Origin of the sequence: Sphingomonas sp. S-NIH.Pt15_0812 (genome assembly GCF_003951315.1) — a bacterium.
Lineage (GTDB): Bacteria > Pseudomonadota > Alphaproteobacteria > Sphingomonadales > Sphingomonadaceae > Sphingomonas.
Window position 1 is genome coordinate 1 of sequence record NZ_QLJH01000025.1, and the last position, 48392, is coordinate 48392.

41 protein-coding genes, 1 tRNA gene and 1 other RNA gene are annotated in these 48392 nt (G+C 68.8%); 24 read left to right on the plus strand and 19 right to left on the minus strand.

Features of this window, described 5'->3' with window-relative positions; all coding sequences use genetic code 11:
* From BRX43_RS15005 to BRX43_RS15060, 13 genes are all read left to right on the plus strand, one after another.
* Nucleotides 1-1206 (plus strand): chemotaxis protein CheA (locus BRX43_RS15005; RefSeq protein WP_164523627.1); only part of this gene is annotated, 1206 nt, incomplete at its 5' end.
* Nucleotides 1203-1712: a chemotaxis protein CheW gene (locus BRX43_RS15010; RefSeq protein WP_125995909.1), complete on the plus strand. Its 510-nt coding sequence runs from the start codon at nt 1203-1205 to the stop codon at nt 1710-1712. The genes BRX43_RS15005 and BRX43_RS15010, both read left to right, overlap by 4 nt.
* Before the next feature lie 33 nt (nt 1713-1745).
* Nucleotides 1746-3623 carry a methyl-accepting chemotaxis protein gene (locus BRX43_RS15015; RefSeq protein ID WP_125995910.1) on the plus strand — a complete coding sequence of 626 codons (1878 nt, stop codon included), beginning with the start codon at nt 1746-1748 and terminating at the stop codon, nt 3621-3623.
* Between the two features lie 36 nt (nt 3624-3659).
* Entirely contained in the window at nt 3660-4160 is a 501-nt protein-coding gene (locus tag BRX43_RS15020; protein WP_125995911.1) for a hypothetical protein, read from the plus strand.
* A 6-nt stretch (nt 4161-4166) separates the two neighbouring features.
* The gene (locus BRX43_RS21175) at nt 4167-4301 is read left to right on the plus strand and encodes a hypothetical protein (protein WP_277600166.1); all 135 of its coding nucleotides are present in this window, start codon (nt 4167-4169) and stop codon (nt 4299-4301) included.
* 219 nt (nt 4302-4520) lie between these two features.
* Nucleotides 4521-6689, plus strand: coding sequence for a CHASE3 domain-containing protein (locus BRX43_RS15025; protein WP_206433237.1), 2169 nt, complete (start codon nt 4521-4523; stop codon nt 6687-6689).
* A 45-nt stretch (nt 6690-6734) separates the two neighbouring features.
* Nucleotides 6735-8441 carry a methyl-accepting chemotaxis protein gene (locus BRX43_RS15030; protein ID WP_125995913.1) on the plus strand — a complete coding sequence of 569 codons (1707 nt, stop codon included), beginning with the start codon at nt 6735-6737 and terminating at the stop codon, nt 8439-8441.
* Nucleotides 8438-8932, plus strand: coding sequence for a chemotaxis protein CheW (locus BRX43_RS15035; RefSeq protein WP_125995914.1), 495 nt, complete (start codon nt 8438-8440; stop codon nt 8930-8932). Before BRX43_RS15030 ends, BRX43_RS15035 begins: the two co-directional genes overlap by 4 nt.
* A 39-nt stretch (nt 8933-8971) precedes the next feature.
* Nucleotides 8972-10603 (plus strand): methyl-accepting chemotaxis protein, encoded by a 1632-nt coding sequence (locus BRX43_RS15040; RefSeq protein WP_125995915.1) that lies wholly within the window; start codon nt 8972-8974, stop codon nt 10601-10603.
* On the plus strand, nt 10600-11088 hold the full coding sequence (locus BRX43_RS15045; protein WP_125995916.1) for a chemotaxis protein CheW: 489 nt from the start codon (nt 10600-10602) through the stop codon (nt 11086-11088). Before BRX43_RS15040 ends, BRX43_RS15045 begins: the two co-directional genes overlap by 4 nt.
* 75 nt (nt 11089-11163) lie before the next feature.
* Entirely contained in the window at nt 11164-12012 is an 849-nt protein-coding gene (locus BRX43_RS15050) for a protein-glutamate O-methyltransferase CheR (RefSeq protein WP_125995917.1), read from the plus strand.
* A 3-nt stretch (nt 12013-12015) separates the two neighbouring features.
* Nucleotides 12016-13098: a chemotaxis response regulator protein-glutamate methylesterase gene (locus tag BRX43_RS15055; RefSeq protein ID WP_125995918.1), complete on the plus strand. Its 1083-nt coding sequence runs from the start codon at nt 12016-12018 to the stop codon at nt 13096-13098.
* Nucleotides 13095-14885 (plus strand): hypothetical protein, encoded by a 1791-nt coding sequence (locus BRX43_RS15060; RefSeq protein ID WP_125995919.1) that lies wholly within the window; start codon nt 13095-13097, stop codon nt 14883-14885. Before BRX43_RS15055 ends, BRX43_RS15060 begins: the two co-directional genes overlap by 4 nt.
* On the opposite strand, the gene BRX43_RS15065 is transcribed toward BRX43_RS15060, so the two are convergent.
* The 6 genes from BRX43_RS15065 to BRX43_RS15090 form a co-directional block, all read right to left on the minus strand.
* Entirely contained in the window at nt 14882-16054 is a 1173-nt protein-coding gene (locus BRX43_RS15065) for a GGDEF domain-containing protein (RefSeq protein ID WP_164523628.1), read from the minus strand. The two genes, BRX43_RS15060 and BRX43_RS15065, sit on opposite strands and share 4 nt — an antisense overlap.
* Nucleotides 16055-16346: 292 nt before the next feature.
* Nucleotides 16347-18704 carry a polyribonucleotide nucleotidyltransferase gene (gene pnp, locus BRX43_RS15070; protein ID WP_125995921.1) on the minus strand — a complete coding sequence of 786 codons (2358 nt, stop codon included), beginning with the start codon at nt 18702-18704 and terminating at the stop codon, nt 16347-16349.
* Between the two features lie 159 nt (nt 18705-18863).
* Complete coding sequence (gene rpsO / locus BRX43_RS15075) at nt 18864-19133, minus strand: 30S ribosomal protein S15 (RefSeq protein ID WP_125995922.1); 270 nt, start codon at nt 19131-19133, stop codon at nt 18864-18866.
* Nucleotides 19134-19147: 14 nt separating this feature from the next.
* Entirely contained in the window at nt 19148-20041 is an 894-nt protein-coding gene (truB, locus tag BRX43_RS15080) for a tRNA pseudouridine(55) synthase TruB (RefSeq protein ID WP_241214979.1), read from the minus strand.
* A 4-nt stretch (nt 20042-20045) separates the two neighbouring features.
* Complete coding sequence (locus BRX43_RS15085) at nt 20046-20633, minus strand: thymidine kinase (protein WP_125995924.1); 588 nt, start codon at nt 20631-20633, stop codon at nt 20046-20048.
* Between the two features lie 49 nt (nt 20634-20682).
* Entirely contained in the window at nt 20683-21114 is a 432-nt protein-coding gene (locus tag BRX43_RS15090) for an Rrf2 family transcriptional regulator (protein WP_125995925.1), read from the minus strand.
* Between the two features lie 39 nt (nt 21115-21153).
* Between BRX43_RS15090 and ssrA the strand changes: the two genes are divergently transcribed.
* Nucleotides 21154-21520, plus strand: a transfer-messenger RNA (tmRNA) gene (ssrA, locus tag BRX43_RS15095).
* Nucleotides 21521-21773: 253 nt separating this feature from the next.
* Here the strand turns inward: ssrA and BRX43_RS15100 are convergent.
* From BRX43_RS15100 to BRX43_RS15110, 3 genes are all read right to left on the minus strand, one after another.
* On the minus strand, nt 21774-23141 hold the full coding sequence (locus tag BRX43_RS15100; protein ID WP_125995926.1) for an HlyD family type I secretion periplasmic adaptor subunit: 1368 nt from the start codon (nt 23139-23141) through the stop codon (nt 21774-21776).
* Nucleotides 23138-24859 carry a type I secretion system permease/ATPase gene (locus BRX43_RS15105; protein ID WP_125995927.1) on the minus strand — a complete coding sequence of 574 codons (1722 nt, stop codon included), beginning with the start codon at nt 24857-24859 and terminating at the stop codon, nt 23138-23140. Before BRX43_RS15105 ends, BRX43_RS15100 begins: the two co-directional genes overlap by 4 nt.
* Nucleotides 24860-25098: 239 nt before the next feature.
* Nucleotides 25099-27891 (minus strand): endonuclease/exonuclease/phosphatase, encoded by a 2793-nt coding sequence (locus BRX43_RS15110; RefSeq protein WP_241214980.1) that lies wholly within the window; start codon nt 27889-27891, stop codon nt 25099-25101.
* Nucleotides 27892-28221: 330 nt separating this feature from the next.
* Between BRX43_RS15110 and BRX43_RS15115 the strand changes: the two genes are divergently transcribed.
* A complete protein-coding gene (locus BRX43_RS15115) occupies nt 28222-28851 on the plus strand; it encodes a PEPxxWA-CTERM sorting domain-containing protein (protein ID WP_164523629.1) in 630 nt (209 codons plus the stop codon).
* A 115-nt stretch (nt 28852-28966) separates the two neighbouring features.
* The gene (locus BRX43_RS15120; protein ID WP_125995929.1) at nt 28967-29983 is read left to right on the plus strand and encodes an alpha/beta hydrolase; all 1017 of its coding nucleotides are present in this window, start codon (nt 28967-28969) and stop codon (nt 29981-29983) included.
* A gap of 46 nt (nt 29984-30029) precedes the next feature.
* On the opposite strand, the gene BRX43_RS15125 is transcribed toward BRX43_RS15120, so the two are convergent.
* Both BRX43_RS15125 and BRX43_RS15130 read right to left on the minus strand, forming a co-directional pair.
* Entirely contained in the window at nt 30030-30623 is a 594-nt protein-coding gene (locus BRX43_RS15125; RefSeq protein ID WP_125995930.1) for a hypothetical protein, read from the minus strand.
* A 193-nt stretch (nt 30624-30816) separates the two neighbouring features.
* Nucleotides 30817-30893: transfer RNA gene (locus BRX43_RS15130), tRNA-Pro, on the minus strand.
* A 148-nt stretch (nt 30894-31041) separates the two neighbouring features.
* Here BRX43_RS15130 and yajC point away from each other — a divergent pair.
* The 5 genes from yajC to BRX43_RS15155 all read left to right on the plus strand — a co-directional run bounded on the left by yajC (nt 31042) and on the right by BRX43_RS15155 (nt 35932).
* On the plus strand, nt 31042-31380 hold the full coding sequence (yajC, locus tag BRX43_RS15135; protein WP_125995931.1) for a preprotein translocase subunit YajC: 339 nt from the start codon (nt 31042-31044) through the stop codon (nt 31378-31380).
* A complete protein-coding gene (gene secD / locus BRX43_RS15140; protein WP_125995932.1) occupies nt 31380-32987 on the plus strand; it encodes a protein translocase subunit SecD in 1608 nt (535 codons plus the stop codon). The genes yajC and secD overlap by 1 nt, the downstream gene beginning before the upstream one ends.
* A gap of 13 nt (nt 32988-33000) precedes the next feature.
* A complete protein-coding gene (gene secF / locus BRX43_RS15145; RefSeq protein WP_125995933.1) occupies nt 33001-33981 on the plus strand; it encodes a protein translocase subunit SecF in 981 nt (326 codons plus the stop codon).
* 13 nt (nt 33982-33994) lie between these two features.
* Complete coding sequence (locus tag BRX43_RS15150) at nt 33995-34369, plus strand: Mth938-like domain-containing protein (RefSeq protein WP_241214981.1); 375 nt, start codon at nt 33995-33997, stop codon at nt 34367-34369.
* Between the two features lie 138 nt (nt 34370-34507).
* On the plus strand, nt 34508-35932 hold the full coding sequence (locus BRX43_RS15155; RefSeq protein ID WP_125995945.1) for a S41 family peptidase: 1425 nt from the start codon (nt 34508-34510) through the stop codon (nt 35930-35932).
* A 72-nt stretch (nt 35933-36004) separates the two neighbouring features.
* On the opposite strand, the gene BRX43_RS15160 is transcribed toward BRX43_RS15155, so the two are convergent.
* The 3 genes from BRX43_RS15160 to BRX43_RS15170 are packed head-to-tail and all read right to left on the minus strand — an operon-like array spanning nt 36005 to nt 39770.
* Nucleotides 36005-36376, minus strand: a complete 372-nt coding sequence (locus BRX43_RS15160; RefSeq protein WP_241214983.1) for a YdbL family protein — start codon at nt 36374-36376, stop codon at nt 36005-36007.
* Nucleotides 36377-36384: 8 nt separating this feature from the next.
* Complete coding sequence (locus tag BRX43_RS15165; protein WP_309658375.1) at nt 36385-36543, minus strand: YnbE family lipoprotein; 159 nt, start codon at nt 36541-36543, stop codon at nt 36385-36387.
* A gap of 44 nt (nt 36544-36587) precedes the next feature.
* Nucleotides 36588-39770 carry a YdbH domain-containing protein gene (locus tag BRX43_RS15170; protein ID WP_125995937.1) on the minus strand — a complete coding sequence of 1061 codons (3183 nt, stop codon included), beginning with the start codon at nt 39768-39770 and terminating at the stop codon, nt 36588-36590.
* A gap of 111 nt (nt 39771-39881) precedes the next feature.
* On the opposite strand from BRX43_RS15170, the gene radC reads away from it, so the two are divergent.
* On the plus strand, nt 39882-40562 hold the full coding sequence (gene radC / locus BRX43_RS15175) for a DNA repair protein RadC (protein WP_125995938.1): 681 nt from the start codon (nt 39882-39884) through the stop codon (nt 40560-40562).
* Nucleotides 40563-40624: 62 nt separating this feature from the next.
* On the opposite strand, the gene BRX43_RS15180 is transcribed toward radC, so the two are convergent.
* Entirely contained in the window at nt 40625-41125 is a 501-nt protein-coding gene (locus tag BRX43_RS15180) for an EF-hand domain-containing protein (RefSeq protein WP_241214982.1), read from the minus strand.
* A 200-nt stretch (nt 41126-41325) separates the two neighbouring features.
* Between BRX43_RS15180 and purB the strand changes: the two genes are divergently transcribed.
* On the plus strand, nt 41326-42642 hold the full coding sequence (gene purB, locus BRX43_RS15185) for an adenylosuccinate lyase (RefSeq protein WP_125995939.1): 1317 nt from the start codon (nt 41326-41328) through the stop codon (nt 42640-42642).
* Nucleotides 42643-43051: 409 nt separating this feature from the next.
* On the opposite strand, the gene BRX43_RS15190 is transcribed toward purB, so the two are convergent.
* Nucleotides 43052-43519, minus strand: coding sequence for a TM2 domain-containing protein (locus tag BRX43_RS15190; protein ID WP_125995940.1), 468 nt, complete (start codon nt 43517-43519; stop codon nt 43052-43054).
* 205 nt (nt 43520-43724) lie between these two features.
* Here BRX43_RS15190 and BRX43_RS15195 point away from each other — a divergent pair, with 205 nt between their 5' ends.
* Complete coding sequence (locus tag BRX43_RS15195; protein WP_125995941.1) at nt 43725-44579, plus strand: manganese catalase family protein; 855 nt, start codon at nt 43725-43727, stop codon at nt 44577-44579.
* Nucleotides 44580-44628: 49 nt separating this feature from the next.
* On the opposite strand, the gene BRX43_RS15200 is transcribed toward BRX43_RS15195, so the two are convergent.
* The 3 genes from BRX43_RS15200 to pgi all read right to left on the minus strand — a co-directional run bounded on the left by BRX43_RS15200 (nt 44629) and on the right by pgi (nt 48186).
* On the minus strand, nt 44629-45141 hold the full coding sequence (locus tag BRX43_RS15200) for a thioredoxin family protein (RefSeq protein WP_125995942.1): 513 nt from the start codon (nt 45139-45141) through the stop codon (nt 44629-44631).
* Nucleotides 45142-45227: 86 nt separating this feature from the next.
* On the minus strand, nt 45228-46577 hold the full coding sequence (gene gorA / locus BRX43_RS15205; RefSeq protein WP_125995943.1) for a glutathione-disulfide reductase: 1350 nt from the start codon (nt 46575-46577) through the stop codon (nt 45228-45230).
* Between the two features lie 115 nt (nt 46578-46692).
* Nucleotides 46693-48186 (minus strand): glucose-6-phosphate isomerase, encoded by a 1494-nt coding sequence (pgi, locus tag BRX43_RS15210; protein WP_125995944.1) that lies wholly within the window; start codon nt 48184-48186, stop codon nt 46693-46695.
* Nucleotides 48187-48392 lie beyond the last annotated feature (206 nt).

Genomic DNA, 48392 nt, shown 5'->3' on the forward strand with positions numbered 1-48392 from the left:
CTCGATCTCCTCGGAGACGGAGCGGAGGGCGAGGCCGCCGAACATGTCCGCGTCCCCGCCGAACGGCTGGACGAATTGATGGACCGGGTCGGCGAGCTGGTGATCGCGCAGAGCCGCCTCTCGCAGATCGCGCATCAGGATGGCGGCCTCGCCCTCCGCTCCGTCTCCGAGGAGATCGAGCGGCTGGCCGGCGAGTTGCGCGACACGATGATGGTGTTGCGCATGATGCCCGTCGCCAGCCTGTTCGGCCGCTTCCGCCGCCTGGTCCACGACCTGGCCCGCGACACCGGCAAGGCGATCGACCTGGTCACCACCGGCGAGTCGACCGAGGTCGACAAGACGGTGATCGAGCGGCTGTTCGACCCGCTGGTCCACATCATCCGCAACAGCTGCGACCATGGCCTGGAAAAGGCGGAGGACCGCGTTGCCGCCGGCAAGTCCGCGACCGGCACCGTCCACCTGTCGGCCCATCAGGCCGGCGGCGAAGTGCTGATCACCATCCGCGACGACGGCCGCGGCATCGACCGCGCCCGCGTCCGCGCCAAGGCGGAGGCGAACGGCCTGATCCAGCCGGACCAGCTGCTCGCCGACCAGGACCTGCTGCAACTGATCTTCGCGCCCGGCTTCTCGACGGCGGCGCAGGTCACCAACCTGTCGGGGCGCGGCGTCGGCATGGACGTGGTGAAGCGCACCATCGAAAGCCTGCGCGGCACGATCGAGGTCGCCAGCATCGACGGCGGCGGATCGACCATCACGCTGCGCATCCCGCTGACGCTGGCGATCATCGACGGGCTGCTCGTCCGGGTGGGCACGGGCGACTATGTCATCCCGCTCTCGGCGGTCGAGGAATGCCTGGAACTGTCGGGCGAGGAGGACCTGCGCTCGCAGGGCCGCAGCCTGATCACATTGCGCGACCGGCTGGTGCCCTTCCTGCGCCTGCGCGACGTGTTCGCCACCGGCACGCCGGCCGATCCGCACCAGAAGATCGTCGTGGTCGCCACCGGCAACGACCGGGTCGGCCTGGTCGTCGACCAGATCATCGGCAACCACCAGACCGTCATCAAGTCCATGTCGCCGCTGCACCGCCATGTCGGCTCGTTCACCGGCGCCACCATCCTGGGGGACGGCAGCGTCGCCCTGATCCTCGACATCGCCCAGCTCGTCGCGCTGGCCCAACCCCGGGAGGAGCGGCTGCGCGCCGCATGATCGCCATGCCCCATCGCAACATGACCGCCTGGACCGACGATGGCGAACTGGAGGTGCTGACCTTCGGCCTGGGGGGCGAGACCTTCGCGCTCGAAGCCGTGCTGGTGCGCGAGATCCTCGACCTGATGCCCGAGACGCGGGTGCCGGGCGCGGATCGCCTCGCCGCCAGCGTCATCAACTTTCGCGGCCGGATCATCCCGCTCGCCGACCTGCGCATCGCCTTCGGCATGATGCCGCAGGAGGACACCACCGACAGCCGCATCGTCGTTATCGAGCTGATGCTGGACGACGAGCCGGTGCTGATCGGCCTGAAGACCGACCGGGTCAACGAAGTCGCCACGCTGCTGCGCGACACGGCGGAAGCGCCGCCCGCGATCGGGATGCGCTGGCCCCGCGACCATATTCGCTGCCTGGTCCGTCAGGGCGGCGACCTGATCGTGCTGCCGGACCTGCCGGCATTGTTCACCACGCTGATCGCCCGGGGGGGCGAACCAACGATACACTAATTGCCCTGGGGTTTTGGGAGGGAGGGATTTTCCATGCGTTTCACCATCAAGATGAAATTGGCCGCGACCTTCGCGGTCGTACTGCTGCTGATGATCGCCACCGTCACCATCGGCGTGACGCGCCTGAACCAGCTGAACGGCGCAATCACGCAGGTCATCAACGTCTCGGCCAAGCAGCTCGAATATGCGCAGTCGATCGACGCCGAACTCGGGCGGATCGGGCGCAACGAGAAGAACATGGCGCTGACCGAGGATGCGGCGGCGACGCGCGAATATAGCGAGCGGATGATCATGCAGCGCAACCAGCTGGAAGCGGTGCTGGCGGACGCGCTCCGCCTCGCCACGACCGACATCCGGCCGAAATGGGAAGCGGTCCGGGAGAACTGGGCGCAGTACAAGCTACTGAACGAACGCATCCGCCAGCTCGCGATGGTCAACCGCAACCAGGAGGCGGCCGCGATCTCGATAGGCGCGGCACGCATCGCCAACATCACGCTCGGCAATAGCATGAAGGAACTGGTCGGCATTCAGCAGGCCAAGATGAAGCAGGCGGACGCGGACACCAATGCGCTCTATGGCGAAGCGCGTGCGCTGCTCATCACGATCGCCGGCATCGCGATCCTGATCGCCGTGGCCGGCGCCATCTGGGTATCGCTGGTCGTCTCGCGCGGCCTGAACCGGATCAGCGAGGCGCTGGACGCGGTGGCGGTCGGCGATCTCGACCAGGAGGTGACGGTCACCTCGAACGACGAGATTCGCGACCTGGTCGGCACGGTCAACCGCATGACCGAGAATCTGCGCGCCTCCGCCACGCTGGCCGAAACGATCGCCGAGGGCGACCTGACCGTCGATCACCAGCCATTGTCCGACCGCGACAAGCTGGGTCATGCGCTGGTCTCGATGGTGGAGCGGCTGCGCGCCGTCGTCGGCGATGCGACCGAGGCGGCGGATGCCGTCGCGGCGGGCAGCCAGCAGCTCTCCTCCTCTTCCGAACAGGTGTCGCAGGGCGCGACCGAACAGGCCGCCGCCGCCGAGGAAGCCTCCGCATCGATGGAAGAGATGGCCGCCAACATCAAGCAGAACGCCGACAACGCCTCGCAGACCGAGAAGATCGCCCGCCAGTCCTCGCGCGACGCCGAGGAAAGCGGCGTCGCCGTCACCAAGGCGGTGATCGCGATGCGCACCATCGCCGAGAAGATCGGCATCGTCCAGGAGATCGCCCGCCAGACCGACCTGCTCGCGCTGAACGCGGCGGTCGAGGCGGCACGCGCCGGTGAACATGGCAAGGGCTTCGCGGTCGTCGCCTCCGAGGTGCGCAAGCTGGCCGAACGCAGCCAGAGCGCGGCCGCCGAGATCGGCGCGGTCTCGTCCGACACCGTCGCCGCCGCCACCCAGGCCGGCGAGATGCTGACCAAGCTGGTCCCCGATATCCGCCGCACCGCCGAGCTGGTCGCCGAGATCAGCGCCGCCTGCCGCGAGCAGGATGTCGGCGCGTCGCAGATCAACGAGGCGATCCAGCAGCTCGATCAGGTGACGCAGCAGAACGCGTCCGCCTCCGAGCAGATCAGCGCCACCTCGGAAACCCTCGCCGGCCAGGCCGAGGAGCTGCAGTCCAGCATCGCCTATTTCCGCGTCGACGACCACCAGGCGATGATCCGCAGCCCGGCCCGGGCCGCCGCCAAGGCGCCGCGCCGCGCGAGCGCCCCGGCCAAGCTCGCGCCCGCGCCCGCGCCTGCGCCCGCCGCCAAGGCGACGAAGCCCAAAAAGGCCAAGGTCGTCGGCAAGTCGCCCGCCAAGGCCCCGGCCAAGCCGACCGTGGCCCAGCAACAGGCCCGCGCGCGCGGCTTCGCCCTCGACCTCCATGCCGGGGGTCCGGACGCCGAGGATGTCGAGTTCGACAAGGCGGCCTGACCCCTTCCGCCTTTTCCACGACCGTAAGGTTTCCTCGTGCGCCCCACCACACGTCTCAAGCTGGGCCTGACCTTTGTCCCTCTGCTGGTGATGCTCGGCATCGTCGTGTCGATCGGGGTGACACGGATAGGGGCGAACAACGCCGCCACGACCGAGGTCATCACCGGCCCGGCGAGACGGCTGGACCTGGCCCAGACATTCGTCGTCCAGGCCAGCAAGGCGGTGCGCATGGAGAAGAACATGGTGATGGCGTCCGGACCGGACGAAAGGCGCCGGTTCGACGCGCTGACGCTGAAGGCGCGTGACGACGGGCAAGGCCCGTTGCACGCCGGGTTTGCAGCGGCCAACGCCGCAGACAGGCCGCTCTGGCTGCGACACCAGTCCCATCGCCTGGCTGATATCCGGGTCAACGACCAGGTCCGCGCCCTGGCGCTGGCCGACCGCGTCAGCGAGGCGAGCGCGCCGTCGATCGGCCGGCTACCGGTCGTCACGGCCGATGTCGGCATGCTCGGGGACCAGGTCGTCGGCCTTGCCTAACGGCAGATGGACCGGGCTGATGTCGATAGCGACGCGCTTTATGGCTCGTCGCGCACCATGATGATCGCGGTGGCGATCATGGCCTTTCTGGTAGCCGCGATCGGCGGCGTGGGGTTTCGCTGGTCGGTCGCGCGGGCTTGATCGTGTCTGACAGGCGCTAGCCGCGATGGCGGCAGCTGGCCTGAGCCAGGAGATCACGTCCCCGTCCGATGACGAGGTTCGCGGCCTGGTCGGGACGGTCGGTCACATGGCCTACACCCTGCACGCCACGGCGGCGCTGGCTGACCGGATGTCAATTTTGACCGGGGCGCCTGATCGATGCGGGCCGTCGCCTATAATGGTTCCAACAGGATCACGATGATGCGCTTTTTCAACAATATTTCGATTTCTCGGAAATTCACTTTGTGCCTGGGCAGCATCATCGTGATGGCGCTGGGGGCCAATGCCGTCATCCTGTCGGAAGCGGATACGGTCCGGTCGACGGCGTTGCTGAAGACCCATACCTATCAGGTCATCACCGCCGCCAACCGGATCATGGACGGCATGATCAACCAGGAAACCGGCTATCGCGGCTACCTGGTTTCCGGCAACCCGGCCTTTCTGGACCCCTATCACAAGGGCCAGGCCACCTTCACGCAGGGGTGGAGCGACGTCCGCACGCTGACCGTCGACAATCCGGCGCAGCAGCAGCGGCTGAACGAGATCCGCGACCTCGCCGCCGAATGGCATCGCGACGTCGCCGAAAGGGCGATCGGTCTGGTCCAGAATGACGGCCTCGACCGGGGACGCGCGCTGGAGGCCAGCGGCGTCGGCAGGGCATCGATGGACCGTATCCGCGCAAAGGTGACCGACCTGATCGCGACCGAGGATCACCTGCTCGCCGAGCGTACCGCGATCCAGCTCTCCGCCTTCGCGGCGATCCGCTATGCCATCCTGTTCGGCCTGATCGGCAGCGTCGTGCTGGCGATCGCCATCGGTATCGTCATGGCCCGCACCATCGCGCGTCCGATCGCGCAGGTCACCGACCGGCTGCGCGGCCTGGCCGACCCGATGGAGCGCGAACGTGCCGACGAGATCGGCCGGATGGACGGTACCGTCGCCGCCGTCGAGGCCGCATTCCGCGACATGTCCGGCGCGCTGACCGAGGTCGCCAAGGGCGATCTGTCGGCCGGCATGTCGCGCGACTATGGCGGCCTCAGCAGCGAGGTGCATCGCAGCGTCGACACCATGACCAGCAATCTGCGCGCGCTGGCGCAGGTCGCCAACGACGTCGCGGCCGGCGACTTGAGCGCCACCGCCATCGCCCGGTCGGACCGCGACATGCTGGCCCAGGCGCTGATCGCGATGACCGTAAACCTGCGCCGCTCGGCGGCGCTGGCCGACATGGTCGCGCTCGGCAATCTCCAGGTCGACCATACGCCGCTGTCGGACAAGGACGTGCTGGGTCATGCACTGGTCGCGATGATCCGCAACCTGCGCGCTTCCGCTAGGCTGGCCGAGACGATCGCCGAGGGCGACCTGACCGTGCAGCATCGGCCACTGTCCGAGGAGGATGCGCTGGGTCATGCGCTGGTCTCGATGGTGGAGCGGCTGCGCGCCGTCGTCGGCGATGCGACCGAGGCGGCGGATGCCGTCGCGGCGGGCAGCCAGCAGCTCTCCTCCTCTTCCGAACAGGTGTCGCAGGGCGCGACCGAACAGGCCGCCGCCGCCGAGGAAGCCTCCGCGTCGATGGAAGAGATGGCCGCCAACATCAAGCAGAACGCCGACAACGCCTCGCAGACCGAGAAGATCGCCCGCCAGTCCTCGCGCGACGCCGAGGAAAGCGGCGTCGCCGTCACCAAGGCGGTGATCGCGATGCGCACCATCGCCGAGAAGATCGGCATCGTGCAGGAGATCGCCCGCCAGACCGACCTGCTCGCCCTGAACGCGGCGGTCGAGGCGGCACGCGCCGGTGAACATGGCCGCGGCTTCGCGGTCGTCGCCGCCGAAGTGCGCAAGCTGGCCGAGCGCAGCCAGGTCGCGGCCGCCGAGATCGGCGCGGTCTCGTCCGACACGGTCGTCGCCGCCACCCAGGCCGGCGAGATGCTGACCAAGCTGGTCCCCGACATCCGCCGCACCGCCGAGCTGGTCGCCGAGATCAGCGCCGCCTGCCGCGAGCAGGATGTCGGCGCGGCCCAGATCAACGATGCGATCCAGCAACTCGACCAAGTGACCCAGGCCAATGCCTCCGCCTCCGAGCAGATCAGCGCCACGTCGGAAACCCTGGCCGGCCAGGCCGAGGAGCTGCAATCCAGCATCGCCTATTTCCGGCTGGAGCAGGCCCCTGCCGCGCGCCGCGCCATGCCCGCTCGCCCCGCCAAGGCTGCTTTCGCCAAGGCACGGCCGCGCAGGACCGGAAAGGCCGTTCCAGCCCGGCCCGACCCGCACGGTTCGGCCGCCGAGCAGCAGACCCGCGTCCACGGCTATGCGCTCGACCTGACCGCTGGCGGCCGCGATGCCGACGACGCCGACTTCGACAAGGCAGCCTGACATGACCAGCCACCCCCGCCAGACATTCGAACAAGGAGCCGTGTGATGCGCGCTACTATCAAGATGAAACTCGGCATTACCTTCACCTTGCTCGTGAGCATGATGCTGGTGATCGTTGCGATCGGCGTCAGCCGCATGAACATGCTCAACACCTCGATGAACGAGGTGCTGAGCGGACCGGCCGCGCGACTCAGCCGGTCACAGGGCATCGACTCCAAGATCGGCATGATCGTCCGGCTGGAGAAGAACGTGGTGCTGAGCAGCGATCCCAAGTTCACCGCCGAGCTGGATGCCAAGATGCTGCGCCTGCGCGGCGAGGCAAGGGACGCCATCATGGCGGGCGTGGATGGCGCCAGCGCCGCCGGCCGACCGCAATGGATGAAGCTCCGGGACGAGTTCCAGCTCTATCAGGGCTTGAACGACCAGCTTCGCGCCGCCGTCGCCGCTGGCGACCGGGACGCCGCCATTGCGATCACGATCGGTGCCGCCCGGACGAAGGCGCAATATATGGCGACGATCACGGAAGGCATCGCCGCCCTGAACAAGCGCCAGATGGCCGCCGCCACGGCCGAGGCGGATGCGACCTTCCGCTCCGCGCGCATGTCGCTGCTCGCGATCGCGACCGGGGCCTTGCTGCTCGCGATCGGCGGGGCGGTGTGGATTTCGGTGGTCGTCACGCGGGGTCTGCGCGTCGCGCGCGAGGCGATCGACACGATCGCCGGCGGCGACCTGCAGAACGACGTGCAGGTCAAGAGCAACGATGAGATCGCCGACCTAGTCGCGGGGCTGAACGCCATGACCGACCGGTTGCGCACCGTGCTGGGCGATGTGACGGAGGCGGGCGTCAGCGTCGCGTCGGGCAGCCAGCAGCTCTCCTCCTCGTCCGAGCAAGTATCGCAGGGCGCGACCGAACAGGCCGCCGCCGCCGAGGAGGCCTCCGCCTCGATGGAGGAAATGGCCGCCAACATCAAGCAGAATGCCGACAATGCCGCCCAGACCGAGAAGATCGCCCGCCAATCCGCGCGCGACGCGGAGGAAAGCGGCGTGGCCGTCACCAAGGCGGTGCAGGCCATGCGCACCATCGCCGAGAAGATCGGCATCGTCCAGGAGATCGCCCGCCAGACCGACCTGCTCGCGCTGAACGCGGCGGTCGAGGCGGCGCGCGCCGGCGAACATGGTCGCGGCTTCGCGGTCGTCGCCTCCGAAGTGCGCAAGCTGGCCGAACGCAGCCAGGTCGCCGCCGCCGAGATCGGCGCTGTTTCGTCCGACACCGTCGCCGCCGCCACCCAGGCGGGCGAGATGCTGACCAAGCTGGTTCCCGACATCCGCCGCACCGCCGAACTGGTCGCGGAGATCAGCGCGGCCTGCCGCGAACAGGATGTCGGCGCTAGCCAGATCAACGAGGCGATCCAGCAGCTCGACCAGGTGACGCAGCAGAACGCCTCCGCCTCCGAGCAGATCAGCGCCACGTCCGAAACCCTGGCCGGTCAGGCGGAGGAGCTGCAGTCCAGCATCGCCTATTTCCGGATCGGCGACGGCCATGCCAGCGCACGCGTGCGCACTCCGGCCCGCCGCGCCGCTCAGCCGGCCGCCAGGGCCAAGGCCAAGCCGCCCGCGAAGCGCGCCGTCGCCAAGCCGGCCCCGCGCATCGGCACGGTCGCGCACCAGCAGTCGCTGGCGCAGGGCTTCGCGCTCGACCTGAACAATGGCGGCCCCGACAGCGAGGATGCGGCCTTCGGTCGCGCGGCATGAGCGACCGGGGCACGGAGGCCGTGCAGGCGGTCGTCTTCGCGCTGGGATCGGAGACCTTCGCCATCCCGGTGACGATGGTCCGCGAGATCCTGGAGCATCGCCCCGCCTCCCGCGTGCCGGAGGGGCCGGCCTGGCTGCTCGGCCTGCTTGACGTGCGCGGCGTGGCGGTGCCGATGATCGACCTGCACGTCCGCATGGGCTTCGCCGCGGTGGAGCCGACCGTCTCGACCTGCGTCCTGGTGATCGAGGTGGTGCAGGCCGACGATCGCCCCGCCACGCTGGGCCTAGTCGTCGACCGGGTGATGGACGTGGTCAGCTTCGCCATGTCCGAGATCGGCGAGACGCCGGAGATCGGCGTGCGCTGGCGCGTCGATTACCTGACGGGCTTCGTGCGCCGCGACGACGGCTTCGTCGCGCTGCTCGACCCTGCCCGCCTGTTCGCGAGCGAGGATCTGGCCACGACGCCGCCGCCCCTGCGCACCGCCGCCTGAACCCCGCCGCCCTCTCCGCTCCGGTAAAGGATCCGTCCCATGTCGTTCCACCTGTCGCTCAAGACATCCTCGCATGTCGATGCAGCGACGGCCGAGATCACGCGTCTGCAACGCGCCTTCACCACGGGGCGGACGGACGCGCGGGCCGACCTGTCGGCCGCCACCGGCAAGGCGCGGGACGTGCTGGTCGCGGTCAACGACCTGCTCGACGCCGCCGGCGCACCGACCAGCCTGCTGGTCAAGCGGCTGGCGCACATGTCGTCCGAGCATGATCGCGGCGACATCGACGTGTTCCTGCCCGTCGACCAGTTCCGGGGCGACTTCGCGGTGATGGCGCGCGGCCTGAACGACATGGTTGCCAGCCATATCGCCGCCAAGAAGCAGGCCATGGCCTGCGTCCGCCAGTTCGGCGCGGGCAATTTCGACGCGACGATGGAGCAGCTCCCCGGCAAGAAGGCGTTCATCAACGAGACGATCGAGCTGTTGCGCGCCAATTTCCAGGCGATTATCGGCGAGATCCAGCGGCTGATCGCCGCCTCCACCGCCGGCCGGTTGAACGAGCGGGGCGACGCGAACCGCTTCCCCGGCGATTTCGGGCAGCTGGTGACGGGCATCAACGGGATGCTGGACGCGATCCTGCTGCCGATCGGCCAGGGCAACCGCGTGCTCGACCTGGTCAGCACCGGATCGCTGCTCGAACGCGTCGAGATCGCGTGCGAGGGCGATCACCAGCGCATGAAGGATGCGATCAACACCCTGATCGACAATCTGTCGAGCTTCGCCGTCAATGTCGCGGGCGCGGCCGATCAGGTCGCCTCGGGCAGCCAGCAGCTATCCTCCTCGTCGGAGCAGGTCTCGCAGGGCGCGACCGAGCAGGCCGCCGCTGCCGAACAGGCCTCGGCGTCGATGGAGCAGATGGCCGCCAACATCAAACAGAATGCCGACAATGCCGCCCAGACCGAGAAGATCGCGCGTCAGTCGTCGATCGACGCCCAGGACAGCGGCGTCGCGGTCGACCGGGCGGTGCAGGCGATGCGGACCATCGCCGAGAAGATCGGCATCGTCCAGGAGATCGCCCGCCAGACCGACCTGCTCGCGCTGAACGCGGCGGTCGAGGCGGCGCGCGCCGGCGAACATGGCAAGGGCTTCGCGGTGGTCGCTGCCGAGGTGCGCAAGCTGGCGGAACGCAGCCAGGTCGCCGCCACCCAGATCGGTGCGGTATCCTCCGAAACGGTCCTCGCCGCGACCAAGGCCGGCGACATGCTGACCCGGCTGGTGCCCGACATCCGCCGCACCGCCGAACTGGTCGCCGAGATCAGCGCCGCCTGCCGCGAACAGGATATCGGTGCGGGCCAGATCAACGAGGCGATCCAGCAGCTCGACCAGGTGACGCAGCAGAATGCCTCCGCCGCCGAGCAGATGAACGCCACCTCCGAGGCGCTGGCCGGACAGGCCGGGGAGTTGCAGGCCGCCACCGCCTTCTTCAGGGTGCGCGAGGACAAGTGCTCCGTCCCGGTCGCCCGGCCCGCCACCAAGGGTCCAAAGAGCGTCGCCAGGACCGCTCGCGCCGGATCGGTCGCGCAGCAGCAGGCGCGGGCGCATGGCTTCGCGCTCGACCTCAACAAAGGCGGACCGGACGGCGACGACGACGCCTTCGGACGCGTCGCATGACCGCGATCGCGCACCCGGTCGCGGCCCCGGCCGGCGGGTCCGTCCAGGCGGTGGTCTTCGCGCTGGCGTCGGAGACCTTCGCCCTGCCGGTCGCCACCGTTCGCGAGATCCTGGAATACCGCCCCGCCTCGCGCGTGCCGGAGGGGCCGGACTGGCTGCTCGGCCTGCTCGACGTGCGCGGCATGGCGGTACCGCTGATCGACCTGCATGTCCGGCTGGGCTTTGCGGCCGCCCCGCCGAGCCTGTCGAGCTGCATCCTGGTGACCGAGGTCCGGGACGCGGACGGCCGGTCGGCGACGCTGGGACTGGTGGTCGACCGGGTGATGGACGTGGTCAGCTTCGACGGTGCCGAGATCGGCCGGCCGCCGGAGATCGGGGTGCGCTGGCAGGTCGATTATCTGGCCGGGGTGGTGCGGCGCGACACCGGCTTCGTCCTGCTGCTCGATCTGGCCCGCCTCTCCTTTCCGGACGTGACGCCGCCCTGACATCCCCCGATCCACGGGCGCGCAGAACGCGATGCCCTTTCCCGCCCTCTCCCTTGAGAAGCATCGAGACGCTCCATGACGGCCTATGAACCTATTGCCGCCCCCGGCAGCGAGTTGAACTCGCACGATTTCAAGCGTGTCGCCGCATTCATCGAACAGCATAGCGGCATCAAGACGCCGCCCAGCAAGCGCCTGCTCGTCGAGGGGCGGCTGCGGCGGCGCGCGCGCGCCAGCGGCTTCGCCTCGGTCGCCGATTATTGCGAGCATGTCTTCGCCGATCCCGCCACCCTCGCCACCGAGGCGGAGCTGCTGGTCAATGCGCTGACCACCAACAAGACCGACTTCTTCCGCGAGCCCAAGCATTTCGACTATCTGACCGCGCGGGTGCTGCCGGCGCTCGTCGCGGCCGGGGAACGCCGCCTCCGGGTGTGGAGCGCGGGCTGCTCGACCGGCGCGGAACCCTATACGCTGGCGATGCTGCTCGACCAGTTCTGCATGACCCAGCCCTGCGGCTATGGCATCCTCGCCACCGATATCGATACCGAGGTGCTGGAGACGGCCCGGCGCGGCATTTATCCGACCAGCATGGTCGAGCCGGTGCCGGCGCTGCTCCGCCGCCGCTACATGATGGCCGCGCGGGGCGATCGGGCGGAGATCCGCATGGTTCCCGAACTGCGCGCCGCGATCGGCTTCGGCCGGCTCAACTTCATGGACCCGCGCTACGGCGTGGGCGATCCCATGCACATCATCTTCTGCCGCAACGTCCTGATCTATTTCGATCAGCCGACGCAGGAGAAGGTGATCCGCCGCCTGCTCGACTGCCTGGTCCCGGGCGGTCACCTGTTCCTCGGCCATTCGGAAACGATCGCGGGCATGGACCTTCCGGTCCAGACCGTGGCCGGCACCGTCTTTCAGAAAGCCTGATCCATGCCGCTGCCCAAGATCCGCGTGCTGGTCATCGACGACAGCGCCAGCGTGCGCCAGGCGATGACCGCGATCCTGTCCGCCGATCCGCAGATCGAGGTGATCGCCGCCGCCTCCGATCCCTTCGCCGCCGCGCGCCACATCCAGGAATGCGTGCCCGACGTCATCACGCTGGACGTGGAGATGCCGCGGATGGACGGCATCACCTTCCTGCGCAAGCTGATGCAGCAATGCCCGGTGCCGGTGGTGATGTGTTCCTCGCTGGTCGAGGAGGGGTCGGACACCTTGCTCCAGGCGCTGGAGGCCGGCGCGGTCGACATCATCCTGAAGCCGCGCGTCGGCGTCACCGAGCATCTGAACGAAGCGCACCAGCTGATCTGCGACACGGTGAAGGGCGCGGCCCATGCCCGCGTCTCGCCGCGCAGCCCCCGCACCCCCAGCGGCCCCGCGCCCAAGCTGACCGCCGATGCGATGCTGCCGCCGCCCGCCGCCGGCCGGGCGATGAGCCGCACCACCGAGATGGTCGTGTGCATCGGCGCGTCGACCGGCGGCACCGAGGCGCTGCGCGAGGTGCTGGAGGCGCTGCCCGCCAATGCGCCGGGCATCGTCATCGTCCAGCACATGCCCGAAAGCTTCACCCGCGCCTTCGCCCGCCGGCTCAACTCGATCTGCGAGGTCGATGTGAAGGAGGCGGAGGACGGCGACACGGTGATGCGTGGCCATGTGCTGATCGCGCCGGGCGGCCTGCGCCACACGCTGCTGGAGCGCCAGGGTGCGCGCTATTGCGTGTCGGTGCGCGAGGGGCCGCTGGTGTCGCGCCATCGCCCCTCGGTCGATGTGCTGTTCCGCTCCGCCGCCCGGTCGGCGGGGTCCAATGCAGTGGGGATCATCATGACGGGCATGGGGGATGACGGCGCGCGCGGCCTGCTGGAAATGCGCGAGGCCGGTGCGCGAACGGTGGCGCAGGACGAGGCGAGCTCGATCGTGTTCGGGATGCCGAAGGAGGCGATCGCGCGCGGCGCCGCCGAACGGGTGGTCCCGCTCGACCAGATCGCCCGCGCCCTGCTGACGGCCAGCACGCGATGACCGCCCCCTTCCCCCAGCCGACCGGCGAGCCGATCGCCGCGACCGCCATCGAGGGCCTGGACATGGTCCTGCCGCGACCGGCGGACCAGCCGCCGCTGGCCCGGATCGCCGACCGACTGGACGAACTCGCCGCCGGGCTGGACATGCGTTTCGTCGCCGCCGGCAACGCACTCGGCCTCGAATATCAGATGGTCGAGCAGCTGATCGCCGTGCTGGAGGGCATGACCTCGGCGATGAACGGGTCGGGCGGCCAACTCGCCATCGCCCGGCTGCTGGACGTGGCGCGGTCGCTGACCCAGTTGCCGACGCTGCAACGCAGCCGCAATGCCGAGCTGGACGGGATCGGCCGCAGCGGCCGCAGCCTGATCGGCGTGCTGGACGATGTCCGCAAGACGCTGGACCTGCTGCGCGTCTATGGCCTGAATGTGCAGGTGGTGGCGGCGGATACCGGCGGCTTCACCGACTTCGCCAACCAGATGACGAACAAGATCGAGCATAGCGACAGCCATGTCGCCGCGCTCGGCGAGGCGTTGAAGGCGATGAACGCCGCGCTGCCCGCCGCGCGCCAGGCCGAGCAGAACCTGGTTGCCGAATTCGTCAAGGTGCTGCCGATGGTGCCCGAGCGGCTGATCCGCGAGGCGGGGGCGTTGCGCGACTATCAGGCGGACCTGGCGGTGCAGGCGGACCGGATCGCCACGGCGGCGCGCACCGTGCGCGGTCATGTCGCCGAGGCGATCGGCGCATTGCAGGTCGGCGATATCGCCCGCCAGCGGCTGGAGCATCTCGCCGCCGCCGCGCGCCTGGTCAGCGAGTTGCCGGCGGGCGAGGACGCGCTGCTGGTTCAGCGGCGCATGGCCATGCTGCTGGCGGCGCAGATCACTGACACGACCGACCAGTTCCAGGGCGAGACGGACCGGCTGGTCGGCAGCCTGCGCCGCATCCTGCCCCAGGCGAAGCAGCTGCTGGACATGAGCCGCACGGTCGCCGCCACCGGGCCGGCGGAGGGTGGCGCGGAGGGCGGCGGCCAGACCTTCCTCCACCGGCTGAAGAACGGGATCGCCGAAATGGCGACGCTGACCGGCCGGCTGCGCGAGGCCGACCTCCAGGTCGACCGGATCGCGGCGGCGACCTCCGAGGCGGCGGACGGCATGGTGTGCCGGCTGGCCCAGATGCGCCGTGCCCGCCGCGACGTGCAGCTGATGGCGCTCAATGCCGGCTTCCGCAGCATGCGGGCGGGCGTCAACAGCCGACCGCTCACGATCGTCACCGCGCATATCCATGACTGCGCCAATGTGCTGGATCGGCAGGTCGACCAGATCGACACGCTGATCGGCACGCTCTCCGCCGGTGCGTCCCGGCTGGGCGAGTTGCGCAGGCAGGCGGGATCGGATGCCGGCGAGGCGCTGTCGGCCGCGCTCCGCACGATCGACGAGGGCGCGGCGCATATCGATACCGAACTGGCCAAGGTCGGCGAGGATGCGGCCCAGTCGCTCAGCGTGCTGGAAGAGACGATCGAGCGGGTCGACTGCAACGACGCAATGCGCGCGCCGCTCTGGCGGCTGGCGGGCGAGCTGACCCAGATCGCCGAACAGGGCGAGGATATGGAGCTGCCGCCCGAGGCGGCGCGCCTCCATGCCTCGATGCTCGACCGGCTGGTCGCCAGCTACACCATGGCGCGCGAGCGGGAGATCCACACCGCCGTCACCGGCCAGCCCATCGCCGCCGCTACCGTGGCCTCGGCCGGCGACGACACGGACGACGACCTGTTCGACGACGCGCTGTTCTAGGCGCGCGCGCCGACCATGGCGAGACGGGGGCGCACGGGAACCGGCTCCCGCGTCTTGGCCAAGACGCATCGGTCGCGACCCGCCGCCTTGGCCTCGTACAAGGCCTGGTCGGCGCGACGGAGCGCGGCCGCCAGCGTTTCTCCGGCACCCAGGGTCGTCAGCCCGATGCTGACCGACAGGCCCGGCAGATCGGGCAGTTTCAACGCGGCGATGATGCGGCGAATGTCCTCGCACACCACGCGCGCCGTCTCCGCGTCATGATCGGGCATCAACAATACGAATTCCTCGCCGCCCAGACGCGCCGGCACCACCAGATCCGGCCGTGATGCATCAAGGCAGCGCGCGATCCGCCGCAGCGCGGCATCGCCGCCGTCATGGCCCAGTCGGTCGTTGATGCTCTTGAAATGATCGAGATCGAGGATGGCGATCGCCATCGTCACCCGGCCCGGCCGGCGGCGGGCGGGATCGACGCAGCGGTCGAACGCCTCCTCGAGCGCGCGACGATTGGGGAGGCCGGTCAGCGGATCGACGCGGGCCTGGTCGTGATGCGTCTTCACGATCGACTGCAGGACCGCGATCAGGATCATCAGCCCGGCCGCGACCAGCAGCACCCCCGTGCTCGCCTGCGAGATGACCGCATAGAGGGATTCGAGATAGTCCTGGTCCCCCGCGAAGCCGAGCGGATCGGCCAGGAACGGTTTCACCAGGAAATGCAGCCCGGTGACCAGGAACACGCCGACCAGCACCCGGTTCATCGCCGAGCGTGGCGCATCGCGCCATATGGTGACCGCGCACAGCGTCATGCTGGCGGTGAAGAAGGACTGGAAGATCAGCCGGTGCCCCAGCCCCTCCCCGCTCAAGGGTCGCAGCAGCGTGAAATAGGTCAGGCCCGCCCCCACGATCAGCGCGAAGCCGCGCCACATGGGACGGCGTTGGTGGAAGATGGACAGCGCCGGGGCCGTCAGGGTCAAGCCGATCAGGAAGCCGCACGATCCGAGCCGATCCCACAGCGTCATCGAGCCCCCCGCCGCCACGACCAGGTGCGCGGCCGGCTCCAGCACGCCCAAACCATAGCTGGCCGCGATCCAGCCGATCCGCCGCGCGCCGGGATTGAGGCAGGCGATGACCACGAAGCTGATGCCGAACAGCGACGCCGTCAGCATGTTCATCAGCAATGGCAGAACGGCTTGCGGCACCATGGTTCGGCGATCCGGACGGAGACTTGAAAGGGAAAGCACGACACGCTTGGAACATTCTAAGCCGAGGGCCGGCTAATCCAGCCGCCAAGTTGTTGCAACGAAGATTTTATCGCAATTCGCCTTCAATATGGTGCGATCCGCTCGGCGAACGCTAACGGCCCCGTCATGCAAAAAGCGACCGCACGGAAGGCCCGTACGGTCGCTTTTTGTTTGTCCTGTCCGGAGGCGCGGTCACCCGGCCCCCGTGACGGATTGGGGACGATCAGTCGCGATCGCCGGTCAGGAAGGCCGGAGCGAACGGCGCCGGGCCGTCCTCGCCGCCCTCGCGCTCGCGGCGGGGACCACGCCCCTCGCCCCGCTCGCCGGACCGCTCGCCGCCCCGGTCGCCGCGGTCGCGACGCGGGCCACGGCCCTCGCCGCCGCCCTCGCGACGCGGACCACGATCGCCGCCGCCGGCCCGCGGGCCGCGGTCGCCGCGATCACCCCGGTCGCCGCGCGGTTCGCGCGCCGGACGGGTGTCCTCGAGCTCGGCACCGGTCTCCTGGTCGACGACGCGCATCGACAGGCGCACCTTGCCGCGCGGATCGATCTCCAGCACCTTGACCTTGACGGCCTGGCCCTCGGACAGCGCGTCCGACACCTTCTCGACCCGCTCGTTCTTGATCTCCGAGACGTGGACGAGACCGTCCTTGCCGCCCATGAAGTTCACGAACGCGCCGAAGTCGACCAGGTTGACGACCTTGCCGTCGTAGATCTTGCCGACCTCGGCCTCTTCGACCAGGCCCTTGATCCAGTTGATCGCCGCCTCGATCTGGCTCTGGTCGGACGACGACACCTTGATGACGCCCTCGTCGTCGATGTCGACCTTGGCGCCGGTGGTGGCGACGATCTCGCGGATCACCTTGCCGCCCGTGCCGATCACTTCGCGGATCTTCGACTTATCGATCGTGAAGGTCTCGATGCGCGGCGCGTGCGCCGACAGCTCGGTGCGGGTCGAATCCAGCGCCTTGGCCATCTCGCCCAGGATATGGGCGCGACCCTCATGCGCCTGGGCCAGCGCGACCTTCATGATCTCCTCGGTGATGCCGGCGATCTTGATGTCCATCTGAAGGCTGGTGATGCCCTCGCTGGTGCCGGCGACCTTGAAGTCCATGTCGCCCAGGTGATCCTCGTCACCCAGGATGTCGGACAGGACGGCGAAGTCCTTGCCCTCCAGGATCAGGCCCATGGCGATGCCGGAGACGGGGCGCTTGATCGGCACGCCCGCGTCCATCAGCGCCAGCGAGCCGCCGCAGACGGTCGCCATCGACGACGAGCCGTTCGACTCGGTGATGTCGCTGGTGACGCGGATCGTGTAGGGGAACTCCTCCTTGGTCGGCAGCACCGGGTGCAGCGCGCGCCAGGCCAGCTTGCCATGGCCGACTTCACGACGCCCCGGCGCGCCGAAGCGGCCCACTTCACCGACCGAATAGGGCGGGAAGTTATAGTGCAGCATGAAGTGCTGGTAGGACAGGCCGTTCAGGCCGTCGATCATCTGCTCCGCGTCGCGGGTGCCCAGCGTCGTGGTCGCGATCGTCTGGGTCTCGCCGCGCGTGAACAGCGCCGAGCCGTGCGAGCGCGGCAGGAAGTGGACCTCCGCCTCGATCGGACGGATCTGGGTGGTCGAGCGACCGTCGATGCGGCGGCCGTCCTTCAGGATCGCGGTGCGGACAATCTCCGCCTCCAGCTTCTTGACCAGCTTGCCGGCGGCGAGCTGCTCCTGCGGCGTGCGGTCGGCCATCGCCGCCTTCGCCTTGGCGCGGGCCTCGCCCAGCGCGGTCTGGCGCTGCTGCTTGTCGGTCAGCTTGTAGGCGGCGGCGATGTCCTTGCCGATCAGCTTCTTCAGCTCGGCCTTGACCGTCTTCTGGTCGTCGCCCTGCTTCAGCTCCCAGGGGTCCTTGGCGGCCTGCTCGGCCAGGTCGATGATCGCATCTACGATCTGGCGCGATGCCTTGTGCGCGAACACCACCGCGCCCAGCATGACGTCTTCCGACAGTTCCTTGGCCTCGGACTCGACCATCATCACCGCGTCGTGCGTCGCCGCGACGACCAGGTCGAGATCGCCGTCCAGCACCTCGGCATCGGTCGGGTTGAGCTGATACTCGCCATTCTTGTAGCCGACGCGCGCGCAGCCGATCGGACCCATGAACGGCACGCCCGAGATGGTCAGCGCCGCCGAGGCCGCGATCATCGCGACGATGTCGGGCTCGTTCTCGCCGTCATAGGACAGCACCTGCGCGATGCAGTTGATCTCGTTGTAGAAGCCCTCGGGGAACAGCGGGCGGATCGGGCGATCGATCAGGCGGCTGACCAGCGTCTCGCGCTCGGTCGCGCCACGCTCGCGCTTGAAGAAGCCGCCGGGGATGCGGCCGCTGGCGGAGAACTTCTCCTGGTAATGGACGGTGAGCGGGAAGAAGTCCTGCCCTTCCTTGACCGTCTTGGCCGCAGTGACGGCGCACAGCACGACCGTCTCGCCGAGCGTCGCGATCACCGCGCCGTCGGCCTGACGGGCGACCTTGCCCGTCTCGAGGGTCAGCGTCTTGCCGCCCCACTCGATCTGCACCTTCTTGGTATCGAACATATCGCTTCCTTCACTCCCGCCGCGCCGATCGCGACGGGGGCCTATGATGCGGGCTAACCGGCCCGCGGCGGTGTGGGACGCTTCGTCGCCCCCATGCCCACCGCGCCGAATTGCGGGCGGGCAGATACGAGAAGGGCGCCGCGAGGGCGCCCTTCCGAATTACTTGCGAAGGCCGAGCTTCGCGATCAGTGCCAGATACCGGTCGCCGTCCTTCTTGCGGAGATAGTCCAGCAACGAACGACGCTTGTTCACCAGCATCAGCAGGCCGCGGCGCGAATGGTTGTCCTTGGCGTGGCCCTTGAAATGCTCCGTCAGGTTCTTGATGCGGTCGGTCAGGATCGCGACCTGCACCTCGGGCGAACCCGTGTCACCCTCTTCGCGGGCATGTTCCTTGATCAGCGCCTGCTTGCGCTCTGCCGTGATCGACATCGTCATCCTTTCAATCAGAGGTTGAAGCCGCGAACGACACGGACCTCGCCCGCGATCACGTCGACCAGCGCCACGGGGGCGGAGTCGAGCATCGCGAAGGCCGCGCCGTCATCGGCATGCACCCCGACCAATACACGCCCCTGGCGGAGCGCCCCTGCCTGGTCGGGAGAGAGAGCAAGAGCCGGGATGTCGTCCAGCCCCGCCCTCAACGGCAGGAGTATCTGTTCAAGGGCGCGCGCCTGCCCCATTTCGTTCAATTTGTCCAGCGTTATCGCGCCCGACAGGTCGAAAGGCCCGGCCCTGACCCGGCGCAGCATGGTGACATGGCCGACCGTGTCGAGGGCCAGCGCGATGTCGCGCGCCAGGCTGCGGATATAGGTGCCCTTGGAGACATGCGCCACCAGCGTCGCCTCGTCCAGCGGCCCGGCCGCCGCAGCCGCCTCGATCGTCAGTGCCCGGATCACCACGTCGCGGCTCTTCAGCTCCACCGCTTCGCCGGCGCGCGCCAGGTCATAGGCGCGCTCGCCATCGACCTTGAGTGCCGAATAGATCGGCGGCACCTGCGCGATGGGGCCGGTGAAGCGCGGCAGCACCGCCGCCAGCGCATCCGGCGTCGGCCGCACCGCGCTGGTGGCGATCACCGGCCCTTCCGCGTCGAGCGTATCGGTCTGCTCGCCGAAACGGATGGTGAAGGCATAGACCTTGTCGCTGTCGAGCATCCGCCCGGCCAGCTTGGTCGCCTCGCCCACCGCGATCGGCAGCACCCCGGTCGCCAGCGGGTCGAGCGTCCCGCCATGGCCGACCTTCACCTTGCCATGGCCAGCCTGGCGCAGCACGCGCTTGACCGCCGCCACCCCTTGCGTCGACCCCAGGCCCAGCGGCTTGTCGAGGATGATCCAGCCGTGCATCGCCTTATCCTTCCGCCTGGAGGAGCGCCTCGGCATGATGCCGACGGCACAGGGCGACATAGCGGTCGTTGCCGCCGATCTCGGTCTGCGATCCCTGCACGACCGGCGCACCCTCCGCGTCGACGCGCAGGTTCATCGTCGCCTTGCGGCCGCAGACGCAGACCGACTTGATCTCGGTCAGCTCGTCCGCCAGCGCCAGCAGCCGTGCCGATCCCTCGAACAGCACGCCCTGGAAATCGGTGCGCAGGCCATAGGCCAGCACCGGCACGCCCAGCCGGTCGCAGACGCGCGCGAGCTGGTCGACCTGTCCGCCGCTCAGGAACTGCGCCTCGTCGACCAGCACGCAGGACAGGGGCGTCTCGGCATGGCGGTCGTCGATACAGGCATAGAGGTCGGTGGCGGGGCCGAAGGGCGTGGCCGGCGCGGTCAGGCCGATGCGCGACGCGATCGTCCCCGCCTCGAACCGGTCGTCGATCGCGGCGGTGAACAGCATCGTCGCCATGCCGCGCTCGCGATAGTTGAAGTCGGCCTGCAACAGGTTGGTCGACTTGCCCGCGTTCATCGACGCATAATAGAAATAGAGCTTGGCCATCGCCGCCCCGTTACCAGCTTGTGCCGCCGGCGGAAGGCCCGTTCGAAGCCTAGGCCGCGACCAGCTGCTCGGCGGTGGCGTCGGCCAGGCTGGTCCCGTCCAGGATGCGCGCGGTCTCGTCGCGCACCCGCGCCATCGCCTGGCGGATCGCGCAGGCCGCCTCGTCCTTGCAGTCGGTGCAGCGGCGATAGGCGGTGCGGCTGACGCAGGGGACCAGCGCCAGCGGCCCCTCGATCGTGCGGATGATGTCGCCCAGCGAGATCAGGTGCGCCGGCCGGGCCAGCAGATAGCCGCCATGCTTGCCGCGATGGCTCAGCACCAGCCCCGCCTCGCGCAGGTCGGCCAGGATCAGTTCCAGGAACTTGCGCGGCACGTTCGCTTCCGCCGCGATCCGCGTCATCGGGATCGGCGCGCTGCCCACCGGGGCGGTGGCCAAGAACAGCAGGGAGCGCAGGGCGTAACGGGAACGCTGGGTCAACATGATGCGGGTCGATATGGTCCTGATTTGTGGCGAGCGAAAGGCGTTTGCATGTGCCCGCGCACGCCCTATATCGGTCGGTGCCGGCTTTGGCCGGCTATGGCGATAAATCGCGGCGTAGAATAGATGCAGCGGACCCGGGGGCGGTACCCGGCGGCTCCACCATTCGGGCCGGTCGACCATGGCTTTCAGCCATGGCTCGGGCGACCGGAATGACGGGGCCGAACTAGGATCGACGTGTATTGAAAGGCGCTGTTTTCGCTCGGAATGGGACCACCGCAACGGCCCATTACACAAGTGCCAACGATAACGAAGCACTCGCGATTGCGGCGTAACTGAGGGCCTCACGGCCTGACGTTACACCAAAATAGCGCGGTCGGACCCCACCGGGCAACAGAAGGGGATTCCAGCGGCAACCGGGAGGGCCGGGCAACAGAACCTCCCGGACCTTATCCCTTTCGAACGATACGGGTCCCGCGACGTAAAGACGTCGTGTCGGCGGCCGAGGACGCTTCCTATTCCCTTCCAGTTCCCCGGCGAAGGCCGGGGCCCAGTTGGGAAGGTGGAGGTAACGGAGCGATACGCGTCGTCCCCTATGTCCCCCAACTGGGCCCCGGCCTTCGCCGGGGAACGAAGAGTGCGGGAACGGCTGCCCCTTCCCCTCAATGCTCCCGGAACGACGACCAGAAGGCCCCGACCAGCGGCTCCAGCGCGTAATCGAGCGCGGTGCGCTTGCGCAGGGGGACCAGCACCTGGACCGGCATCCCCGCGCGCAATTTGAAATCGCGGCCCCGCACGACGTTCAGGCGGCGGAGCTGGTCGCGCGGCACCGTGACCTCGGCGGTGAAATAGCCCGCGCCGGTCTTCTCGTCGGTCACCGCATCGGCGGACAGGCGCGTGATCGTCCCCGTCAGGTCGGGCAGGGTCCGGTCGTGCAGGCTGGGGAACTTGACCAGCGCGCGTTGCCCGGTGTGCAGGTCGTCCGCATCGTCCAGCCCGATCCGCGCCTGGATGCGCAGCGGCACGCGTTCGGGCACGATGCTCATCAGCGTCTGGCCCGGTGCGATCACGCCGCCGCGCGTGAAGACGGTCAGGCCGATCACCGCCCCCGTCGCCGGCGCGCGGATGTCGGTGCGGGCAAGCTGGTCGCGCGCCGCCGCCAATTTGGGGAGCAGGTCGCCCAGCCGCGTATCGACGTCGCGCAGATCGGCGGCGGTCCGCTCGCGGAAGCTGCGTTCCGCCTCCAGCGCACCGATCTCGCTCTCGCGCGCCGCCTCGCGCGTCTGGGCGACGCTGGCGGCATATTGGCCGCGCTGTCCCATCAATTCGGCGCGCAGCCGCTCCAGCTCGCGCAACCGCGTCTGCGAGACGAAGCCCTTTTCCGCCACCGGCCGCAGCGCCGCCAGTTGCTGGTCGACCAGCCGCAACTGTTCCTCGGCGGAGGTCACCTGCGTGCCATAGCCGCGCCCCTGTTGCGCCGACTGCGCCACCCGCTGGCCGAGCGCGCCGCGCTGCGCCGACAGCGTGGCGCGCCGCGCGTCCAGTTCGCTCTGCTGCAGCTTCAGCGCCAGCGCCGCCGCCGGCCGGTCCTCCGCCGGCAGCGCGGCGAACTCGCGCGGCGGAGCGAGGCGGGCCGCGCCCATCTGCTCCGCCTCCAGCCGGGCGCGCTGCGCCAGCAGCCGGACCGCCTGCGCCGCCAGCGCGCGCTCCTGCGCCCGCACATCGGCGGCGACCAGGCGGATCAGCAACTGCCCGCGCCGGACCCTCTGCCCCTCGCGCACCAGCAGGTCGCCGACCACCCCGCCCTCGCGATGCTGCACCGCCTGGCGCTGGCCCGACACTTCGAGCACGCCCGAGGCATAGGCCGCCGCATCGAGCCGCGCGATCGCCGCCCAGCCCAGGAACAGCACGAAGAACAACGCCGCGACGATCAGCCCGACCCGGATGTCGTGCGCCGGATCGCCCAGCGCGGCGATCGCCGGATTCCGGCGTGCGCCCTCCTCGGGTGCCAAGACCAGCGGCGCGCTCATGCCGCGCCCCCCTTGGCGACGACGCCGGTGCCGGGTGGCGTCATCCGCCGCACGCCCGGCGGCGCGATCTTCGACAGCACCTCGTCCCGCGGGCCGAACAGCTCCGCCCGTCCGTCGCGCAGCACCAGGATCTTGTCGACCACCGGCAACACGCCCGATTTGTGCGAGACGATCAGGATCGTCTTGCCCGCCGCCTTCCATCGCCCGATCGCCGCGTTGAGCGCCGCATCGCCCTCGGCATCCAGATGCGCATTGGGTTCGTCGAGGATGTAGAGCGCCGGATCGCCATAGACCGCCCGCGCCAGCGCGATCCGTTGCGCCTGCCCGGCCGACACGCCGCGCCCGCCCAGGCCCAGCCGGTGGTCGAAGCCGCCGGGCAGCCGCAGGATCAGGTCCTGTGCGCCGACCATCTCCGCCGCCGCCACCACCTGCGCATCGATCGCGGCGCGATCGGCCGCCCCTTCCGTGTCGAAGCGGGCGATATTCTCCTTGATGGTTCCCTCGAACAGCACCGAATCCTGCGGCAGATAGCCGATATGCCGGGCCAGTCGCTCAGGCTCCCAGTCGTTCAGGTCGGCCGAATCGATGCGGACATGCCCCCGGTCGATCGGCAGCGCGCCCGCGATCGCGCGGACCAGCGTCGACTTGCCGGCGCCCGAGGGGCCGACGATCGCCACCACCTCGCCCGGCGCGACCGCGAAGGACACGGCGTTGAGCAGCGTCGCGTCGCGCGTGGCGTTGAGCAGGGTCACCCCCTCCAGCCTCAGGCTGCCGCGCGGCGGCGGCAATTGGGTGACGTCGGCCGCGAGCGGCGCACCGGCGAGCAGCGCATCCAGGCCGCGATAGCTGGCATGGGCCTGGGCGATCCCCTTCCAATTGCCGATCAGCAGCTCGATCGGGGCCAGCGCCCGCGCGATCAGGAAGGAGGAGGCGAAGATCGCGCCGCCCGAGATCTTGTTGTCCACCGCCAGCAGCGCGCCCAGCCCCAGCGCCAGCGATTGCAGCGCCAACCGCACGAACTTGGTCGCGGTGAAATAGCCGCCCGCGCGGAACCCCGCCTCGGTCTGCGCGACCAGCATCGCCTCGCGCTGGCGGACCTGGCGGGCGACCAGCGCGCGGCGCATCCCCAGGGCGCGCACGCTCTCCGCCGCCGCCAGCATCGCGTCCTGCGCGGCATAGGTGCGGGTCGCCACCTCCTGCGCACGGGCCATGCTCCCGCGCGTCGCCACCTCGTTGCGCCAGGCGATGGCCGGCAGGATCGCCCCGCCGACCAGCGCGACCAGCCCGATCCACGGATGGACCAGGAAGCAGACGAGCACATAGATGGGCGTCCAGGGCGCATCGAACAGCGCCAGCATCCCCGGCCCGGTCAGCACGCCGCGCATCGCGTCGAACTCGCGCATCGCCGCCCGCGCGGCCGGCGCCTCGGGCCGCGCCATGGTCGCGTCGAGCAGCAGCGGCGCGAGGTCCGCATCCAGCCGGATGCCCGCGCGCACCAGCAGCCGGCTGCGCACCCGGTCGAGCAGCGCCAGGCAGGCGAGCGCGAACAACAGGATCAGGGTCAGGAAGCCGAGCGTCTGCACCCCTTGCGTCGGCACCACCCGGTCATAGACCTGGAGCATGTAGAGCGTCGGCACGATGTAGAGCAGGTTGACGAGCGCGCTGAACCCGGCCGCGCCGAGCAGGTGGCGGCGGCACCGCTCCAGCGCGGCGCGCATCGGTCCCTGCGGCAGATGGAGCCCCCCGGGCCCGCTGGTCCTACGCATACCCACCCTTCACGTCGCCGCCGCCCGGTTCGCGACCGACCGGGCGGGAACTCCTTACTATCGCCGATCGCGTCGGATCGCCATTCGCCCGGCCATTGTCGGGAACACCGCACCACCCCGGCCTCCGCAGGGGTGGTGCGACCGGTTTCGCGACGACCTCCCCAGCGGGGAGGAACGACGTTGCCGTCAACTCAGGCCAGGTGCATCCCGTCCGCCAGCGTCGGCATGAAGCCCCAGCCGCCATGATGCGCGAAGCCCAGATCGTGGGTCGGGTCGTCAAAGGCCCGGACCGTCTCGACCTGCGCCACCGCCTCGGCATCGGCGGATGGCTTGGCGCCGAAATCGAACAGCGCCAGTTGCGGATCATGGTCGGTCGGCCGGTCGCCGCTGAACTGCGAGTTCAGGTGGACCGCGTCATATTGCGCCTTGGCCAGCAGCCCGCCGGTGACCAGGATATGGTCCAGCGCCTGCGCATTGCCGTCGAACAGATAGCTGTAGCGTTCCTCGGGCGCGAGCAGCGCGGTCGCCAGGTCGGTCAGCACCCCGCCCTTGGCCGGGTCGGTCAGCTGGGTCTGCGCATCCTCCCAGGCGAAGCCGTTCCAGTCGCCCAGCACCGCGATGTTGAGCTTGGGATCGTCGGCCAGATGCTCCTGGATCCACGCCTTCACGCCCGCCGCCTGTGCGGTGCGGGCCGCGTCGCCGGCATCGGCGGGCGGCTGGGTCGCGCCCCAGAGCGGGTCGCTGCCGCCGCGCGAGGTCAGGTGGACGTTGATCGCGGTGATCGTCTCGGCCCCGAACTGGAACTGCGCGACCAGTGGCTTGCGGCTGTTGTTATAGGCGGAGCCGGTGATCAGCTCGGCGCTGCCCTCGACATAGCTGACCCGGTCGAGATTATAGAGATAGCCGCCCCGGATATTGCCGTTCGGCTCGCCACCGGTCGAATTGGCGGTGGTCGGCGCGATCTCGACATAGCCGTAGCGGCCGCCATTGATCTTGGCGATCGCGTCGATCAGCCCCTGCGCGGTCTGCGCGCCCGACAGCGTGCCGCCCGACTGCGCGCCGTTCGCGTCCTGGATCTCCTGCACCGCCAGGATGTCGGGCGCGCGCAGGTTGTAGACGATGTCCGCCGCCAGCACGTCGTACTTGTTGTCCGACGCGTCGAGATTCTCGACATTATAGGTGGCGAGCGACAGATGCGTGGCGTCGCCGGCCAGCGCCGTCACCTCCTTCTGGAGCGTCACGTCCCGGGTCACCGTCACCGCCTCGGTCACGATCACCTCGTAACGGGCGGCGGCATAGTTGACGATGCCGGTGACGCTGCTCAGGTGGTCGCCGACCGAATAATTGGGGGTGAACCCATCATAGATGGCAGCCTTGCCCTGGAGCTGGATCTTCTCCGGATTGAAGTCGTCCTTGGCGATCGTGATGCCGCCGCGATCGTTGACCCCGGTCGCGCCCTCGCCGCCAGAGGCGACCACATCGGTCTCCTTGTAGCTGTCGCTGGTGGTGTTGGAGACGACGAGCGGATTGTCGATCGTGACGCGCATCCCCTCCAGCGATTCCCAGAAGTCGATGCCGTCGGTGGTCGGGTCGTAGCTCTTCAGCCCGTCATCGTCGATCACGCCGGTCGGCGGGGTCAGCCCGCCCTTGCCGATCAGCACTGCGTCGGGCAGCGCCTGGTCCCAGCCCTCCAGCGTCACGGTCGGCGCGCTGATCTGGGTGACGGTCAGGCCGCCGGTGCCGGCGCGATATTCGCTGACCGCGCCCTGCACGCTCACCGCATCGCCGACCAGGAAATCCGGCGCACTGTTGGTGTAGACGAAGATCGCGTCGGAGGTGCGCGCATTGCCGTCGCCCAGATCCTGCAGATAGAAGCCGTTGCCGTCGACCGCGGTGACGACGCCGCGCGTCACCACCGTCTGCCCGACATAGGCGGAGGCATGGCCCTCGCCCTGGATCTGGCCGATCTTCAGCGGCAGGATATCGTCGTTCAGGATCGTGCCGGTCGCCTTGGCCCGGTCGATCGTAGCACCGCCGGTCGCGTTCGACAGGGTGATGGAGAAGCTTTCGTTCGGCTCCGGCAGGCGATCGCCGAGCACGGGCAGCGAGATGGTCGCGCTGGTCTGGCCATCGGCGAAGCGCACGGTGCCGGTCAGCGCCATCGCGGCGAAGTCGCCCGCATCCGCGCCGCCCTCGCCGCCCGGCAGCGTGATCGCGTAAGCCGCCTCGACCGCCCCGCTCGCCCCGCCGACGCGGGTGACGGTGAAGTCGATCAGGTGCGTGCCCGCATCGCCCTCGACCACCGAGGCGTCGGCGATGCTGAGCGTGCCCGGCAAGGCTGCGCCGCCGCCGCTGGTGGTCACGCGGATATCGTCGATGCCGATCCATTCGTCGGTGCCGGCGGCGTTGGTGGTGACGATGCGGACCTGCAGCGTCGCGGCGTTGTTGGCATCGTCGGGCAGCACGACCGTGACCGGCGTCACCAGGCCCGGCGCGCTTTGCGGCGCGCTGGCATCGGCGACATAGCCGTTCGGCACGTTCGCCCAGGCGCCGCTGTCGCTCAGGCGATATTGCACCGCGATCGGCTGCACCGAGTCGTTGGCGCTGTTGTCCAGGTCGCGCAGGTTGAACGAGACGGTCACGCCCTGCCGGCCGGTGGCATCCAGGTAGAGCGCCAGATAGGGCGCGTCCGCCGTGCCCGATCCCTTGATCGCGACGGTTGGATTGCTGATCTCGAATTCGGCGACGCCACCGGTCGAGAAGGTGTCGGGCCGGGTCTGGTTGGCGTTGACGTCGGCTTCCGGTCTGGGATCGAGCGTGATCGTGCGCGGATCGATCCCCGCCCTGGAGGTCGAATCGTCGCGGCCCAGAAAGCCCATGATCGACGGCACGTTCGACCAGTCGTCGTTGCTGCGGATCAGGCTGGTGTTCGACCAGTCCTGAAACAGGTCGCCGCCGGCCAAATTCCAGTAATTCGTGCTCACGCCCACTACCCCCCTGTCGCCATGGTCCGCCCCGGCACTCCCCCGGACGGCGGATGGACGCCGCTCGACGTCCCTAACAGGTCGTTAATCTGCCCATGTGACAGAGCCGTGGCAAATCCTCATGACACCCGACATGACGATTTTCGATTCGACCGTTTTTCAGGGACATGACATTGGAATCGATGGCACTGGCGGCCCCTGTCCCAAAATGACGCAGATGTCATGGCAGCGGACATGTTTACCCGCAAAGGGCCTGCCGTAACGTCTTGGGACTGCAACATGGCGCTGGCAACGAAAGGGCCAGCATCGATCCATAAGGGGGATATCCTAATGACCCGTTTCGCCGCCATCGCGCTCGCCGCCGTCGCCACGCTATCCGCCACCACCGCCCAGGCTGCGGTGGTCGAGGTGAAGGGCGGCACCGCCAGCGCCAGCATCGCCACCTTCGGCGCGTTCGAGCAGAGCTTCAAGCCGACCGAGGATCTGCTGACCAGCTTCGCCTTCACCTTCGGCAGCACCAGCCGCACTGCCACCACCGGCTCGGTGGTCTTCTCGCTGCTCGACCAGAACAACACGGTGCTGGTGCAGGGTCGGACGACCAGCCTGACCGGCCTCGTGTTCCGGTCGCTCGGCGACTTCGTCACCGTCTTCACCGGTTCGGTGGCGGTGAGCGCCAACCAGACCTATCGCGCGGTGCTGACCTCGGACACCAGCAACGTCGTGCTCGGCTATCGCAACGGCACGGACGGCTATGCGGACGGTGCGCTGACCCGCGCCATCGACAGCGATCAGGCCTGTATTCGGTCGCCCAACCCCTGCGACGCCAATTTCCGCTTCACCACCGCAGCGGCGGCCGTGGTGCCGGAGCCGGCGAGCTGGGCGCTGATGCTCACCGGCTTCGCGCTGGTCGGCGGCGCGGCCCGCTATCGCCGCCGCGCCTCGGTGCTGCGCCACAGCTGATCTCCCGCATCGGAACGAACGGTAACGGGGGCGGCAATCCTGGGGCACCGCCGCCCCTTTGCTGTTCGGGGTCGGGCGCTATGCTGGTGCGAATCCCGCTATTGGAGAGGCGCTTATGACCGATTTCGACCCACTGCCGGCGTTCGGCCGCCGCGCCCTGCTCGCGGGCCTCGCCGCCGCCCCGCTGATCGCGACCGCCGCCCAGGCACAGACCCAGGCCCAGATTGCGTCCGGCGCCACCGGCCCCCAGGCGGGCGAGGTCCTGCCGCTCTGGCCCGGCGCCGCGCCCGGCCACCCGTCGCGCGCGCCGGTGCTCAAGATCGACCAGCGCTCCAAGTCGCCCGGCTTCGACGACCGCTGGGTGACCGGCGTGGATCGCCCCGCCCTGGCCGTCCGCCGCCCGGCCACCCCCAATGGCAGCGCGGTGATGCTGATCCCCGGCGGCGGCTATGGCTTCCTGGCCTGGGACAATGAGGGCGAGGAACAGGCCCGCTGGCTCAACGCGCGCGGCATCACCGCCTATATCCTCCTCTACCGCCTGCCCGGCGAAGGCTGGGCGAACCGCGCCACCGTGCCGCTCCAGGATGCGCAGCGCGGCCTGCGCCTGATCCGCGCGCGCGCCGGCCAGGACCGGATCGATCCGGCGCATGTCATGATCCTGGGCTTCTCGGCGGGCGGGCATCTCGCCGGCAGCCTCGCCACCCGCCATGCCGAGCGGACCTATGCGCCGGTCGACGCGGCCGACCGATTATCGGCGCGACCTGATCTGGCCGGGCTGATCTATCCGGTGGTGTCGCTGGCCGAACCCTTCACCCATGGAGGATCGCGCGACAATCTGCTCGGCCCGAATGCCGATCTCGCCGCCCGGCAGCGCGGCTCGGTCGAGCGGCTGGTCACGGCGGAGACGTCGCCGATCTTCCTCACCCATGCCAGCGACGACGGACTGGTGCCGATCGCCAACAGCCTGGCCCTCTACCAGGCGATGCTGGCGGGCAAGCGGCCGGCGACGCTCCACGCCTTCGACCAGGGCGGCCATGGCTTCGGCGTCCGGCTGGAGGCCAATGTCGCCACCGCCGCCTGGCCGACGCTGTTCGCCGGCTATGCGACGCAGCTCGGCCTGTTGCCGGGCTGAACGACAGGTCCGTCCGCCGGATCGGACCGGCGGACGGGCCCAATGCTTACTGCCCGCTCGCAACCGGCACGGGTGCGGAAATGGCGAGCGGCGGCGGCGTGCCGGTCGCGATCGCCAGCGGCACGTCCTCGTCGACGAATCCCTTGATGATCGTGCCCATCGGCACGCGCGCGCTGGTGCCGGTCATGAAGAAGCCGGCCGGCAGGAAGACGATCGCCGAGGCCGCCACCGCGCCGACGCCGCCGGCCACGCCCTTGTCGTCGAACGCGCCGCTCAAGCGGATCTGCCGGCCGTTGACCGTGGCGTAGAGCAACCGCGCGCCCAGATGCCCCGACTTGCCCCACATGCCCTTGTTGGTGACCTCGGTGACCTCGCCGATCGCCGGGCTGCCCGCCGGGATCACGGTCACGCCCTGCACCATCACCGGCTCCGCCACCTCCAGGTGGAAGCGCTGGCCGACGCGCAGCTTCTTGCCCTTGGTGGTCAGCTCCTCCGATAGGCGGAGCGGCACTTCGGTGCCGGTGCGCAGCGTCGCCGCGCTCGTGGCCGTCGCGACCGGCTGCACCGGTGCGGTCGCCGTCTGGGCCTGCGCCCCCTGCACGGACATCATCATCGCCGCGCCCAACAGGACGCGCGTCATCCTCGCCATAATCTGATTACCCCCAGGCGACTCGGCCCCATCCGAGTCGTGGCCGGCAAACTGGCACGACCGTCTGACAACGGGAAGACAGTCGGGCGGAGAACATGGACCGAAATGGTCGGACATCGCGCAGGCACCGTACACGGCGAAGGCCGTGACGCGGTTCGACTGCTGGCGATGTGGAGAAGAATATTGGTCGGGACGACAGGATTCGAACCTGCGACCCCCACACCCCCAGTGTGATGCGCTACCAGGCTGCGCTACGTCCCGACCGGAGGGCGGCTCCTACGCGCGGTCGGCGCAGGATGCAAGCGGCTTGGAGGCTGTTCCGCGACGATTGCCATAAATCGCGCCGGATGGTAGCGGCCACGCTTCATGCGCGGGGGCGTTCCCCCGCCGACCAGCCATGACGGGTCCGATGTTCATTCCCTCTGCTTACGCCCAGACCGCGGGCGGCGCCGCCGGCGCGAGCGGCATTGCGAGCTTCCTCAGCCTCGCGCCGCTGTTCCTGGTCTTCATCGTCTTCTATTTCCTGATGATTCGCCCCCAGCAGCGCCGCGTGAAGCAGCTGCAGACGGCGATCCAGGCGGTGAAGAAGGGTGACCAGATCGTCACCGCCGGCGGCATCGTCGGCCGCGTCACCAAGGTCGAGGACCTGTATGTCGAGGCGGAGATCGCCGCCAACACGCGCGTCCGCGTCGTCAAGGCGACGATCGCCGAGGTGGTCAATCCGCTCGCGAAGCCGGCGAACGACTGATGCTGGATTTTCCGCGCTGGAAGGTCTGGTCGATCTATGCGGTGCTGGCGGCGCTCGTCGCGCTGGCCATGCCGAGCGTCCTGTCGGGTATCCTGCCGAGCAACCTCGCCGCGCATCTGCCGGCGAAGCCCCGCATCAACCTGGGTCTCGACCTGGCCGGCGGCAGCTATCTGCTGCTGGAGGCGGACACGCAGGATTTGGCCAATACCCGGCTGGAGACGATGCGCGACCAGATCGCGGCCGAGATGAAGCGCGGCAATCCGCGCATCGCGATCGGCGACATCTCGACCCGCAACGGCCAGCTTTCCTTCATGCTCCGCGACTCGTCGCAGGTCGACGCGGCGCGCGAGCGGCTGCTGTCGGTGGCGGGCGGCGGGGCCGGCATGACCGGCCAGCGCGAATGGGACATCCAGGTCGTCGATTCCAGCCGGTTCGTGCTCAAGCCGACCCAGGCGGGCCTGGACCAGGCGATCAACACCGCGATGGGCGACGCGACCGAGGTCGTGCGCCGCCGCATCGACGAACTCGGCACGCGTGAGCCGACCATCGTGCGCCAGGGCAGCAACCGCATCCTGGTGCAGGTGCCCGGCCTCCAGAATCCGCAGGCGCTGAAGGACCTGCTCGGCAAGACCGCCAAGCTGGAATTCAAGATGGTCGAGGAGAATGTCTCCCCGGCCGATCTCGCCGCCAATCGCGCGCCGCTGGGCGCGCAGATCCTGACCTATGTCGATGGCGGCCCGAACGCGCGCATCGCGGTGAAGCGCTCAACCGTCATCTCCGGCGACCAGCTGGTCGACGCGACGCAGGGCTATGACCCGCAGACCAACGCGCCGATCGTCAACTTCACCTTCGACGGCCAGGGCGGCCGCCGCTTCGCCAGGACGACGACCGACAATGTCGGCAAGCGTTTCGCGATCATCCTCGACAATCAGGTGATCTCGGCGCCCAGCATCAACACGCCGATCCTGGGCGGGCGCGGCTATATCCAGGGCAATTTCACCGTCGATTCGGCCAATCAGCTTGCCATCGCGCTCCGCTCGGGCAAGCTGCCGGTGGACCTCAAGGTGATCGAGGAATCGACCGTCGGCCCCGATCTGGGCGCCGATTCGATCCGCGCCGGCCTGCTCGCCTCGGCGATCGCGGTGGCGCTGGTCGTGATCTTCATGCTGGTGACCTATGGCCGCTTCGGTTTCTACGCGAACCTGGCGGTGGTCATCAACGTGTTCGTCATCGTCGGCGTGCTGGCGGTGCTGGGCGGCACGCTGACCTTGCCCGGCATCGCCGGCTTCGTGCTGACGATCGGTACGGCGGTCGACGCCAACGTGCTGATCAACGAGCGAATCCGCGAGGAACGGCGGCGCGGGCGCAGCGTCGTCCAGTCGGTCGAGCTGGGCTATAAGGAGGCCAGCCGCACCATCTTCGAGGCGAACGTGACCCATGCGATCTCCGGTCTGATCATGCTGGTGCTGGGCTCCGGCCCGGTGAAGGGCTTCGCGGTGGTGCTGCTGATCGGCATCGTCACCTCGGTCTTCACCGCCGTCACCTTCACCCGGATGCTGGTGGTGCAGTGGATTCGCCGCACCAAGCCCAAGACGATCAACATCTGAGGCGAGCAGAACCATGAAACTCCTCAAGCTCGTCCCCGACGATACCAACATCGACTTCGTCCGCCTGCGCAAATGGGCGTTCGGCCTGACGCTGGCGCTGTCGATCCTGGCGGTCGGCCTGGTCTTCACGCGCGGCCTCAACATGGGCGTCGACTTTGTCGGCGGCCTGATGATCGAGGAACGCTTCCCCTCCCCGCCCGACCAGAACCGGGTGCGACAGGTGATCGACGGGCTGGGCGTCGGCGAGGCGGCGATCCAGCAGGTCGGCGATCCGCGCGCGCTGTCGATCCGCCTGCCGGTGCAGCAGGGCGCGGACGATGGCGCGACCAACCGCGTCGTCCGCCAGGTCGAGGCCGCATTGGGCAAGGCGTTCCCCGGCGCAACCTTCAGCCGCTATTCGACCGTATCCGGCAAGGTGTCGGGCGAGCTGGTCCAGCACGGCATCCTGGCGGTCGTGCTGGCGGTGCTGGGCATCGGCCTGTTCGCGATCTTCCGCTTCGAATGGCAGTTCGGCGTGTCGACCATCGTCGCCATCGTCCACGACCTGTTGATGACGCTCGGCTTCTTCGCGCTGACCCGGTTCGAGTTCGACCTGAACATCGTCGCGGCGGTGCTGACCATCATCGGCTATTCGATCAACGACAAGATCGTCATCGACGATCGCATCCGCGAGAATATGCGCCGCTATCGCAAGATGGAGATGCGCGACATCATCAACCTTTCGGTCAACGAGACGCTGCCGCGCACGGTGATGACCTCGGTGACGATCCTGCTCGCGCTGGTCGCGATGCTGGCGCTGGGCGGCCATGTGCTGCGCGGCTTCACCGCGGCGATGATCCTGGGCATCGTGGTCGGCACCTATTCGTCGATCTACGTGTCGTCGTCGCTGCTGATCGCGCTGGGTCTCCGCGCCGAGCCGAACCGCGAGAAGCCGGGCACGACCGACAAGACCAAGATCGACGATGCCGAGCGCATCGTCCCGCGTCAGCGCTGAGGGAAACGGCATCATGCGCATGGATCGCGGCCAGCCGGTCACCGGGCCGGAAATCCGGGGCTTTTCGGGCAACGGATACCGGCTGGACGACGTGACGGTCGCGACCGCGCTGCTGCTGACGCCGGACACGGCGATGGACTGGGCTCCGCCCGCCATCGCCGACCTGACCGTCGAGGCGATCGCGCCGCTGCTCGATCCGCTGCCCGAATTCATCCTGATCGGCACCGGCGCGCGACTGGCCCGACCGCCCCGCGCCCTGGTCGAGGCGCTCGACGCGCGCGGCATCGGCGTCGAGACGATGGACAGCCGCGCCGCCGCCCGCGCCTGGGGCGTCCTGCGCGCCGAGGGCCGGCGGCTGGCGGCCGCGCTCTACCCCACCGACGCCTGATCGTCGGCACACATCGGATAACCGCAACCGAGATCGCCCCGGATCGATAGCGGATTGCGAGTGACAAGGCCGCTTGGCCGCAATAGCCTCCTCCCCGATCAGGTGGAGTAGCGCGTGAGACACGAACGGTTCGGGGCGATGCTCGCCTTGGCAGCGATGCTGGCGGGATGCGGCGGCGATGGCGGGTCGAACGCCAGCACCTCCAGCGGGGGCAGCGCGGGCGGCGGCACCGCCGCGACGCCCGCCCCGACCGCCAGCGGCTGTTCGCTGCGCGAACGGCAGGACTGGGCGGCGGCGCAGCTGCGCGAATGGTATCTCTTCCCCGAAACGCTGCCCACCAGCCTCAGCCCGGCCGGCTATGCGACCGTCGACGATTATATCGACGCCCTGACCAAGACGGCGCGCGACCAATCCAAGGACCGCTATTTCACCCATCTCGCCTCCATCAAGGAGGAGAATGCCTATTATGACTCGGGCGAGAGCGCCGGTTTCGGCTTCCGGCTCAGCATCGCCAGTGGCAACAGCGCGCTGACCGTCACCGAAAGCTTCGAGGGCGCGCCCGCGCTGGCCGCCGGGGTCGATCGCGGTGCGCAGATCGTCGGCATCGGCACCAGCAGCAGCGACGTGCGCAGCATCGCCGCGATCACCGCCGCCGACCCGACCTATGGCATCGGCAACGCCCTGGGCCCGGACACGGCCGGCACCACCCGTGTCTTCCGCCTCCAGACCGCGAACGGCGGCACGCGGGACGTCAGCATCGCCAAGGCGGTCTATACGCTGACCCCGATCTCCAGCCGCTACGGCGTGCAGATCATCAACGATGGCGACCAGAAGGTCGGCTATCTCAACCTGCGCACCTTCATCAACACAGCCGATGCGCAGCTCCGCTCCGCCTTCGACGGTTTCCGCGAGCAGGGCATCACCAGGGTCATCATCGACCTGCGCTATAATGGCGGCGGCCTGATCAACACGGCGGAGCTGGCGGGCGACCTGCTCGGCGGCAATCGCCAGACATCGGACGTATTCCATTATACGACCTTCCGGCCGGAGAAATCGTCGAACAACGAGACCCGCTATTTCGCGCCACAGTCCCAGTCGATCGCGCCGACCCGCATCGCCTTCATCGGCACGCGCGGCACCGCCTCGGCCAGCGAATTGCTGATCAATGCCATGTCGCCCTATCTGGGCACCAGCATGGCGCTGGTCGGCACCAACACCTATGGCAAGCCGGTCGGACAGATCGCGCTGGACCGCGCGCAATGCGACGACCGGCTGCGCGTCGTCGCCATCGCGACTCAGAACAGCGCGCGCCAGGGCGGCTATTATACCGGCCTGGCATCGACCCTCGGCACCACCTGTCAGGCCAGCGACGATCTGAGCCGGCCGATGGGCGATCCCGCCGAATCCTCGACCCGGGCGGCGCTCGATTTCCTGGCCGGGCGAAGCTGCACCTCGATCACGGCGCGGAGCGGCGATGCGACCAGCTTCTCCGCCGCCGGCCGCGAACTGGTCCGGGCGGCCCGGCCGAGCGCGGCGCAGCGCGAGGTGCCGGGGCTGTTCTGATTGGATCGGCCCGACCACGCCTCCCCCTGCCGGGGAGACGTTTCGTCCCCGACCCGACGTCGCCCCGCCCCCTTACACGCAGCGCGGATCGCGATCCGGCGCAGCGGCGGTGCGCGTCTTCCAGCCGCCATCAGGCGCGCGGTATTTCTCGCCCGGCTTGGTCTGCGCGATCAGGTTGCAGCCGCTGGTGAAGGCCAGTTGCTCCACCGTCGCGCCGGTCGCCTGCGCCTTTTGCGTATAAGCCGCCTTGCGCTGGATGTTGATCGCGTTGACCAGCGCACGCAGCTCCGCCGAGCCGCTCCCGACCAAGCCCAGATAGCCATCGGGCAGCTCGCCCACCTCGCCCGCCGCGCGCGCCGCCGCATAGGCCGGATCGCGCTGCGCCCAGGCGGCGGTCGACAGGCTGGCCAGGACCACCAGGCCCGCCATCGTCATCTTCGCCATGGTCTTCATCAGAAAATCCCCGGATTCTGCTGGATCAGCGACTTGGCCTCATTGTCGAGGCGGTACACCACTTCCTGCGTGACATTGATGTTCAGGTTGATCTCGATCGGCTTGGTCGGCGCGTTCACATTGATGCAGCCGCCGGTCGCCCCGGTCAAAATCGCCATCGTACAGATCGTGATCGCTCGCATCGTCGTCAACCTGGAACGCTTCATCGCCGATTCTCGCTTACGGGGGTCTGAATGGAAAGGGGCGGCGTCGCCTTCGCCGGCGCAGACCCGGTATTTTCGGCCTTGCGCTTCTGCGCTTCGATCAGCGCGGGCAGGTTGCGCTCGACCAGCAGCTTAGGATCGTAGAAGGTGGAGACCGAGTCGAGCAGGCCGCGAAACGGCGCGCGGATGCGGATGTTGAAGGTGAAGGGCAGCTGCTGCAACCGGCGGATGATGAAATTGCTCTTCGCCCCCTGCCCCTGCTGCACGCCGGTGAAGCGGACCGCGGTCACCATGTCGCCGCCCAGCGGCCCGTCCATGTTGATCGTCAGGCTGCGATAGCGGAGCGACTTCAGCGCCTGGAACGCCAGATTGCCCCAGGTGCCGAGCTGCTTCTGCCCCAGCACCCCGACATAGGCGAGCGTGCCGCCGCCGTCGCGCACCACCAGCCGCCCGCCCTCGATCCGGCCGCCGCGATCGTCGAAGATCATCGGCAGCGTCCCGTCGAAGATGCCGGTGGCGTCGAGATTGGGAAAGTCGAACTGCTGGAGGAACTGGTCGGCGCGCGCACCGGAGACATGGAAGGTCATGCGGCGCGCCCGCTCCGCCGCGAAGTCGAGCAGCGTCGGGTCGAGCGTCAGCGCGCCACCGGCAAAGGGCCAGCGCGCATCCTCGACCTGCACGCGCACCCCGCCCAGCAGCTGGAAACGGATCACCCCGTCATTGACCGCGACGCCCGGATTGACCGTCTTCACCGTCACCACCTGTCCGGGCGGCGTGTGCAGCGCGAGCAGGTCGTCGAAGCGGATCGTGCCGGCGATGCCGGTGGCGGGACCGAAGGCGGCGGCGAGGTCGATGCCCTGGCTGGTAAAGGCACCGGTGCTCGTCACCTGGTCGCCCCAGGCGATATGGCCCGCCCCGGTCACCTTGCCCTTCACATCGGCGATCACGCCGAAGGTCAGCGGGGTTAGCAGATCGGGCCGGAATGTCTTGGTGAAGACCAGCCCCGGCACCGTCAGGTCCGCCGCACCGGTGCCGCTGTCCAACAGGTGATGCAGCGCGACATTGGCGACCGCTATATTGGTGGTCGGTTCGTAGAGCGTCCCGGCGGCGTCGATCCGGTTCCCCGCCAGCCGCAGCGTGACATCACGCCCCGCCGCCGGCTTGAAGCGCGGCGCGTCGGTCTGCGCATCGGTGACGGTCAGCGCCCCGTCCAGATCGAGCACGCCGCCCCGGAAGCGCCAGTTGCCGGTCGCATCGGACAGCAGCAACGGCACCGCGCCGATCTGTCCCGCGCCACCGGTGAACGTGCCGGCGATCGCGCCGTTCGCGATCCGCCCGGTCAGCGTCGTCGCATCGATCCGGGTCGGTCGGTCTGGCTCGCCGAGCCGCGCCTTGACGTCGTCCAGCGTGAAGCCCTGCGTCGCCACGTCGAACCGCGCCCCCGCCGCATCGATCGCCAGCGGCGTCCGCCCTATCCGGCCGCGCAGCGCGGTCGCCGCCAGCCGTGCGTCACCGGCGACGCGTCCGTCCGCCACGGCGAGCAGCGTACCGCCGGTGGGACAGAGGTTCAGGCGCGCGGGGTCGAGCGTCAGGCTGGAGATGCTGAGCCGCCGCCATCCCACGGGCACGCAGCCGGGCTCCACCTGCCAACCGCCACGCGTCCGGCGGACCGCCAGCGGCAGGCGCAGATCCTCGATCCGGCCGTTGTCGCCGAGCGGTCCGGTCAGGCGGAGGTCCGTCGCCAGCCGCGTCTCGCCGCGTCCCCCCAGCGCGAAGTTCAGCAGCGTGGCGGCCAGGCTGGCATTCCCCGCTTCATAGGCAGCGCGCAACGTCGCGGTGCCGGTCAGCCGCCCATCGCGCGCGCGCCGCCGGGCCATGATCGCGAGTTCGGGCAGGCCGCCGCCGCTGCTGGTCACCCGCCCGTCGAGATGCAGCCCGCCCGCCGGCCATCGATAGCCGAGCGCTCCCTCGGTCAGCGTCAGCCGTGCGCCGGTCGCCGCATCGATCCGCCCTGCCCCCAGCGTCACCGCCCCCGTTCCGCCTTGCAGTTCCGCCGCGAACGGCAGATGCAGGTCGAAGCGACCCGCCGCCGCCCGGCTGGCCATCACCAGACGGTCGCGCAAGGGGGCGAGCGGCGTGCCGGCAAGCGCCGGAATGCCGTCGAGCCGGGCCAGCATGGCCGGGGCAAGCGCCGCGTCCTGTGCATCGACCACCCCCTTGCCGCTGACGCCCGCCGGGCCGATCGCATAGCGCGTGTAGAGGCGCACCGTCGCCGCCCGCGCCTGTTCCATATGCAGGCCGGTGCCATGCAGGTCGGCGCGCCCGCCGGTGCCCGAGGCATCGCCGGTGAAGTCCAGCCGACCGCGCATCGCGGCGAGCGTGACGCCCTTGGCCTCGACCGCCGCGCTGGTCAGCCGCGCATCCCCCTGCCACCGGTCGAGCGCGGCGGAGAGGTCGACCGACAGGTCGGCGCGCAGATCGGCGACGCGAGTGTCGGCACAGGCCAGCCGCCCGACCCGCACCGGGCCGACCAGTTCCGGACGGGCGCGGTCGATCCGCACGTCGACCGCCGCCGACAGGTTCGTCACGGCGCAGCCCGCCAGCCTCAGGTCGGGCGCGACCGCCGCCAGCGTGCCGCGAAAGCCGTTGTCCAGCCGCCCCTTGCCGCGCAGCTTGATGCCGACCAGCCCGGCGGGCGTCGTCAGCCGGATGCGCGCGTCCGCCACGTCCACCGAAAGTCGGGGCAAGGCGAAGGGCTGGTTGCCCGACGATGGCGGCATCAGCCGGTCGAGCGCCCCCAGCCGCAGCTTGCCACCGCGAAGTTCGGCGCGCAGCCGGACATGGCCGGCGCGCACCTGCTGCACCGACACGCCGGACAGGCCGATATCGGTGCGCGTCTCGATCCAGTCGGCGACCAGGTCGGGGCGGGCGGGATCGCCGATCACGACATGGGTCAGCCGCTGCCGCCCCAGCCCCAGATCGGCGATGTCATAGCGGGCCGGAACTCCGCGCCGGACCAGCGTGTCGGTGACGAAATGGCGCAGGATCGGCCGGCGCTCGAACCACAGGCCGGAGCCGACGACGACCAGCACCGCGGTGCCGGCCAGGGCGGCGCGACGACGACGGCTATAGGGGCGGCGATTCGGCTGGATATGCTGCTCCTCCTCCACCGCGCGCGTCATCCTCCTGCCGAGCGGCGCTTCTTAAAGGCCGGAGGGCGGGAGTTGAAGCGCTTATCTGGCGCAAGCGTATACGGCCCTTGATCCGGGCGGAACGGCGGATAGGACGGGCGCATGGCCGATCCCCTTCCCGATCATGCCGGTCACCGGGCGCGGCTGCGCCAGCGGCTGCTCGCCGATCCGGCCGGGCTGCTCGATCACGAGCTGGTCGAATATCTGCTCGCGCTCGCCATTCCCCGCCGCGACACCAAGCCGCTGGCCAAGGCGCTGCTGACGGAGTTCGGCGGCATCGGCGGCCTGCTCACCGCCGAGCCGGAGGCGATGATGCGCGTCGACGGCATGGGCGAGGGTGCCGCCGCCGCGATCCGCATCGCGCAAGGATCGGCGCTGCGGCTGCTCCATGCGCAGGTCGCGGACCGGCCGATGCTGGCCAATTGGCAGGCGCTGCTCGACTATCTGCGCGCCGACATGGCGCATCGCGGCGTCGAGCTGTTCCGCGTCCTCCACCTCAATACCCGCAACATCCTGATCCGCGACGAGATCATGAACCATGGCACGGTCGACCAAGCGCCGGTCCATGTCCGCGAGGTGATCCGCCGCGCGCTGGAACTGCAATCGGCGGCGATCATCCTGGTCCATAATCATCCCAGCGGCGATCCCTCGCCCAGCCGCGCCGATATCGAGATCACGCGCCGGATCGTGGAGGCCGGCAAGCCGCTCAACATCGCGGTGCACGACCATCTCATCATCGGGGCGAACGGCCATGCCTCGTTGCGGGCACAGGGGCTGATCTGACGAACGAAAGCGGCCGCCGGGATAGTCCCAGCGGCCGCCATGTCGTCGCTTGTCCGTCGCGATCAGCCCGCCTTGGCGGAACCGCTCAGGAAGCCGGTCAGCTCGGCCTTGTCGACCTTGGCCGACTTGTCCGCATCCGCTTGCTTGAAGGCGGCATTGTTCCAGGCGGTCTGCTTGGCCGCCGGCATCGGCTTGGCGTCCGGCGTCGAGGCCTTCAGCTTGTCCATCCAAGCGGCGAACTCGGTCTTGCTCAGCGCGCCGTCGCCATCCTTGTCATAGGAGGCGAACTCCTGATCGACGACCTGCGCGATCTGCGACGGCTGCGCCGCCGTGGCGGTCGCGCCGGCATCGGCCGTGACGCCGGCCGAAGCGCCATTTGCCGGATCAGCCTGCACGCCCACGCCCGCACCGCCAGTAACCGATCCGGTCGCACCCGGAGCGGTGGCTTGCGCCTGGGCATTTGACGCCGGTGTCGTGGTCTGCGGCACAGTCTGCGCGGCTACCGGGGCAGCAACGATCATCGCCGAAGCAAGCATCGCATATTTCAGCATCTTGTCCTCCATTATAAAGCGCCGTTCGATTTTGGCGCGGTCTGCATGAAGCAGCGGAAACTTGTTTGCCGGTCATTCAACCGGTGATCCAGAATATAGGTTCCGATCCATCGGATTTACAGAGGGGGGACCCGGCTGCTAATCGGCGCGAAAGGCACGACTCTCTCGTGCCGGGCGCGGCGAGCCGTGCCGATTGCACGACGAGGATTTCCATGATTCCGCGCTATTCCCGCCCCGCCATGGCCGCCTTGTGGACGCCCGAGGCGCGTTTCCGCATCTGGTTCGAGATCGAGGCGCACGCCACCGACGCGCTCGCCGAGCTGGGCGTGGTGCCCAAGGACGCCGCCGCCCGCATCTGGGCGGCGGATGCCGCCGCCGGTCCCTTCGACGTTGCGCGGATCGACGCGATCGAGGCCGAGACCAAGCATGACGTCATCGCCTTCCTGACCCATGTCAGCGAGCGAACCGGGCCGGAAGCGCGCTTCCTGCACCAGGGCATGACCAGCTCTGACGTGCTCGACACCTGCCTGGCGGTGCAGCTCGCCCGCGCTGCCGATATCCTGATCGCCGATCTCGACCAGCTGCTCGCGGTGCTCAAGCGCCGGGCCTATGAGCATAAGCTGACCCCGACGATCGGCCGCAGCCACGGCATCCATGCCGAGCCGGTCACCTTCGGCCTCAAGCTGGCCCAGGCCTATGCGGAGTTCGATCGCAACCGCACCCGCCTGATCGCGGCGCGCGCCGATGTCGCCACCTGCGCCATCTCCGGCGCGGTCGGCACCTTCGCCAACATCGATCCGGCGGTGGAGGCGCATGTCGCCGACAAGATGGGCCTGACCGTCGAGCCCGTCTCCACCCAGGTCATTCCGCGCGACCGCCACGCCATGTTCTTCGCGACGCTGGGCGTCATCGCCAGCTCGATCGAGCGGCTGGCGACCGAGGTGCGTCACCTGCAACGCACCGAAGTGCTGGAGGCGGAGGAATATTTCTCGCCCGGCCAGAAGGGGTCGTCGGCGATGCCGCACAAGCGCAACCCGGTGCTGACCGAGAACCTGACCGGCCTGGCCCGCATGGTGCGCGGCTATGTCACCCCGGCGCTGGAGAATGTCGCGCTGTGGCATGAGCGCGACATCAGCCATTCCTCGGTCGAGCGCTATATCGGCCCGGACGCGACGATCACGCTCGACTTCGCGCTCGCCCGCCTGACCGGCGTGGTCGACAAGCTGCTGGTCTATCCGGCGCGGATGCAGAAGAATCTCGACCGGATGGGCGGCCTTGTCCATTCGCAGCGCGTGCTGCTGGCGCTGACCCAGGCGGGCGTGAGCCGCGAGGATGCCTATCGCCTCGTCCAGCGCAACGCGATGAAGGTGTGGGAGTCGGACGGCGCACTGTCACTGCTCGAACTGCTCAAGGCCGATCCGGAAGTGACCGCCGCCCTGTCGCCGGGCGAGATCGAGGCCAAGTTCGATCTCGACTATCACCTGAAGCATGTCGACACGATCTTCGCGCGAGTGTTCGGCGCGGCGTGATCCGATAGTGGCCGGGCGGTGTCTCGCGCATCGCCCGGCCGGGATTGCGTTGGCTGCAACCGCAATGCCTTGTTGCAAAATTGCATCAGGGCGACATGATCGCCACATGCCCCTTGCCGGATATGTCTCCGGCATGGAGACCCAGCCATGCGTATGTTCGAAACCGTGACCAGCTCGATGCTGGCGATCGCGGCACAAGCGCTGGTGGTCGGGGTGGTCCTTTCCACCCTTTGACGCATCGGCCCCCGCCCTCTCTCGCGAGGGGGCGGCCAGGGCCTCTCCGATGGTCATCCGCGCGAATCCGCGAAAGAGACGGCGGCGCAGGGACGCGGAAGTGCCTGCCGCGCGGCCGCCCTCCCCTCCATCGACAAGCCGGCGAGATCGTCGTGCGTTTGGAGGACGTACAGTCTCAGACCGTGCGCGGATAGCGCGCCGCGAACTCCGCATCGGACATGACCAGATAGCGGATGCTGTCGATCAGCGCCCACAACCCGGTCACGAACAGCCCGACGATCGTGCAGGTCAGCACCAGCATCGCGATCCCCGATCCCGTCCGCCCCAGATAGAAGCGGTGGATGCCGAGCGTCCCGAAGAAGAACGCCAGGATCGCCGCCACATATTTGTTGCGGTCGGACAGCGACCCGCCCGGCACCGCCATCGCCCCGCCCGCCGGATGCGCCACGGCCTGCGGCCCTGCGGGGACGGGGAAGATGCTACGCGCCTGGTTCTGGTCGGCATCGAAGTCGACATACGCACCCACCGACGGCTCACCCTGATGCGCCCAGTCGTCGGGGCGGAAGGTATAGCGCCGGCCATCGTCGCCCGACACCAGCCCCTCGCCCGTCCGCCGGTCCACCCCCAATATCTGTCCACGCATAAAGCCGTTCCCCAAAGCGGCGCGCATCATGACCAAGCCATTCCAGGATGCAAGGCAGAGCTGGCGCACCCGCCATGCAAAGCATCGATTGAGCAAGATCAAGTACTTCAAAAACCTCACTTATCTCGATCAGGAACGCCGCGATTTCGGCCGACCCAATCGGCTTTTGCGCGTTGACCGGGTTCTGCCATCCCAGGAGCGCACCATGTATTATCATGACAGCCGACTTCAGTATCCCGTCCGCGTGGACAAGCCCGATCCCGCCTTCGCGACGCTGCTGCAACAGGCGATCGGCGGCGTGGAGGGAGAGATCCGCGTCTGCATGCAGTATTTCTTCCAGGCCTGGGGCAATCGCTCGCCCAACCCGAAATATCGCGACATGCTGCTGCACACCGCCACCGAGGAGATCGGTCATATCGAGATGCTGGCGACCGCCGTCGCCCTCAACCTCGACAAGGCGCCGACCGAATTGCAGGAACAGGGCGCGGCCGACGGCATCGTCGGCGCGGTGATGGGCGGCAGCAACGCCCGTCACGCGGTCGAGGGCATGATCCACAAGAACCTGCTGTCCTCGGGACTGGCAGCGATGCCGATCGATTCGGACGGCGTGCCGTTCAACATGAGCCACATCTATGCCAGCGGCAACATCGCGGCCGACATGTACTGCAACGTCGCGGCGGAGAGCACCGGCCGCGTGCTGGCGGTGCGCCTGTTCAACGCGACCCAAGACGAGGGCATGAAAAAGATGCTCCACTATATGATCGCGCGCGACACGATGCACCAGGAGCAATGGCTGGCGGTGCTGGAGGAACTGGGCGGGCCATCCGCCAATCTGCCGGTTCCCAACAGCTTCCCGCAGGAGATGGAGGATCAGCAGAACAACTATAATTTCTACGCGACCTCGGTCGACGGATCGGTGCCGGAGGGGCGCTGGACGAGCGGACCGTCGATCGACGGCCGCGGCGAATTCACCGTGTTCCGCAACGAGCCCCTGGGTGAGAAGCCGATCCTGGGCCCGGCGCGACCGGACAGCGGCGCCCAGTCGCAGCAGATAGGCTGACGCCTGGATGTCCATGCTCCGGTCATCGCCGGAGCATGGACCACCGCCCTCAGGCCGCCCAGCCCGCCAGCCAGTCGGCGAGCGCCTGCGGAGTCAGGCTGCGCGCGTCCGCCAGCGCCGTCTCGCGGCCGGCGTTGAGCAGCTTGTCGCTGCGCGGATCGACGATCAGCACCGCCGGCACGCCCTTCAACCGGTCCTTGATGCCGTAATGCGCCGGAATGTCGAGATTCTGGTCGAACCGGCCGACATCCACCGTCACCACCTCGAAATGCTTCGCCACGAAGGGGCGCATCTGCGGCAGCTCCATCACGCCCGCGAGCAGCCGGCAGTCGAGGCACCAATTGCCGCCCAGGTCGATCAGCAACCGCTTGTGGCTCTTGATCGCGCGGGTCCGCGCCTGCGCCACCGCCGCCTTGGCGCTGCCGGCATGATAGGGCAGCGGCAGCGGCTGGGGCAGCCGCTCGAAACTCGCCACGCCCACGCGCGGCGCGGGGACGGGCGCGGCGGCGGGCAGCAGCGCCAGCGCGGCGAGGGAAGCGAAAACGGTGGCGGCACGACGCATGGCGGTCTCCTGAAACAGGAGCCCATTGAAGGCCGCTCGCCCGGCAAACGCAACCCAGCTCTGCGCCGGCCGCCGCAACCGCAGCTTTACTTGAGCAGCACCAACTCCTCCGCCATCGACGGATGCAGCGCCACCGTGGCGTCGAAATCCGCCTTGGTCAGGCCCGCCTTCACCGCGACCGCCGCCGCCTGCAGGATCTCGGGCACGTCGGGGCCGATCATATGGATGCCGACCACCCGGTCGGTGACGCCGTCGCACACCATCTTGTAGAGCGCGCGCTCGTTGCGGTCGGCCAGCACGTTCTTCATCGGGCGGAAGTCGGAGGAATAGACCTTCACCGACCCCAGTTGCTGGCGCGCCTCCGCCTCGGTCAGGCCGACTCCGGCCATCGGCGGGTGGCTGAACACCGCCGAGGGCACGCAGCCATAATCCACCCGCGTCGGCTGGTTGCCGTAGAAGGTGTCGGCAAAGGCCTGGCCCTCGCGGATCGCCACCGGGGTCAACTGGATGCGGTTGGTCACGTCGCCGACCGCAAAGATCGACGGACAGGTGGAGCGGTTGTCCTCGTCCACCTTCACCGCGCCCAGTTCGTCCAGTTCGACGCCGGCGCTCTCCAGCCCCAATCCGTGCGTGTTGGGGCGGCGGCCGGTGGCGAACAGCACCTGGTCGACCACCACGGGGTCGTGGTTGGCGAGATGCACGGTCAGGCAGCCATCCTCGCCCTTGTCGATGCCGTGGAAGGCCGCGTTGAACCGGAAATCGATGCCCTTGGTCATCGCGATCTGGAGCAACCGGTCGCGGATCTGCTGGTCGTAGCCGCGCAGGATGTCGTTCGACCGGTTGGCCAGGATGACCTGCGATCCCAGCTGGTTGAAGATGCCGGCGAATTCGTTGGCGATATAGCCGCCGCCCGCGATCAGGATGCGGCGCGGCAATGCGTCCAGGTGGAACACTTCGTTGGAGGTGATGCCATGTTCGTGGCCGGGGCATTCGGGGATCGCGGGATGCGCGCCGACCGCGACCAGGATACGCTCGGCCGTCACCGTGCTGCCATCGGCCAGCCGGACACTGTTCGGCCCGGTGACCACCGCTCGCTGCGGCAGGATGGTCACGCCCTTGCTGTTCAGCGTCTGGGTATAGGCCCCCTCGATCCGGTCGACCTCGCGCAGCACGTTGTCGCGCAGCCGCGTCCAGGAAAAGGCGCAAGGGGTCGGCACGTCCCAGCCGAAATGCGCCGCGTCGCGCAGGTCCTCGGCGAAATGCGCGCCATAGACGAGCAGCTTCTTGGGCACGCAGCCACGGATCACGCAGGTGCCGCCGACCCGATACTCCTCCGCCACCGCGACGCGCGCGCCATGCGCCGCCGCGACCCGGCTGGCCCGCGTGCCGCCGGACCCGGCGCCCAGCACGAACAGGTCGTAATCGAAATCCGCCATCGTCATCTCCGCTTATGCCCGTCGAGATGGCGCGGGGGCGGGTCGGGGGCAAGGCTTTCCGACCGATCCGTTCCCCGGCAAAGGCCGGGGAACGGATCGGGGGAACGAACCAGTCTTACCCTTCCAACCCGGCGCGGCGGATCAGGTCGGTGGTGGAGGGGTCGAAGTCCTGACCGCCCTTGTCCGCCGCCTTCGCCATTTCCTTGCCCAGCTCGACGCCGAACTGGTCGAAGCTGTTGATGCCGAGCAGCACGCCGTTCACGAACACGCGATGCTCGTAAAAGGCGATCAGCGCGCCCAGCGTCCGCGCGTCCAGATCGTCGAGCAGCAGCGTCGAGGACGGCCGGTCGCCGGAATAGCTGCGCGCCGGATCGTCGACCTGCTTGCCCTTCATCAGCGCCGCGCCCTGCGCGAAGGCGTTGAGCAGGAGCTGGCGATGATGGTCGGGAGCAAGCGAATCGCCCGCCTCGATCACCGCCAGGAACTCGACCGGGACCAGATGCGTGCCCTGGTGGAGCAGCTGGAACACCGCATGCTGCGCGTCGGTGCCGACCCCGCCCCAGGTGATGGCGGCGGTCGGGCGGCCGACCGGCCGGCCGTCGACGGTCACGCCCTTGCCGTTCGATTCCATCTCCAGCTGCTGGAGATAGCTGGGCAGCAGGCGCAGCCGCTGGTCATAGGCGAAGGGCGCGCGCGTCTCCGCGCCGCGGACCTGGGTGTAGTAGAGATCGGCGAATGCCGCGATCGCCGGCGCATTCTCGTGCAGCGCGGACAGGCGGAAATGCCGGTCCATCTCCGCGGCCCCCTCCAGCAATTCCTCGAACCGGTCCCAGCCGAGCGCGATCGCCGCCGGGAAGCCGATCGTCGACCACAGCGAGTAACGCCCGCCGACGCTTTCGGAAAAGGGCAGGATGCGGGTCTCGTCGACGCCCCATTCCACCGCCTTGTCGGGCGAGGCGGTCAGCGCAATCACCTTGCCATAAGGGTCCTCGACCCCCGCCTCGATCATCCATTGCAATGCGGACTGCGCGTTCAGCATCGTCTCGGTGGTGGTGAAGGTCTTGGAGGCGACGACCAGCAGCGTGGTCGCGGGATCGAAGCGGCGGAACGCATCCTCCAACGCGACGCCATCGACATTGGAGACGATCGCGACGTCGTAGCGGCTGTCCTCGCGGCCCAGCGCATCGACCAGCAGGTCCGGCCCCAGCGCCGATCCGCCGATGCCGACATGCAGGATGCTGCGCACCGGGCCGAACGCCTCCGCCTCGATCGCATCGATCAGCGCGCGCATCCGCTGGTGGCTCTGGCGCGCGATGGCGACGCTTTCCGCCTTGCCCTCGCCGCGCTCGGCGGTGTGTTCGACCGAGCGGTTCTCGGTCACGTTCACCACCGCGCCGCCGAACAGGGCGTCGCGCTTGCCGGCGAGGTCCTGCGCCTTGGCCAGCGCCTCAAACGCCGCGATCGCCTCGGCGGTCAGATGCGTCTTCGACCAGTCGAAATGGATGCCCGCGACATCCAGGCTGAGGCGCGACAGCCGGTCCGGGTCCTCGGCGAACAGGTCGACCAGCGTGGTGGTGGGAAGGGCTTCGATCGCGGACCAGTCAGCCATGCGCAAATCTCCGTGGATATGATCGATGCCGGGGCTAATACCAAAATAGGTCCTTCCACAAGGGACGAAGAGGGACGATGGCAGCTCCGACGGCGCGGCGGCAACGATCGGACATGGCGGAAGGCTCCCGCCCCGACTTGACGACCCGCACGCGCCGCGCCACGCCGCTGGACCATGGCCACGCCCCCCGCCCCCAAGACCACCAT

Coding starts and splice junctions, on each gene's coding strand:
- BRX43_RS15125 (WP_125995930.1), bottom strand. CDS start 30,623: ATGACGCGCGTCCTGTTGGGCGCGGCGATGATGATGTCCGTGCAGGGG.
- BRX43_RS21175 (WP_277600166.1), top strand. CDS start 4,167: ATGGACCGGGCTGATGTCGATAGCGACGCGCTTTATGGCTCGTCGCGC.
- BRX43_RS15090 (WP_125995925.1), bottom strand. CDS start 21,114: ATGTTGACCCAGCGTTCCCGTTACGCCCTGCGCTCCCTGCTGTTCTTG.
- BRX43_RS15115 (WP_164523629.1), top strand. CDS start 28,222: ATGACCCGTTTCGCCGCCATCGCGCTCGCCGCCGTCGCCACGCTATCC.
- BRX43_RS15035 (WP_125995914.1), top strand. CDS start 8,438: ATGAGCGACCGGGGCACGGAGGCCGTGCAGGCGGTCGTCTTCGCGCTG.
- BRX43_RS15180 (WP_241214982.1), bottom strand. CDS start 41,125: ATGGAGGACAAGATGCTGAAATATGCGATGCTTGCTTCGGCGATGATC.
- BRX43_RS15015 (WP_125995910.1), top strand. CDS start 1,746: ATGCGTTTCACCATCAAGATGAAATTGGCCGCGACCTTCGCGGTCGTA.
- yajC (WP_125995931.1), top strand. CDS start 31,042: ATGTTCATTCCCTCTGCTTACGCCCAGACCGCGGGCGGCGCCGCCGGC.
- BRX43_RS15155 (WP_125995945.1), top strand. CDS start 34,508: ATGCTCGCCTTGGCAGCGATGCTGGCGGGATGCGGCGGCGATGGCGGG.
- BRX43_RS15055 (WP_125995918.1), top strand. CDS start 12,016: ATGCCGCTGCCCAAGATCCGCGTGCTGGTCATCGACGACAGCGCCAGC.
- BRX43_RS15100 (WP_125995926.1), bottom strand. CDS start 23,141: ATGAGCGCGCCGCTGGTCTTGGCACCCGAGGAGGGCGCACGCCGGAAT.
- BRX43_RS15150 (WP_241214981.1), top strand. CDS start 33,995: ATGCGCATGGATCGCGGCCAGCCGGTCACCGGGCCGGAAATCCGGGGC.
- pnp (WP_125995921.1), bottom strand. CDS start 18,704: ATGTTCGATACCAAGAAGGTGCAGATCGAGTGGGGCGGCAAGACGCTG.
- radC (WP_125995938.1), top strand. CDS start 39,882: ATGGCCGATCCCCTTCCCGATCATGCCGGTCACCGGGCGCGGCTGCGC.
- BRX43_RS15050 (WP_125995917.1), top strand. CDS start 11,164: ATGACGGCCTATGAACCTATTGCCGCCCCCGGCAGCGAGTTGAACTCG.
- BRX43_RS15085 (WP_125995924.1), bottom strand. CDS start 20,633: ATGGCCAAGCTCTATTTCTATTATGCGTCGATGAACGCGGGCAAGTCG.
- secF (WP_125995933.1), top strand. CDS start 33,001: ATGAAACTCCTCAAGCTCGTCCCCGACGATACCAACATCGACTTCGTC.
- BRX43_RS15200 (WP_125995942.1), bottom strand. CDS start 45,141: ATGCGTCGTGCCGCCACCGTTTTCGCTTCCCTCGCCGCGCTGGCGCTG.
- BRX43_RS15170 (WP_125995937.1), bottom strand. CDS start 39,770: ATGACGCGCGCGGTGGAGGAGGAGCAGCATATCCAGCCGAATCGCCGC.
- BRX43_RS15165 (WP_309658375.1), bottom strand. CDS start 36,543: ATGGCGATTTTGACCGGGGCGACCGGCGGCTGCATCAATGTGAACGCG.
- BRX43_RS15160 (WP_241214983.1), bottom strand. CDS start 36,376: ATGGCGAAGATGACGATGGCGGGCCTGGTGGTCCTGGCCAGCCTGTCG.
- pgi (WP_125995944.1), bottom strand. CDS start 48,186: ATGGCTGACTGGTCCGCGATCGAAGCCCTTCCCACCACCACGCTGGTC.
- BRX43_RS15025 (WP_206433237.1), top strand. CDS start 4,521: ATGCGCTTTTTCAACAATATTTCGATTTCTCGGAAATTCACTTTGTGC.
- BRX43_RS15105 (WP_125995927.1), bottom strand. CDS start 24,859: ATGCGCGCCGCGCTGGAGCGGTGCCGCCGCCACCTGCTCGGCGCGGCC.
- purB (WP_125995939.1), top strand. CDS start 41,326: ATGATTCCGCGCTATTCCCGCCCCGCCATGGCCGCCTTGTGGACGCCC.
- BRX43_RS15045 (WP_125995916.1), top strand. CDS start 10,600: ATGACCGCGATCGCGCACCCGGTCGCGGCCCCGGCCGGCGGGTCCGTC.
- BRX43_RS15040 (WP_125995915.1), top strand. CDS start 8,972: ATGTCGTTCCACCTGTCGCTCAAGACATCCTCGCATGTCGATGCAGCG.
- secD (WP_125995932.1), top strand. CDS start 31,380: ATGCTGGATTTTCCGCGCTGGAAGGTCTGGTCGATCTATGCGGTGCTG.
- BRX43_RS15010 (WP_125995909.1), top strand. CDS start 1,203: ATGATCGCCATGCCCCATCGCAACATGACCGCCTGGACCGACGATGGC.
- gorA (WP_125995943.1), bottom strand. CDS start 46,577: ATGGCGGATTTCGATTACGACCTGTTCGTGCTGGGCGCCGGGTCCGGC.
- truB (WP_241214979.1), bottom strand. CDS start 20,041: ATGCACGGCTGGATCATCCTCGACAAGCCGCTGGGCCTGGGGTCGACG.
- BRX43_RS15030 (WP_125995913.1), top strand. CDS start 6,735: ATGCGCGCTACTATCAAGATGAAACTCGGCATTACCTTCACCTTGCTC.
- BRX43_RS15195 (WP_125995941.1), top strand. CDS start 43,725: ATGTATTATCATGACAGCCGACTTCAGTATCCCGTCCGCGTGGACAAG.
- BRX43_RS15060 (WP_125995919.1), top strand. CDS start 13,095: ATGACCGCCCCCTTCCCCCAGCCGACCGGCGAGCCGATCGCCGCGACC.
- BRX43_RS15120 (WP_125995929.1), top strand. CDS start 28,967: ATGACCGATTTCGACCCACTGCCGGCGTTCGGCCGCCGCGCCCTGCTC.
- BRX43_RS15065 (WP_164523628.1), bottom strand. CDS start 16,054: ATGAACATGCTGACGGCGTCGCTGTTCGGCATCAGCTTCGTGGTCATC.
- rpsO (WP_125995922.1), bottom strand. CDS start 19,133: ATGTCGATCACGGCAGAGCGCAAGCAGGCGCTGATCAAGGAACATGCC.
- BRX43_RS15190 (WP_125995940.1), bottom strand. CDS start 43,519: ATGCGTGGACAGATATTGGGGGTGGACCGGCGGACGGGCGAGGGGCTG.